The organism is Actinoplanes ianthinogenes (assembly GCF_018324205.1).
GTDB lineage: Bacteria > Actinomycetota > Actinomycetes > Mycobacteriales > Micromonosporaceae > Actinoplanes > Actinoplanes ianthinogenes.
The window spans coordinates 4,303,014-4,360,684 of sequence record NZ_AP023356.1 but is presented as its reverse complement, the minus strand read 5'-3'; the positions used below and the strand labels follow the sequence as shown (position 1 = coordinate 4,360,684).

Genomic DNA, 57,671 nt, shown 5'->3' with positions numbered 1-57,671 from the left:
ATTCGCACCCCCGGTCCGACCGCCAGCGCCGTTCTGGCCGGATTGTCCTGAATGTTGCGCTTGTTGCTGCCGCGGCTGCCGGTGCGGGTGTCGGTGGGGTCGCCCTGGCTCATCGGGGCAGCGGCGACGAGCCGGCCTGGACCGCTCCGACCACCGCCCCCGCCGTCGCGGTCTCCGGCGTCCCGGCCGAGCGGACCGAGTCGGCCGAGGTCCCGTCGATCACCCTCTCCGCGACCGGCGACATCATGATGTCCAGCGCGCCGAACGGGTTGCCCCCGCGCAACGGCGCCGGCTTCTTCGACTCGGTCCGCAAGGGCCTCGCCTCCGACCTGGTCATGGGCAACCTGGAGCAGCCGCTCACCGACGACACCGGCGCCTCCAAGTGCGGTGCGGGGAGCACCAACTGCTACGCCTTCCGCTCACCGCCGTCCTACGCCAAGCACCTCGTCGAGGGCGGCTTCCAGCTGCTCAACCTGGCGAACAATCACGCCAAGGACTTCGGCGACGCCGGGCACGGCAACACCATCAAGGCGCTCGACGGCGCCGGGCTGGAGTACACCGGTGAGCAGGACCAGATCACCGTGGTCGAGGTGAAAGGCGTCAAGGTCGCGGTGGTCGGCTTCTCGCCGTACGCCGGGACCAACAACCTGAACGACCCGGCCCACTCCCGCTCCGTGATCAAGCAGGCCAAAGAGAAGGCCGACCTGGTCGTGGTGCAGGTGCACATGGGTGGCGAGGGCGACACCAAGAATCACGTGAAGCCGGGGAACGAGATCTACTTCGGGGAGAACCGGGGCGACCCGATCAAGTTCAGCCACGCCGTGATCGACGCCGGGGCGGACGTGGTGATCGGGCACGGGCCGCACGTGCTCCGCGGGATGGAGTTCTACAAGGGCAAGCTGATCGCGTACAGCCTGGGCAACTTCGCCGGCGGCGGGCGCACGCTCTCCAAGGACGGCATCAAGAAGTACGGCGGGATCCTGCGGGTCACGCTGGCCAAGGACGGGACGTACGTGTCCGGCAAGTTCCTCTCCACGTACCTCAACGGCAACGGGTTGCCCACCCGGGACACCGCCGACGAGCGCGGCCGCGAGCTGGTCGGCAGCCTGACGAAAGCGGACTTCCCGGAGACCGGCGCGACGATCGGTGACGACGGGACGATCAAGCCCGCCGCGTGACCGACGGTGTGGGTGGGCCGACGTACTCTTTACCGGTGACCCCACCCCGCGCCGCGCCCGCCGACCCCGGGACAGCCGTGCTGGAGCGGTCGATGAAGCGCTTCGCGGGGGAGACGCCGATCGGGCGGAAACGCCGGGCCCGCAAGATGGCCCGGCTGCTCGCCGACACGCATCCGGACGCGCACTGCGAGCTCGACTTCACCACGCCGCTCGAGTTGGCCGTGGCGACCATCCTCTCCGCGCAGACCACCGACGTCCGGGTCAACCAGGTGACGCCCCGGCTGTTCGCGAAATTCCGGACGGCCGCCGACTACGCCGCCGCCGACCGGGCCGAGATGGAGGAGTTGCTCCGGCCCACCGGCTTCTTCCGGGCCAAGACCGATTCTCTGATCAAACTGGGGCAGACGCTGCTGGCGGAATACGACGGCCGGCTTCCCCAGAAACTGGATCAATTGGTCAAATTGCCAGGAATCGGGCGTAAAACCGCCAACGTCATTCTGGGCAACGCGTTCGACGTTCCCGGGATCACCGTGGACACCCACTTCCGGCGGCTCACCAATCGGTTCGGGTGGGTCCAGGAGGACGATCCCGTCAAGATCGAGTTCCTGGTCGCCGACCTGATCGAGAAACGCGACTGGACGATGCTGTCGCACCGGGTGATCTTCCACGGGCGGCGGGTCTGCCACGCTCGCAAGCCCGCGTGCGGGGCGTGCACGCTGGCCGCCACCTGCCCGTCGTACGGGACCGGCCCGACCGAGGCGGCCCCCGCGGCGAAACTGCTCAAGGGGCCCCGGGCCCGCGACCTGGCGGCCGCCGCCGGCGTCGACCCGGACCTGGTGCCGGCCGCGGCCGCGCTCGCCCCGGAGGAGCCGTGAGGAGCACCCTCCTGCCGGCCGCGGCGACCGTGCTGCTGCTCGCCGGGTGCACCGCCGCCGCCTCCCCGGCCGATGCCGAGACCCCGTCCCCGTTCGCGGCCTGCGCCGCGCCCGCCGACGGCGGCACCGAGCTGCCGGACGTCACGCTCGACTGCTTCACCGGTGGCACGCCGGTGAGCCTGCCCGCCCTGCGCGGCCCCGCGGTGATCAACATCTGGTCGTCCTTCTGCGGACCGTGCCGCGAGGAGCTGCCGGTCGTCCAGCAGCTCGCCGACAAGACCGCCGGCAAGCTGACCGTGCTCGGGGTGGACAGCGGCGACACCCGGGACGCGGCGGCGTCGTTCGGCGCCGACCACGGGGTCAGCCTGCCCACCCTGTTCGACCCGGATCAGAGACTGATCGCCGCCCTCGGCGCGGTCAACCTGCCGAACACGGTCTTTGTCGACGCCACCGGCAAGTACTACCTGCACCGCCTGCCGATGGACGCCGCCGAGCTGGCCGACCTGGTCAAGAAACACACCGGCGTCACGGTGCCGCAATGAGCCGTGGGGTGGTGCTGAACCGGCCGGCCGATCTCCCGCCCTGGTTCGAGCCGCTACTGACCCGCGTCGCCCAGTGCCGCACCGAGGACTTCAGCACGCTGCGCCAGCCCGTCGGCGCCGGCGGCCGCTCCAGCGCGGTGCTGGTGCTGCTCGGCGAGAGCCCGCCGGCCGCGGACACTCCGGGCGGCCCCGATCTGCTGGTCCTGCAACGCGCCGCGACCATGCGCAACCACGCCGGCCAGCCGGCCTTCCCGGGCGGCGCCACCGACCCGGAGGACGCCGACGCGGTCGCCACCGCGCTGCGCGAGGCCGACGAGGAGGTCGGGCTGTCGGCGGCCAGCGCCGAGGCCCTGGCCCTGCTGCCCGAGCTGTGGATCCCGGTCAGCCGGTTCTCGGTCACCCCGGTGCTGGCCTGGTGGCGTCGGCCACACCCGGTCCGGCCGCGGCAGGTCACCGAGGTCGCCCACGTGGCCCGGCTGCCGATCGATGAACTCGCCGACCCCGCGAACCGTATCCGGGTGCGACACCCCAGCGGCTGGATCGGACCGGCCTTCCAGGTCCGCGGCATGCTCGTCTGGGGTTTCACCGCGGGGGTGATCTCGGTGCTGCTGGACATGGCGGGCTGGGCGCGACCGTGGGAGCCGGGACGTGTGGTGGAGTTGCCCGACGCCGCGGCCCCGGTGCCGGCCGCGCGCGGCGGCGCCCCGGACGAGGTGGTGCCGTGACGTGCGCCTGACTTCTATGTTGAGTGAGTGCCCGTGGTCGATGTCATCCTGATCGTGCTGATGCTGCTCTTCGCGATCAGCGGCTATCGGCAGGGATTCGTGATCGGCGCGCTGTCGCTCGGCGGCTTCTTCAGCGGGGTGCTGATCGGGCTGCAACTCGGCCCGCTGGTGGCGAAACAGTTCGCCGACGGCACGGTCCGGCTGATCGTCGCGCTCGCCGTGATCCTCGCTCTCGCCGTGCTCGGCCAGACCCTGGCCGGTTGGCTCGGCACCAGCCTGCGCCGGGCCATCTTCAACCGGCCGCTCCAGCATCTCGACGACGCCGGCGGCGCGGTCGTCTCGGTGGTCGCGGTGCTGCTGGCAGCCTGGCTGGTCGCCGTCCCGATGGGCTCGACGCCGTTCCCGGCGATCAACAAGGCCGTCCGCAGCAGTGCCATCCTCGGCGGCATCAACGGGCTGATGCCCGACCAGGCGCAGGCGCTCTCCTCGGCGCTCCGGGACACCCTGGACACCAGTGGCTTCCCGGACGTGTTCGGCGGCCTGGCCCGCACCGAGGCCAAGGAGGTCGCCGAGCCCGACCCCGCGTTGCGGAATTCGCGGATCGTGCAGACCTCCAAGAAATCCGTGCTCAAAGTCCTCGGCGCGGCCCCCAGCTGCTCCCGGCGGATCGAGGGCACCGGCTTCGTCTACGCCGACGAGCGGGTGATGACCAACGCCCACGTGGTGGCCGGCACCCGCGAGGTGGTCGTCGAGACCTCCCGTGGCCAGTTGGAGGGCACCGTCGTCGTCTACGACCCGAAACGCGACCTCGCGGTCATCCGGGTCCCCGGCCTGACCGCGCCGGCCATGTCCTTCGTGTCCAAGTCGGCGGCGAGCGGCGCCAGCGCGATCGTGCTGGGTTACCCGCAGGACGGTCCCTACAACGCCCAGTCCGCCCGGGTCCGCGACGTCGGCCCGATCACCGGCCCGGACATCTACGAGTCGGGCGACGTGACCCGCCAGATCTACACGATCAAGTCCCTGGTCCGCAGCGGCAACTCGGGCGGCCCACTGATCTCACCGACCGGCGACGTGCTCGGCGTGATCTTCGCAGCCGCGGCCGACGACAAGAATGTCGGATTCGCCCTGACCGCGGCCGAAGCCGCCCCGGTCGCCAAGCTCGGCCGCGAGAGCACCCAGGGCGTCAAAACAGGCGAGTGCGCGTAAGCGGTTCCCTCAAGGTCCGAGATCGCTGCCTCAACCCCAAATCCCGATTTCGTACGTTCTCGGGCCGTTTCACCCGCAGCAGCCCTCTCCCGTGGCTAGGCGCACGGTGGTCCCGGTGCCGGGCCGCGAGGCCGCGCCGGGCTGAGTTCGCGGGGTCCGCTGTGCTCCCGGCCGCCTGGCGGCTCAGCGCACGGTGGTCCCGGTCTCGGTCCGCCGGGCTGAGTTCGCGGGGTCTGCTGTGTTTCCGGCCGCCGCTGCGTTTCCCGGTTGCGACCGCCGGTTCGGGTAGGTGGTTGGTCACGGGGTGCGTGCGAGGCCACGGAGTTGCTGGTCATGATCCGGCCGCCAGTCGCGGTCGCGGCTGGTGCTCATGGCCCTATCCAGGCTCGGGATAGGGCTATGAGTGCCAGCCCGGTGGTTCCGGCTGGGCACGGGAGCCCTATCCGCACCCGGGATAGGGCCATGAGTGCCAGCCCGACATTTCCGGCTGGGTGTCCCGGTGCCGGGTCGCGAGGCCGTGCCGGGCTGAGTTCGCGGGGTCCGCTGTGTTTCCGGCCGCCGCTGCGCTTCCCGGTTGCGACCGCCGGTTCGGGTAGGTGGTTGATCACGGGGTGCGTGCCAGGCCACGGAGCTGCTGGTCACGATCCGGCCGCCACTCGCGGTCGTGGCTGGTGCTCACGGCCCTATCGGGGTTCGGGATGGGGCTATGAGCGCCAGCCCGACAGTTCCGGCTGGGCACGGGAGCCCTATCCGCACCCGGGATAGGGCCATGAGCGCCAGCCTGACGTTCGTAGTCGCTGGCCGGGCGTGGGGTAGTGGTGTTTCGGGGTTGGACGGGGTTGTGAGGCCCAGCTGGGACCCCTGTTTGGCTGGGTCGGGTGGTCGTGTTTTGCACAGGGCGGGGCGGCGGCGCGCAGTGGGCGTGCGGCTAGGTCTGGTGGTGGTGTTCGCGTGTAAAGAGAGGGCCGCCACGGCCCGTCCACCGTGGTGTTGTGTGCGCGGACAGGACTGTCACGTCCACGCCGAGGGGATGGGTGCTGGAGGTGGCGACCCGGCGGGCTCTGGGCGTACGAAAATGGCGGAGCGGCCTGGCGGCGGGGTTGCGTCAGCCGGCGGTGTTGGCGAAGCGGCGGATGGTGAAGGCGCCGGCCAGCAACGAGAGCGCGAACAGGGCGATGGCGATCCAACGGCCGCGATGCGGGCCGGGCGGCTCGGCGGTGGCGGGCGCGGCCCAGCCACCGGCGTTGGTGCCGGGATCGGCGGTGTCCGGGCGCTGGGCGGCGTCGCTCGGGGCGGACTGGGCCTCGCCCGAGGCCGGCGCGCTGCCGAACCGGGCCACGCCGGGCGGCGGGGTGGTGTCCAGCGGATTGGTGGTCACGGCGGGCACGTCGGCGGTGAGCGCGCCGGTCGGGTCGATCAGGCCGAAGCCGAAGACGTCGTCACGGCCGGGTGCGCCGCGGTCCTTGGCGGTCTTGATGATCCGGTTGACCACCTCGCCGGCCGGCATGTCCGGCCAGCGGGAGCGGATCAGCGCGGCGGTGCCGGAGACCATCGGGGCGGCGAAGCTGGTGCCCTGCACTCGCCAGTAGCCGCCCGGTTTCGCGCCGACCAGCTCGGTGGCGGGCGCGGTGATCACGGTTTCCTTGCCGGTGATCGAGCCGGTCCAGAGGTCGGTGCCGTTGCGCTCCACGCCGGCGACCGCGAGCACGCCGGGCTCACGAGCCGGGTACCACACCCCGCGGGCGCTGGAGGACGCGCTGACGTTGCCGGTGCAGGCGACCACCACGACGTCCTTGGCGAACGCGTAGTCCAGGGCGGCGGCCAGAGCCGGGCTGTTCGCGCTGCCGCCGAGTGAGAGGTTGACCACTCGGGCGCCGTGGTCGACGGCCCAGCGCAACCCTTTCGCCACGATCAGGGCGTCGTCGTAACGATTGTCCGCGTCCAGCACCCGGACCGGGAGGATCTTGGCTTTCGGCGCGATGCCCACCACGCCGATGCTGTCGTCACCGCGGCCGGCGATGATCCCGGACACCGTGGTGCCGTGGCCGACCGCGTCGGTGTCGCCGTGGCCCTTGCTGTCCACCAGGTCCAGCCCGGGCAGCACCTGGCCGGCCAGGTCGGGGTGGCGCGCGTCGACCCCGGAGTCGATCACCGCGACGGTGATCCCGCTGCCGTCCGCATAGGTCCACGCGTCGGCCAGGTCGAGGGTCTGCAACTGCCACTCGTCGGCGCGGACCGTGTCCGCCCCGGCGGCGGGGTCGGTGATCGGCTCGAACATCTCGTCGGTCACGCCGGGCTCGGCCAGCGCCGGGCCGGCGGCCGGCGCCAGCGCGAGGACGCCGGCCAGCACCGCTGCCCCCAGTCGGCGTGCACGACACCACGGCCGGTAGGGCCGGAAGGTTGCGCTCACTCTGGTCACGGGACGGCGTCGCCATTCTGATGATGGTCAGTCGATGGGGGGAGATTACTCCGAAACCGCGGCGTGTCGCTGCGGTCCTCGGTGCCTAATCGCACGCGGAGTCTGTCATCGGCCCGGATTCCGGGAAGCCCAGCTGAATCAGCCGAATTCCATCACGACGAGTGATCAGGCGACCACGCCCCGGTGGCATCGTCTCCGGCCGGACGGTCCCGATCAGCGCGCCCTCCTCGGGTGGACCGGACATCACCAGAGCCGGCGCGGAGAGTTCCCGGAGCCGCTGGAGCACCGGCTCGTAGAGGGCCCGGCCCGCGCCGCCGGCCCGCCGGGTGAGCACCAGGTGCAGGCCGATGTCCCGGGCCTGCGGCAGGAACTCGAGCAGCGGGGTCAGCGGGTTGACCGGCCCGGCCACCACCAGGTCGTAGTCGTCGACCAGGACGAACAGCTCCGGCCCGGTCCACCAGGAGCGCTCGCGCAGCTGTTTCGCGGTGACGTCCGGGCCGGGCAGGCGGTTGCGCATGTACCCGGCGACCGACTGGAGCAGGTCCAGGGTGGGCTGGGTCTGCATGCCGTAGCCGATCCGGTGCTCGGTCTCCGGCAGGTCCACCAGGCTGCGCCGGTAGTCGACCAGGATGATCCGGGCCTGCTCCGGGGCGAACCGCCCGGTCACCGACATCGCGAGGGCGCGCAGGAACGACGACTTGCCGCACTCGGCGTCGCCGAGCAGCAGGAAGTGCGGGTCGGTGGCGAAGTCGACGGTCACCGGCCGCAGGTCCGCCTCGGCGATGCCGATCGGCAGGCGCAACCCCTCTCCGGCACCGGCGATCTCGGCCCACGGCACGATCGGCGGCAGCAGCCGTACGCGCGGCGCGACCGGCCCGGACCAGGCCGTGGCCACCGCCTTGACCAGCCCGGCGGTGTCGCCCAATGAGCGGACCTCGGGGCGCGCGGTGAGCAGGTGCAGGAACCGGCCCGGCGCCGCCGGATCCTCGGTCACCCCGCGTCCGGGCTGGCGTTCCGGGACCGCGGCGGCTGCCCGGCGGCCGACAGACGAGTCCGCCGGGTCGCCCAGCCGCAACTCCACCCGGGACCCGAACAGGTCCCGGACCGCCGGCCGGAAGTCCATCCAGCGGGAGGCGGCGGCCACCAGGTGGATGCCGTACGAGAGGCCGCGGGTGGCCAGGTCGGTGAGCACCGGCTCCAGCTCCTCGAAGTCGGTGCGTACCGTGGCCCAGCCGTCGACCACCAGGAAGACGTCGGCGCCGGCCTGCCGTTCGCCGGCTCGTTCCCGCTCGGCGAGCAGGGTCGCCAGCTCGCCCACGGTCCGGCGGACGCCCTCCGCCTCCAGCCGCCCGAACACGCCACCGACGTGCGGCAGCTCCCGCAGCCCGCCCAGCGACCCGCCCCCGAAGTCCAGGCAGTACACCTGCGCCTCGGCCGGCGTGTGGGTCAGCGCCAGCCCGCAGATCAGCGCCCGCAGCGCCGCCGACTTGCCGCTGAGGGTGCCGCCGATCACCGCCACGTGCCCGGCCGCCCCGCCCAGGTGCAGCCACAACACGTCCCGGAGCTGCTCTCGCGGCTTGTCCACCAGCGCGACCGGCACCTGCAATGCACCGTGCAGCGCCGGGTTGGCGCAGCTCAGCCCGCGCTCGGCGAGCAGTGCGGGCGGGCCGAGCAGGTCGTCCAGGGTGGCGGCGGCGTCCAGCGGCGGCAGCCAGACCTGGTGGGCCGGCGGGCCCTGCCCGGCCAGCCGGTCGACCAGCACGCTGAGCAGGGTCGGATCGTCCGGCGAGGGCTCCGGCAGGGCGACCGGGGCGGGCGCCGCCACGGCCCGGGTGGTGTACGGCGCCACCCGCCCCGGCACCTCCCCGGGCGAGACTCCGGCCCGGTGCAGCGGGCCCGAGACGTACGACGCGCGGAACCGGACCAGCGGCCCGGCGCCGGACTTCAGATAGGCGTGCCCGGGCGCGCTCGGCAGCTCGGCCGCGTCCGGCACCCCGAGCACCGCCCGCGACTCCATCCCGCTGAACGTCTTCAACCCGATCCGGTACGACAGATGGGTGTCCAGCCCGCGCAGCCGTCCCTCCTCCAGGCGCTGACTGGCCAGCAGCAGGTGCACGCCGAGCGACCGCCCGAGCCGCCCGATCTGGAGGAACAGGTCGATGAACTCGGGTTTCTGCTGGAGCATCTCGGCGAACTCGTCGCAGACCACGAAGAGCGACGGCAGCGGCGGCAGCGCCGCGCCCGCCTCCCGGGCCCGCTCGTAGTCCGGCAGCCCGGCGTAGTTGCCCGCCCTGCGCAGCAGCTCCTGCCGCCGGATCAGCTCGCCGTCCAGCGCGTCCGCCATCCGGTCGACCAGCGGCAGCTCGTCCTGGAGGTTGGTGATCAGCGCCGCGGTGTGCGGCAACCGGTCCAGCGAGGCGAACGTCGCCCCGCCCTTGAAGTCGATCAGTACGAAGTTCAGCGACTCCGAGGAGTGCGTGCCGGCCAGCGCCAGGACCAGGGTGCGCAGCAGCTCCGACTTGCCGGAGCCGGTGGCGCCGATCAGCAGCCCGTGCGGGCCCATCCCGTCCTGCGCCGGCTCCTTGAGGTCGAGCTCGACCGGCAACCCCTCGGCGGTCCGCCCGATCGGCACCCGCAGCCGGTCCCGGGGTGCCCGCGGCCGCCAGCCCCGGGCCGGGACGAAGCTTTCCGGGTCGCCGATGCCGAGCAGCTCGGTGAAGCCGGCGGCCTCGGCCGGCGCCGGGGTCCCGTCCGGATCGGCCGTCGTGGCCAGGCGCAGCGGGGTCAGCCGCCGGGCGATCGCCTCGGCGGTGCTGACCGGCAGCCCGTCCGTCCGGCCGGCCTCGGCCTCGACGTCACGCGTGGTGGTCAGCAGCGCACCGGCCGGGTCAACCTCGATGACCAGCGTGGCCCGGTCGAGCAGCCGCGGCGGCGGGGCGTCCAGGTCCAGCACGGTGACCCCGTCCAGGCCGTCGTCGCCGGGGAGCGGCTCGGCGCCGTCCCGGACGATCACCACGTGCGGACCCGGGCCGGGCACGGCGCCGGGCAGGAACCGGGGGCGGCCGCCGAGCACGTCGCCGAGCAGCCGGTCCAGCTCGGCGGCGTCGCCGGCCACCAGCCGGAGCGGGCCGAGCGCGTCGCCGCGCCGCGGGTGCAGCGCGTGCGGCAGCCACTTCACCCACTCCCACTCGGGCCGCCGCGCCGGCCCGGCGCAGACCGCGACCAGCAGGTCGTCCGGCGCGTGGAAGACGGCGAGCTGCACGAGCGCGGCCCGGACCAGTGCCCGGGCCGGCTCGCCGCCGCGCAGGTGCACCCGGGCGAACCCGCGCAGCGCCAGGGCCACCGGCAGATCCGGCACCACCGAGTAGGCGTCCAGGAAGCGGCGCAGCGCTCCGGCGGTGTCCGGCTCCAGCTCGGGCAGCGGGCGGGTCTCCGGCGGCAGCAGCGGGGTGGCCAGGGTCTGCGGCCCGAGCCCGACCCGGACCACGCCGAAGTCCGGGTCGTCCGGCCGGCGCTCCCAGACCCGGTGGCTGGCCACCGTGGACCAGAGCCGGGCCGGGTCGGGATGCCGATAGAGCAGCCCGATCCGCTGCCGGTGCGCGGTGTCCCGGACCCGGCGGCGCAACTCGGCCAGATGTCGCAGGTAGGCCCGGCGGGCGGCGGACAGCTCGGCCCGGCGCGGGCCGGTGGCCGCGCCGAACGAGGTGGCCAGCATGGCGATCGAGGAGATGCCGAACAGACCGCCGATCACGTACGAGTACGCCCCGGCACGCCCCTGCCCCATCATCATCGCCATGGCCACGGTGCCGCCCAGCATCGGCAGCACCATCAGCGCCTGCTGCCACCGCCCACCGGCCGGCGCCGGCACCTCGGGCGGCGCCTCGACCGGCAGCTCGCCGGCCGGAATCTCGGGCGCTGGGCGCCGCTCGGCCCGCCGGATCACCACGGTGCCCATGTCGCGTGCCGCCTTCCGTCGCCCGACGGCCCCATGCTAGATAAATTCTCATCGATCCCGCAGCACCGCTTCGTCTGCTGTGGACAACCGAGAGGGGCCTGGTGGATACCGGTCTGGCCCGTGTCACCATCAGCGCGCCGCGACGCCGGGTGGACGTGACGCTGCCCGAGCACGTGCCGCTGGCCGAGCTGCTGCCCGAGGTGCTCCAGCACGCCGGCGAGGACCTCGCCGACGCGGGCGAGCAGCACGGCGGCTGGGTGCTGCGGCGGTCCGGCGGCGACACCCTGGAGGTCGGCCGGGGACTGCACCCGCAAGGGGTGCGCGACGGCGAGGTGCTGCACCTGCGCCCGGCGCACGAGGAGTGGCCCGAGCTGGAGTACGACGACGTGGTCGAGGCGGTGGCCGACGGCGCCCGGCGGCGCGGCGGGATCTGGAGCCCGGCGGCCACCCGCAACACCGCCCTGGTCGTGGCCGGTGTGCTGCTCACCGCGGGTCTGGCCGCCGTGTGCCGTGCCGCCGACGGCGGGACCGGGCTCGGCCTGGCCGTCCTGCTGGTGCTGGCTGCCACGGCGGCGTCCCGGGCGTTCGGCGCGGGCCCGGCCGCGGTGCTGTTCGGCGGTTACGCGATGCCCTACGCGTTCGCCGGCGGCGCGCTGCTGGCCGGTCCGGCCGATCCGGGTGGCGCGCTGCTGACCGGCTCGGTGGCGCTGCTGCTCGCGGCGGCCGCCAGCGGGGCCGGGGCAGCCGTGGGCACCAGGCTGTTCGTCGCCGGCGCGACGGTCGGGACGCTCGGCGCGGCGGCCGTGTTCATCGGTCCGGCCGTCCTGCTCGCGGTGCTGGTCTGCGGGCTGCCGGTGCTCCCGGCGCTCGCCATCCACCTGGGCCGGCTGCCGAGACCGCCGGCCGGTGGCCCGGAGGGCGCGGCGCTGGAGGCGATCCGGCGCCGGCCGGACCGGGCCGCGGTGCTGGCCGCGCTGGACCGGACCGACGAGCTGCTGACCGGTTTGCTGTTCGGGCACGCGGTGCTGGTGGCCGGTGCCGCCGTGGCACTGGCCCGGATGGACACCCTCGCGGCCCGGATCCTGCTCGGGGCCGGCGCGCTCGCGGTGCTGCTGCGCGCCCGGCTGTTCCGGGCCCGGCGGCAGCGGCTGCCGCTGCTCGCGGGCGGGCTGGCCGCCGCGGTGGCGCTCGGCGTGGACCTGCTCGGCGCGGCCGGCCCGCGGGCGCTGCCCGGGGCCGCGGCCGGGTGCGTGCTGCTCGCCCTGGCCGCGGTGGCCGTGCCGGCCCGCCCGCCGTCGCGAGGGCCGGCCCGGGCCGCCGACGTGCTGGACGTGCTGGCCACCGTCTCGGTCATCCCGGTCGCCTGCGCGGTGGCCGGGCTCTACCGAGCGGTCAGCGGCATCGCGTTCTGAGTGCCATACGACCGCACCTGCGGGGCCGGAGCCCCGCAGGTGCGGTCGTCAGCGGTGCGTGGGAAGCGAGCGGTCAGTGCTCTCCCTCGGCCTCGGCGGCCTGGGCCCGGGCGAAGGACGCCTTGATCTCGGCCTCGGCCTCGACCCGGCCGACCCAGGTCGCGCCCTCGACCGACTTGCCCGGCTCCAGGTCCTTGTAGACCGTGAAGAAGTGCTGGATCTCCATCCGGTCGAACTCGCCCAGGTGGTGGATGTCCCGCAGGTGCTCCTGGCGCGGGTCCTCGTAGGGCACGCAGAGGACCTTGTCGTCGCGGCCCTTCTCGTCGGTCATCCGGTACATGCCGATGGCGCGGGCCCGGACCAGGCAGCCGGGGAAGGTCGGCTCCTGGATCAGTACCAGGGCGTCCAGCGGGTCGCCGTCCTGGCCCAGGGTGCCCTCGATGTAGCCGTAGTCGGCGGGATACTGTGTCGCGGTGAAGAGGGTCCGGTCCAGGCGGATTCGCCCGGTCTTGTGGTCCACCTCGTACTTGTTGCGCTGCCCCTTGGGGATCTCAACCAGAACGTCGAAATCCATTATTTCGCTCCCCTTTTGCTTGCCCGCTTGAATAGGCCGGGTCCGCCGGGCGGGGAAGCGGGGGGAATGGAAACGGGCCCGCAGGATCCGCGCGCAACGGTGTGCCGGATGTCGCTAGTCTCCCCTAAGTCTGACGCCACGGGCGAGGAGGGGCGTGTGACGAGGCAAGATTCACAGAACGGTCCGGGCGGTGACGGCGTGTCGGACGGGTCAAACCGCCCGGATGCCGGTAATCGGCAGCCCGGCTGGGCCAGTGTGCCACCCGGCGGCCCTGGTCGGCCCGGGGTTCCGCAGGATCAGCAGCCGACCGTGCAGATCCCGTCGGTCGGTGGCTATCCGCCCAGCGCTCCGCAGCCGCCCCAGCCCACGCCCCAGCCCGCGAGCGACTCCTCGGCGTACGGAAAAGCCTCTGTCCCGTTGAACACCGCGCGCCCGGCGGCGCCGGCGCCGGTCAGCCCGGCCCGGCCCGCCGCGGCGCCGGAAACCGTGGCCGCCGAGCAGATCGAGGACGGTGACGACGCCGCTCCCGGCCCGATCTCCAGCTTCTTCTCCAGTACGAAGGCCGCCACCCTCGTCCTCGCCGTGGTGGTCGTGTTCGCGGTCCTGGTGGTGGGCCTGGTGGCGCGGCCCGGCCCGATCGCCGGCTGGCTCGGCGAGGAGTCCGCGGCGCCCACCCATGCTCCGATCACCCCGGACCCGACACCGACCCCGGTGCTGGCGGCCGCCGCCGCGCAGGGCCGGCCGCCGAGCGCCGCCGCGGTCAAGGAGGCCCTCGACCCGCTGATCGGCGCGTCGGCGCTGGGCGACAAGGTGCACGCCTCGGTGGTCGACGTCGCCTCCCAGGAGCTGCTCTACTCCCGCCTGGCCGAGGTGCCGACCACCCCGGCGTCGACCACCAAGCTGCTCACCGCGGTGACCGCGCTGGCCGCCCGCGGCCCGGCCTACCGGCTGGCCACCCGGGTGGTGGCCGGCCGGAAACCGGGCGAAGTGGTGATCATCGGGGGTGGCGACCCGACCCTGGCGATCAACGCCAAGGGGCAGTTCCCCGGCGCGGCCCGGCTGGACAAGCTGGCCGCGCAGGTGAAAAAGGCGATGGGCAGTACCCCGATCACCAGGGTGACGGTGGACATCTCGCTGTTCACCGGGCCGGAGACGGCGAAGGGCTGGGACTCGGAGGACATCTCGCCGCTCGGGCAGGTGGCCCGGATCCAGGCGCTGATGACCAACGCCGGGCGGATCACGCCGGTGCACAACGAGCACGGTGGCGACCCGCGGTTCTCCGATCCGGCGCTGGCTGCCGGGCGGGCCTTCGCGAACCTGCTGGACGTCCCGTCGGAGCAGGTCGCCAAGGGCAAGGCGCCGGCCGCACAGGATGCGTCCGCGGCCGCGTCCGCGCCGGCCGCCGGCCTGACCCCGGGCCAGGAGCTGGGCAAGGTGGAGTCGCCACCGCTGGTGCAGATCCTCGACTGGATGCTGCAGCAGAGCGACAACACCCTGGCCGAGGCGGTGGGCCGGCAGGTGGCGCTGGCGGCCGGCGTCGAGGCGAGCTTCGACGGCACCGCGGACGCGATGGTCCAGAAGCTGCGCGATCTGGGGCTCAACGGCGACGAGGCGGATCTTTACGACGCCAGCGGCCTGTCCCGGTTCGACGGCATCAGCCCGGCGCTGCTGGTGCAGACCCTGTCCCTGGCGGCCAGCGGCCTGAAACCGGAGCTCTCCGCGATGTTCGACGGGCTGCCGGTGGCCGGCTGGTCCGGCACCCTGCGGACCCGATTCGTCACGCCCAGCCCGAACCGCACGGCGCAGGGCGTCGTCCGGGCCAAGACCGGCACGCTGAGCGGGGTGAACACGCTGGCCGGGGTGCTGGTCACCAAGGACGGGCGGGTGCTGGCTTTCGCCCTGATGGCGAGCGCCACCTCGGACGCCGGCGCGGCGAAGTCCGCGCTGGACAAGGTGGTGGCCAAGCTCGTCGCCTGCGGCTGCGCCTGAGCACCGGCCCCGGGCAACCTCGGGGTTTCACCGGAGTGCGCTGTGGAATCGCGCGGGTACTGTCAGCTCCATGGCGCAGTTCGTTGACTGGGATCTGGCCGCCGCGACCGCGGGCGCGCTGTCGAAATCCGGACCGGCGGTCTCCTACGACGAGGCCGCTCAGGTGGTGTCCGAGCTGCGGGCGCTGACCGACGAGGCGGCCGGGCACGTGGCGGAGTACACCGGGCTCCGCCCGCAGATCGAGGCCGCGCCGGTGCGCGTCGTCGACCGCCGCGACTGGGCCAAGGTGAACATCGCCGGCCTCCGCCAGGTGATCACTCCGCTGGTCACCAAGCTCTCCGGCGACCGGCAGCCGGGCGCGTTCGCCGAGGCGATCGGCTCCCGGGTGACCGGCGTGCAGGCGGGCACCATCCTGGCTTATCTTTCCGGTCGCGTCCTCGGGCAATATGAGGTGTTCGCCACCGACCCCGGCCAGCTCCTGCTGAACGCGCCGAACATCGTCGAGGTGGAGCGCAAGATCGGCGCCGACGCGCGCGACTTCCGGCTCTGGGTCTGCCTGCACGAGGTGACCCATCTCACCCAGTTCACCGCCGTCCCCTGGATGCGGGGCTACTTCCTCGGCCAGGTGCAGTCCTTCGTCGACGCCTCGCAGGGCGGCGAGCACATGCTGGAGCGGATGCGCCGCGGCGTCGCCAGCCTCTCCGAAGCGCTGCGCGACCCGGAGAGCCGGGTCTCGGTGCTGGACATCGTGCAGACCCCGGGGCAGAAAGCCGTGCTGGACCGGCTGACCGCGCTGATGACGCTGCTGGAGGGGCACGCCGAGTTCGTGATGGACGGCGTCGGCCCCGAGGTGATCCCGTCCGTCGAGTCGATCCGGGCCAAGTTCAACCGCCGCCGCGAGAGCGGCAACCCGTTGGAGAAGACGATCCGCCGCCTGCTCGGCATCGAGGTCAAGATGCGGCAGTACGCGGAGGGCCGCAAGTTCGTGCACGGCGTCGTCGAGCGGGTCGGGATGGACGGCTTCAACAAGATCTTCGAGTCGCCGCTGACCCTGCCCGCGCTGGACGAGCTGGGCGACCCGGACGCCTGGGTGGCCCGCGTCCACGGCCCGCGCCCGGCGCTCGACTGACCATGGCCCGGATCCCGGCACCGGTCGCCGCGGTCCGCACGGCGGTCCGTCGCGGGCTGGCCGACCTGCCGGCCGACGCCCTCGTCCTGGTCGCCTGCTCGGGCGGCGCCGACTCGCTGTCGCTGGCCGCCGCGGCCCGCTTCGTCGTCAGCCGGCCCGGCGTCGCGGGCCGGGTCGGCCTGGTGACCGTGGACCACGGCCTGCAGGAGGGCTCGGACCGGCGGGCCCGATCGGTGGCGGCGTGGGCGCGCGACACCGGATTCGACCCGGTGCGGGTCGCCACGGTCTCGGTCGCCGGGCTGCCCGGTGGTCCCGAGGCCGCCGCCCGGACCGCGCGCTACACGGCCCTGGAGGCGGTCGCCGAGGAGCTCGGGGCGGCCGCCGTGCTGCTCGGGCACACCCGTGACGACCAGGCCGAGACGGTGCTGCTGGCGCTGGCCCGGGGCGCCGGGCCGCGCGGGCTGTCCGGGATGCCGCAGCGGCGCGGGGTGTTCCGCCGGCCGCTGCTGGACGTGAGCCGCGCGGACACCCGGAAAGCGTGTGCCGCCCTGGGGCTGGCGCCCTGGGAGGACCCGCACAACACCGACCCGGCGTACGCCCGCTCCCGGGTCCGGGGGACCGCCCTGCCCGCGCTGGTCGGTGAGCTGGGCCCGGCCGTGGTGGGCAACCTCGCCCGGACCGCGGCTCTGGTCGCCGCCGACAACGAGGCGCTGGACGAACTGGCCGGGGCCGCCCTGGAGCAGGCCCGGTCGGCGGCCGGGCTGTCGGTGCCGGCGCTGGCCGGGATGCACGCCGCGATCCGCGGGCGGGTGCTGCACCGGTGGGCGCGGGAGCTGGGGGCGCCCGGGGGCGCGCTGGCGTACCCGCATGTGACCGCTCTGGACGCGCTGGTGACCGACTGGCGCGGGCAGGGACCGGCCTTCCTGCCCGCCGGGATCGCCGTGACGCGGCGCGGAAGTGACCTCGTTCGGGTGGTTCCGGCACATATCAAGTGAGGTCGCGGATGGCGAATCCGGCCCCGTTTCGCCATCGGTAACCTTGATGCGGCAGGCTTAGGCACATGGCTGATGGTTCTTGGTACGACGCCGACATCGACCACGTGATCATCTCGGAGGAGCAGATCCGCGAGAAGATCGACGAATTGGCGAAGCAGGTGTCGGCGGATCACGCTGATGCCACCGACGGCATCCTGCTGGTCTGCGTGCTGAAGGGCGCGGTCATGTTCATGGCCGACTTCGCCCGCTCGCTGGGCCGGCACGGACCGTCCACCGAGATGGAGTTCATGGCGGTCTCGTCCTACGGGCAGGGCACCACCTCGTCCGGCGTGGTCCGCATCCTGAAGGACCTGGACCGGGACATCGCCGGCCGGCACGTGCTGGTCGTCGAGGACATCGTGGACTCCGGGCTGACCCTGTCCTGGCTGATGAAATACCTCGAGTCGCGGCAGCCGGCCAGCGTCGAGGTGGTCGCCCTGTTCCGCAAGCCGGACGCGGTGAAGGTCCAGGTCCCGGTCCGCTACGTGGGCTTCGACATCCCGAACGAGTTCGTGGTCGGTTACGGACTGGACTTCGCGGAGCGTTACCGCGAGCTGCCCTACGTGGGTGTGCTCAAGCCAGAGGTGTACGCCCGTAGCTGAACCGCTTTCTCAGCGTGTTCTCAGTAATGGTCGTTATGGGCTGTTTTATTGCTGAAACGCGCTGGATTGTTGGGGGTTACGTGGAGTTCGCCCTCCGGCCTCACGGGTTCGCAAACCGTGCCCACGGTGTACGGTCGAGTGACCGATGGCGTGGTGTCACGAGCGCCGGAGGGGCCGGGAGTGATTCGCCGCCGCCAAACGGGGGATTGATTCCGGCAGCCGCCGGTGGGCGGCCACGTTGAGGTGACCAGGACGCCGATCAGGAGGGTCCGGGCGCTTGGCGCCCGACAACAGTATGGAACGTACGCGTTTCTTCCGCCGCCCGGTGGTCTGGATCATTCTGGTGATCATCGGTGTAGTCGCGCTGAGCTCAATCTTCACCAGTGGTCCGAGCTACCAGCGGGTTGATACTTCGGTCGCGCTTGAGCGTCTGAACCAGCCCGGCATCGAGAAGGTCGTCCAGAAGGACAAGGAGCAGACGCTCCAGATCGATCTCAAGGACGCCGAGCAGTTCAACGGCAAGACCACAGACAAGATCGAAACCCAATATCCGTACGAGGTCACCAGCGACATCTGGGATGACGTCCAGCAGGCCAAGTCCGCCGGCCGGATCACCGGGACGATCAACACCACCGTCTCCGGTGACAACATTCTCCTGAGCCTGCTGATCAACCTGCTGCCGATCGCCATTCTGGTGGTCCTGCTGCTGCTGTTCATGTCGCAGATGCAGGGCGGCGGCTCGCGGGTGCTGAACTTCGGCAAGTCCAAGGCGAAGATGATCACCAAGGACACGCCGAAGACGACGTTCGCCGACGTGGCGGGCGCCGACGAGGCGGTCGAGGAGCTCCAGGAGATCAAGGACTTCCTGCAGAACCCGGCGAAGTACCAGGCGCTCGGCGCCAAGATCCCGAAGGGCGTGCTCCTCTTCGGTCAGCCGGGTACCGGTAAGACGCTGCTGGCCCGCGCGGTCGCCGGCGAGGCCGGGGTGCCGTTCTACTCCATCTCCGGCTCGGACTTCGTGGAGATGTTCGTCGGTGTCGGCGCCAGCCGGGTCCGCGACCTCTTCGAGCAGGCCAAGTCGAACGCGCCGGCGATCGTCTTCGTGGACGAGATCGACGCGGTCGGCCGGCACCGTGGCGCCGGTATGGGTGGCGGCCACGACGAGCGCGAGCAGACGCTGAACCAGCTGCTCGTCGAGATGGACGGCTTCGACACCAAGGGCGGCGTGATCCTGATCGCGGCGACCAACCGGCCGGACATCCTCGACCCGGCGCTGCTGCGCCCGGGCCGCTTCGACCGGCAGATCCCGGTGGACAACCCGGACATGCAGGGCCGCCAGGCGATCCTGCGGGTGCACGCCAAGGGCAAGCCGTTCACGCCGGACGTCGACCTCGACTCGGTGGCCCGCCGCACGCCCGGTTTCTCCGGCGCCGACCTGGCCAACGTGATCAACGAGGCCGCCCTGCTGACCGCACGCAACGAGAAGCGGGCCATCTCGAACCACTTCCTCGAGGAGGCGATCGACCGGGTCATCGCCGGCCCCGAGCGCCGCACCCGGGCGATGAGCGACCACGAGAAGAAGATCACGGCGTACCACGAGGGTGGGCACGCGTTGGTCGCCTACGCGCTGCCGCACTCCGCCCCGGTGCACAAGGTGACGATCCTGCCGCGTGGCCGCTCGCTGGGCCACACGCTGGTGCTGCCGACCGAGGACAAGTACACCCAGACCCGCGCCGAGATGATCGACACGCTGGCGTACGCGCTGGGTGGCCGGGCCGCCGAGGAGCTCGTCTTCCACGAGCCCACCACCGGCGCCGGCAACGACATCGAGAAGGCGACCGGCCTGGCCCGTGCCATGGTCACGCAGTACGGCATGAGCTCCAAGCTGGGTGCGGTGAAGTACGGCACCACCGGTGACGAGCCGTTCCTGGGCCGCAACATGGGCCACGAGCGGGACTACTCGGACGCTGTCGCCGCCGACATCGACGCCGAGGTGCGCGCCCTGATCGAGCTGGCCCACGACGAGGCCTGGGAGATCCTGGTCGAGTACCGTGACGTGCTGGACAGCATGGTCCTCGAGCTCATCGAGAAAGAGACCATCACCCGGGAAGACATGGATAGGATCTGTGCCCGGGTGCAGAAGCGCCCGCCGATGTCGCCGTTCAACGGTTTCGGCAAGCGTCTGCCGTCGGAGGCCCCGCCGGTGCTCACTCCCGCCGAGCGGGACAAGCTGAAGGCGCAGGCCGAGTCCGACGGTCAGCTCGCCGTCGGGCCGAATGCCAACGGCACCGCGGAAGGCAGCAACTGATCAGCACGCAAGACGAACTCGATTACCTCGCTGCTCGACTGGTCGACGGCAAGCTCACCGGTACTCCGGTCGAGCAGGCCGTCGACCTCGGGCGGATCGAGAAGGCGGTCCGGGAGATCCTCATCGCGATCGGTGAGGACCCGGACCGGGACGGCCTGGCGCGGACCCCCGCCCGGGTCGCTCGTGCCTATGCGGAGCTTTTCGCGGGCCTGCGGGTGGACCCGTCGACCGTGCTCACCACCACCTTCGAGGCGGACCACGAGGAGCTCGTGCTGGTCCGCGACATCGAGGTGCAGAGCATGTGCGAGCACCACCTGCTGCCGTTCAAGGGCGTCGCGCACATCGGTTACATCCCGGGCACCGACGGCCGCATCACCGGCCTGTCGAAACTCGCCCGCCTGGTCGAGGTCTACGCCCGCCGCCCGCAGGTGCAGGAGCGGCTCACCTCGCAGATCGCCGACCTGCTGATGGCGCAGCTGGGCGCGCGCGGGGTGATAGTCGTCATGGAGTGCGAGCACCTGTGCATGGAGATGCGCGGGATCCGCAAGGTCGGTGCGCGGACGGTGACGTCGGCGGTGCGAGGCGCCTTCCAGACGGACGGCAAGGTCCGCGCTGAGGCGATGGCCTTGATAAACGCTCGCTGACCCGTACGGCCCCTGCGGTCGGCGGCTGCCGTTGTGCCTGCGTGCCGCCGCAGGGCTACGAGGAGTTGGACCAGGCTCGGCTGGACAGGACCAGGCGATACCCATCGGGGTCCTCGATCGTGACACCCCACCGGTCCCAGTACGCACCCTGAGCGACCCGCCGGCCGCCGGCCTGCTCGAGTTTGGCGACCAGGGAATCGTCGACCGGCGCGGCCAAGTACAGCACGACCAGGTCCTCGGTTGTCGGTGACGGTGCGACCTTCAGGTTCGGCCCTCCGACGAGTTCGAGATGCCAGGACGCTTGTGGCCATCCGAGGATGACCAGGTCATGCTCGTCCGGGGACTCGGCTGCCACCCGGCAGAGCACCTGCAATCCGAGCCCTTGCGTGTAGAAGCGTTCAGCGGCCGGCAGGTCACGACTGGGCCGAGCAAGACGCATCGTCGCCGTGGGGCTGATCATCGAGTACTCCGTTCTGTCCGTCGATGATCACCATGCAACCTGAACCGCACTGGAGGTCAAGATGGGCGCATCCGCAGCGATGAAACCGACTGATGCCGAATCCCGGTTCTGGCGCGAACTGCGTTATCGATCTTGGCTTCGTTGTCCCTGATCGGTCGAGGGCTCTGCCGGATGCGATCATGTCGACGTGGTGCAGGTATCGATTTCACCCGACGGCGATGACCTTGGTGTCATGCAGGTGATCCTGGAGGGGGGCACGTGGGTCCTTCAGGTCTTGGCACGACCCGAAGAGTTGGTCACCTTGCGGTCTATCCGTGAAGCGGACTGGGCCGCGCGGCGTGCGCTGCGCGTAGGCACCGTATTCGGCGTTTCCGTCTTCTGGGCCTTCAAGGACGACATCGTCACTGCTCTGGTCGGGCAGGACGATGAGACCTGGCAGATCGCCATGACCATGCCGGTGGAAGCGGTCGACCGGCTTGCGGCGATGGCTGTGGACCATTTGCCCGGGCCGGAGCAGCCGGAACCCGATCCGCCGCTGCCCTATCCAGGCCAGCTGGAAATATTCTGACGGTCCGTCCTCCAGCAGCGTTAGTCCAAAGGACGCGTTTGCGGAGCAGTTCGAAGCCGGCGGCGAAGCGACTAATGCCGGCGCCCTGGGCCAGCAACTCATGAACCAGGGCGTGATGGGCGCGGCGGCGTTCGGCCATCCCATCGCTCCGGTCGGCTCGGCAACTTCGGCTACGTCCGGCACAGCGAGCGTCGTTTCGGCAGGCTCGGGCAGGCAGCTCTTATATCGGGCGACGCACCTCTCCACGGCCGTGGACAGGCTCTGCCAGAGGTGGAATCGGTCCACGCTTGATGGCAAAATCGTCGACCCCGAGCGGAGACGATCTATTCCGGTCGGCATGCCCAACATCCTGGCCAGCCGGCCAGCCGGCCAGCGAGCGCGAGCCCGATCGTCGTTGGCATCCGCCGGAGCCCTTCGCTCATGCGTGACCAGCGGCTAGTCAGGACAACGACTCATCGTCCGACGTCCATCACACAGTTCGCGCCAGAGCCCGAATCTCGCGAACGAACTCCGGTGGTGTGGACCGGGGTTCGGTGACCACCCACGGGCAATGAAGGGGTCACCGATCGTTCTGGACGCGTCAGCGGCCAGATCGGTGAGCCCGGCCCGCGCGGGAGCGTGCGGTCTGTACGCAGGCGGACGCGCGTAAAGGAAGATCTTGAAGTTGATCTCGGGTTTAGATCATGCTGCGGAACTGGTTGGCCGAGTCCATCGCGGCGCGGGTCAGCTGGGTGGCCTCGTCGAGGCGGGTGCGGGCCTGTTCCAGCTGGGAGATGGCGGCGGCGGTGGTCGGGTGGAAGGAACCGACGGCGGTCAGGCGTAGCAGGGCCAGTGACTGGTCCAGCTGGTCGGCGACCGCCTGGATGCCGGCGATGGCGCGGTCGGCGCCGTCCACCGAGGCGGCGAGGTTGACCTTGACTTCCTCGACGTTGGCCATGGTCTCTCCGGTTCAGTGGAAGATGGCTTGCAGGCCGACACCCATGCAGGTGAGCAGCACCGGGGTGAGGCAGGTGACGACGCCGACGATCGGGGTGCGGTCCACCGTCGTCCCGGCTTTCTCGGCGTCCGGGCCCCAGACGAAGCCGATCGTGGCGAAGCCCATGCCGAACGCCAGCAGCGGCATGCTGAGGCCGCACAGCAGCGTGTAGGTGGGCAGCGAGCCGCTCGGCGCCACCAGGTAGAGGATGATCTGTACGAACAGCACGGCGGCCGCGAACGGGCCGTAGACCAGCAGGTTGCGTGCCCAGGGTCGGGACGGGCCGACCGGGGCGGGGCCGATGAAGGCGTGATCGGCGGCGTCCGCGGTCACCCGGGCCTGACGCAGCGCGGACAGCACCGCACCCGGGCCGCCGGTGACCGCGGCGAGGGCGGTGGCGCGTTCACCCTCCAGGGGCACCAGGTCGGCCGCCGGCACGCCGAAATCGCGGACCAGGCGGGCCTGCTGCGGGGCGAGCCGCGCGCGTACCGAAGTGAGCTCCTGCCGGGCGGCGTCGATCGTCGCGTGCTGTTCCCCGGCCACCGAGCTCGCCGCGCGGCGCACCAGGTCCAGCTCTCGCGCGGCCGCCAGGTAGGCGGCCCACGGGCCGGCGGCCGGCGGGGACGCCTGGGCCGGCACGACGCCGCTCTGCTCTGCCTGCTCGGTCATGGATTCGCCCCCTCCGGGTGGACGCCCTCCGGCTGGACGAACGGGACCACCGTGACCGTGCGGTCGGTGTGCCGGTCGTGCAGCAGCGCCCGGTTCGGCCGGGGCTGCCAGTCGACGGGCCGGCCCAGCAGCAGCGTGACATCCGACTGCGGAACGTTCAGGAAGAGCAGGCCGGCCACGTCCTCGCGGCCCATGCTGCCGCCGGTCTCCTCGCCGAACCGGCGCACCCCACGCCACCAGGAGAGCAGGTGCGCACCGCGACTCGGCCCCTCGCGCAGCAGCTGGCGCAGCCCGCTCAGGCTGCCCGGCGGGGCGGCGTCCATGCCGAACACCACGCGGTAGCCCGGCTGGTCGGCGGCGAGCTCGGCGGCCAGCCCGGCGGCGTCCACCACGACCACCTCCTGCCGATGACTGATCTCGGCGGCCAGCGCGGCGGCCAGCGCGTCCCCCTCGGCGACCAGGGAGGCGATCACAAATCGGGCGGTCCGCGGCGAGTGGCAGGCCGCCACGCTGCGGGCCGCCGCGTCCAGGACCTCGGAACCGGCCGCCTGCGAACCCAGGATCGCCAGGTGCCGCCCCGGCGACGAGTCCAGCGGGAAGGTGGCGGTGGACAGGCTCACGTCGATGACCCGGCCGACCAGAGCGGTGGGCCGGCCGGCACGACCGGCGAGCGCGGCCCGATAGGCCGGGTCGTCGGCGAGGTGCTGATGCGCGTAACCGGCGAAGATCCGCGGCGGGATCGACTCCGGGTCGCGGGCACCCCACAGCTTGTGCCGCAGGTCGCTGAGCAGCTCCTGGTCGGCGTGCGGATCGGGGAAACGGACCACCCGCTCGTGCCCGCGGGTGGCGCCGCGCGGACCGCCGAGGCCGCCGGCCGTGTTCACCACGGCGCTGCCCAGCGGCAGGCCGGCCGCCGAGTCGTTGGTCGGCTCCAGCACGTCGCCGCCGCCGGGCAGCGCGATCCGGACCGGGAACTGCCCGAAGATCGAATCCCGCTTGGCATAGAGCGCCTCGACGCCCAGGACCGTCTGACTGGCGAGGACCAGATGAATTCCGTACGACCTGCCCTTGCGGGCCAGCGACTCGAGCAGGCTCACCGCCTCGGCAGCGGTCGGGTCGTTGCCGGCCAGCAGCACCTGGAACTCGTCGATGACACACAGGACCCGGGGCAGCGGGCGGCCCCGGCCCTCCTCGGCCGCCACCGCGCGCAGGTCGGCGAAGCGGGAGACGCCGGCCCGCTTGTACGCCATCGAGCGGCGGCCCATCTCGGCGTCCAGCTCGCGGAGGACGGCCAGGCCGTACTCCCGGTCGGACTCGACGCCGACCGCCCGGGCGTGTGGCAGCCAGGTGCGGTCCCGCTGAGTCGGGACGAACTCGGCGAAGGACACGCCCTCCTTGAAATCCAGCAGGTACAGCGCGAGCTCGTCGGGGGAGTAGCGGGCGCCCAGCCCGTAGAGCACGTTGATCAGGAAGGCGGTCTTGCCGGCGCCGGAGCGGCCACCGACCATCCAGTGCGGGGTCAGATCGTTGAACCGGAGCACCAGCGGCACGTCGCCGTGCTGCCCGACCACCGTCTCCACGCCGCCCGACGCGTCCGCCGACCAGAGCTCCTCGGTCGGCTCGGGCAGCAGGTCGGCCAGGGTCACCCGGGAGGCCGCCGCGGAGTGGGCCGCCAGCTCCTGGCAGACCGCGTCGATCAGGTGCGGGGGTGGCTCCTCGTCGAGGAACACCGGCGCGTTCAGCCAGGGCGCCTCCGGGGTGGCGCCGAAAGATCCCCCGGGCGGGTCACCGACCACCGCGAACGGGTTACGCACCGAGACGGCGGTGGTGCGCGGCAGCGGGGCCTGGGTGGTCTCCGCGGTCAGCGGGGGCGGCGGCCAGCCGGCCACGATCAGGTGCAGCCCGGAATCCGGCCCCTGCTGGGCCAGCGCGGCGATCCGGCGCAGCTCCTCGCCCTCGGTCAGCTCGGGCAGGCTGGCGATCACCACCAGCAGCATGCGGTCTCGCCTTTTCTTACTGCCACGAACAGGCCTGAGCCATTTCTCCGCCTCGGCGAGCACGTCCCGCAGCCCCTGCCGATCGGTGGCCGGCGGCGACATCAGGCCGGCGTCGGCGAGCTCCTCGAACGGCTGGAAGACCGCGCCACCACCGACCCCGTCGACCGCACGGACCAGCAGCGACCCGGCCGGCGCGGCCGCGAACAGCCGCAGCATCAACGCCCGGAGCAGGCCGAACACCCGCGGATCGGTGGCGCTGGCGTCGATCGTCAGATGCCCGGCCCCGAGCAGCGGCACGATCGCCGGGAACCGGACGTCGTCCAGTGGCTGCGCCACCCCGATCCGCACGAACTGCGGCGACTGCCCGCCACCGAGCGGCGCCTTGGGCGTCAACGCGTCCAACGGCGCCCCGAGCCACCCGGGAGCGACCTGCGCCGCCGCGACCCGCAACTGCTCGGCCAGCCGATGCTGCTCCCGTGGGTCGGCGACGCTAGGCGCATACGCCTCCAGCGCGGCGGCGGCCGCGTCCGCTGTCGCCACCGCTTGCCGGTGCAGAGCAGCGGCCTGCCGGACCCGCAGAGCCGAATCCGCCACTGCCGTCACCTCCTGTCGCGCGCATAAAACCTATCCCAGACCAGCGGTGCTCCACGCAATGCGGTCCCGGTGTGGTTCCCGGTGGCACCTCCCAGGATGCCGGGCGGATGTGTCCAGTCAGGAACCGTTGTTGATCGGTACGGGGTGGAGGGGGCTGGGGTTCGGTGAGGTTGGCGCTCGGGCTGTCGTGATGAGACGGCGACGACGAATTAGTGTCGTATGTATGGAGCCGCGCGACCCCCAACCCAGATCCGCTCCCGTGCCGTCGGCAGCGCCCGCGGTGCCGGCTGACGGGTCGCGGCCAACCACTCCGCCAACCGGCGCGGGCTGGGCTGCGTCTACCGGTCGCAGTGATCGTTTCAAGAGCCGGCGTACTAGGTTGTGGCTGGCCTTGGCGGCAGGCATCCTTGCAGTCCTGTGCTTAGGCGGCGTCGGTGTAATCGTCTCCGTCTATGACAACGCCACTGAGATCAAAAGATCGAACCCAAGTGTTGTGATGGCGAACTTCATTTCCGCTTATCTGGCTAGGCGCAACGATGAGGAAGCTTCGCTGTATATTTGCAAAGAGGGGGGTGATCTTAAAGACCTTAACGCCTTTCGGGCTAAAATCGAAGAGGCGGAAAGAAATAATTCAGTCAAGATCGTGGTCTCTTGGAGGGACTTGTCGGTCCAAAGCTCAGGCGATCATGCGACTGCAACAGTTACAATTGTTCGCTCGGTGGACAATGGGTCGGCAGAATCTTTTGATTCGTGGCGATTTGAACTTGTGGATGAAGATGGATGGCGAGTGTGTTCTGCGGTCGCGACCTAGTGCGCTATTCAAGCCAGAGAAGATTTGCCGGAACCTCTAGGGTTTGAGGAAATTGGCCGTTCCATGACCAGCGATACCATTCTAATTCGAGGGCTACTCGTGCGCAGATCTCACCGTTATCACTGGTGTAAAGCTCGGTAGTAGCTCGTAGGTCGCGTTGCTCACCACCGTCTTCGAGTAATCGGACGACTCGTCGACCTGTCAGCGAAGTTGCCTGTTCAGAGGCTATCGGAAATCGTCGGGGTGGTTCATCGAGCGAAACGAGTTGAATATCTGCATGCAACTGTGACGCCAGGCTGCTGGATACTCCCAAATCCTCAACCCATACACGGTCGACTGGCACGAGTGCTGCGAAGACCTCAGTTTGTTCAGACTCGGCTCGATACCACTCCGATTCCGGCATAACTGGGACGTAGGTGCGACTTCCTTGAACTACCTTCTCGTCCGCCCGCATGTCCCCGCGCCAACCCAACCCGGGGAGTCCGATAAGAACTCTGCGGCCGCGTAACTGACCGCTCAGAGTGGCCGGAATCGGGGCGATGGGTCGAGGAGGTTCAAGCCCCCAGTGATCAGGGCTGAGGAATGGATCTGGGATCGGATCGCCCATCATCCTGCGTCGCCCAACGGGGCACCATGCTGCTGCATGAAAGGTACGGGATTGATAGCGCCGGAACTCGATCGGTCATTATTGAGATGAACTTCAAAATGGAGATGCGGGCCGGATGAGTTTCCGCTGGTACCGACCTTGCCAAGGACTTGGCCGGCTTCCACCTTCTGATTTTTCTGAACGAATGGCCGCTGCACCATATGACAGTACCGGGTCATCACATTGCCAGCATGCTGGATCTCGACCATCCAGCCGCAGCCGCCCTTGCCTGGATAGCCGTCGACGTTGCAGGTCTTCCGGCCTTTGAAGTCTTCGTCGCACTTGACCATCGACACGATGCCGCTGGCAGCGGCAACGATCGGTGTATAGCGCCCGATGATCAGGTCAACACCCTGGTGGTTGGGCCGATCGGGACTTCGGAATCCAGAACCTACCTCCGCGTGCACCGGAACGGTCCACCCAGAAGCGGCGATCTGCCCTGCCGCCGCGCACACCATCGAAACCGAGCTTCCGACGGCGTTCGCTGCCCCGTGGGCGAGCTTGTTGACCATCTGCGTCGCGGCGTGCTCATGTTTGGCGTAGGCATCCGGGTACGCGCTGATCTGCACAGCTTGAGCCGCACGGGTCAGTGGCTTCTTGTCCCAGCCCGGAACCTTCTTGAGCTTCTCGTAGAATTTCGTGCTGGCGTATACCGGGTCCCGGACCTGCGCCGGAGTACCCCAGCCGGAGCTGGGTCGCTGCTGGAACAGGCCAAGTGAGTCATGGTCGTTCCGAGCACCTAGGTCCCCGAGGTTGACGAGCCCTGACTCCTGCATCGCGGTAGCCACCGCAATCACCCAGGCGCGCGGTGGCATCTTCAGCTTCGCGCCGGTGCTGATGATTATCGCGGCGTTGCGGACCTGCTGAGCGCCGTACTCGTCGATGCTGGGCAGCTTCGTGTTCGGATCGATGGGTCCGCCTTCGCCGCAGCCGAAAGCGGCGGTGTTCAGATTGGCCTGTTCATCCTTGTCGCTGAGTCCGCTGAACAAGATCACCGTGACGGTTCCGGCACAGCACAGCAGGGCCAATGTTGCTACCAGGGCTGCCAGAAGAACGACCCGGCGGGGCCGTCTGAGGGTCATGCCGCTTCCCAGTCGATGCCATCCACCAGCCAATGACCATCCGGCGCGACGAGGCGCAGGCTGAGCTTGCCGGAGTTCATGGTCACCACCGCGTTGACCATGGTGTCGTTCACCGCGGTCACGGTGGGCCGGCCAACCACTCGGTCCGCCGGTACACCGGTCGGGTCTACTCCGCGAAGTTGATCCGCGAGATCGGAGGTGGCGTTAGGTAGGAGCCGGTCGAGCCACTTCTTGGAGTTGACGCCGGTATGACTCACCCAAGCGGAAGCGAACGCGTAGGCCACAGCTTCTGGCTGAGCACGCCCGGGACTGGTTTTGGGGGTGGGGGGTGCCTCGGAGGAAACAATGCTGTCGTCCTCGGACGGGTCCACGCTGATCATTGGGGCCGGTGAACCGAGCCCCAACGACGGTGATGCCGACTTCCCGTCGGAGAAGAGCCGGCCGATGCCGACCACCGCCAGCACGACGGCGATCAGTACGAGCGCTATGCCCAGCCGTGAACGGAAGAGCGCGTTCAAGCCGCGCGCGACTACTCCGGACATGCGATCACCTCGCCTCGGAACGCACCCGCGGAGTTACCGGTTCCTCGGTGGTGGCACCCGTCTCGGGGCGATAGATCGCATACGACGTCGGCCGTTCCGCGACATCGGGCTCGGTCCATTCAGCGGGTCGCCGAGCCCGGCTTGCGGTGGGGCGAACCGCAGATTCCACGGAAGGCTTATCGTTTCCTAATGCCTCGTGACCATCCGGACGTGCGGGGAGCGCGGGTTTGGAACGGTTGCCCGAGCCAGCGACAACTGCCTCGTTGCGGGCAGTGGTTGCGTGGGCCGGATCCTCAAGTCGGGCTTCGGGTCGCATATTTCGTTGTTCGACGAAAATCATGCGGCCGTCCTTGCCCAATATGGGCTCGCGAGTGCCGCCGCCTTCGGCCACCTCAAGTTTGGCGGCCTCACGCATATCGCGGAAGAAACGGCGGTGCCAGGAGCCAGCGGATGCGATGGCAGCGGCGCTATCCTTCCCGCCGAGCTGGGTAATCCGACGATACGGTCGAAGTAGAAGCCAGCCGACCACACCGCACAGCCACACTAGAACTACCTGCAGCCATCCCGGCAGTGTGGCGGTATTCATGATTAGGTCTACGGCGAATAGATAGATCGCAGCACCGGTGCCAAAAATAGCAATGTTGAAGATGGCTGCTACTACTGCGTTACCAAGTCGGCGGATGCCAGCACTCGCAGGCCGGAGTAGGCCGACTGTTCCTAAGATGGGAACCGCAATTACTGCCCATCGAAAAACAAGGAACCCGAGGAGGACAAGGATGGATGCCGTGATATCGAACATGGCGAACATTAATGCGGCGAGAGCTGCGATGAATCCCGATCCGATTCGTTCCATCCCATTGGTTCCCTGCAGGTACTGATACGCCTCGGGATCCTCGGTCTTGATCTGCGCTGAGAGGGCGCGCCACTGAAGTTTCTTTTGTTCAATCAATGCGTCGCGGAGCTCTGGGTTCTTTCGAATGCTTTCTGCTTCGTCCCATCGGAATGAATGCGCGAGGTAGAGCGCAAAACCATACTTCTGGGCGGTCTCGCTATCGGCTGATCCCAGCACACCGCGCAGCCAGTTGCGATAGAGCATCGTTTCAGTTACGGTGTCGCTCGCGCGAACAGCCGGGGGCCGATGTTCGGTGCACGCTGCGGCCTCGTCGAGGATGCAGCTACCTGGGTCCACGCTTTGAGGCTGGGGGCCGAGTGCGTCATGAATGACGGCTAGTGAGGTTTCCAAGCTTTGGTCTGCCAGATTGGCTGATCGGACTGGCCATGCTGCTACTGCGGTAACGCCAACCATGACGAGAAGTGCCCAGGCAGCGGTTGTGGTGGCTGCGCCCATGTCTGCTTGTCGTGAGCGCCAAATTAGGTAGAGCCCTACAATTGCAAGGGTTATTACTCCGAATACGCTGAACACCTTTTCGTAGACAGCCTTGGTTGCCTGCTCCACAAGGGTGTCGGCCCAGCCCCATAGCGTCTGAGGCTCCCATGCTCGTTCGCGAAGCGCGTTTGAGGCGCCGATGACTGCGGTCGCAACCATAAATTCGCCGTTGGCTATGGTTGACTCGGCTCGCGAATCGGCTTCAGTGATTGCGGCGGCGCATCCGCCATCCTGATCGTAGGTCGGAAAGCTGTATCCGGCGTAGCCGTAGCGGGTATACATGCCCTTAGGGCCTGGTTGATCAGAAGCTGCAGGTTTCTCCGCAAACCAGCCGGCCAAGCCTGAATCGGGTGTGCTCGGAGTAGGTGCATTCTCGCACTTTGCCTTGTCGCCGACCGTCTTAACGAGGCGGTTGAGGCAGTCGTTAAGGGCTCTCTGCCACTCTTCTACGCTGCACGGACCTCCCGGGGCTTTTGCTGGGGTGGCATTTGCGCTGGACGGAGCGGCCACCGCCCAAGCGATCGACCCCACCACCATCACAACCAAGGTCGAAAACAGCGCCAACCCCCGCCGCACCATCTCAAACCTCCAGGTCGGACGGGAGCGGCACCACCGCAGGCTGCGCCGCCCCAGGCGTCGTGTCCAGGTGTTCCAACAACCCTTCGACATACGACACGTCGACGCGGACCTTCTGGACCCGCCCGTCCACGTCCCGCATCACGAATTCCCGGAAGCCCAGCCGATGCTGCGACGACGTATCCACCTGGGACAGCGAGGCGAGTGTCGCCTCGTACCCGTCATGGACCGGAACCCGCAGCAACCGCAACGCCTCGGAGGCGATCTCCTGGTCCTCGGCGATCCGGCCCACGAACACCGTGGAGACCAGGTTCTGCACGTCCAGCCCGAGGATGTCGCGCGGGTTCTGCGAGGCGACCAGCGCGGCCAGGTTCCATTTCCGGGAGTCGCGGGCGAGGCGGACCAGGAACGAGCGTCCGGAGCGCCAGCCCTCCATGAAGTGCGCCTCGTCCAGACCGACCATCTTGCGCGACGACATCGAGCCGCCGTAGCAGCGCCGGACCGCCAGCCGGTGCGCGGTGTGCAGCATCGGCAGGGCCAGCGACTCCTCGGCCGACCAGTACTCCCGCTCGATCTTCAGGTCGGGCAGTCGCAGGCCGGCCATGGTGATCACGGTGAGCGCGGCGTCGCCGCCGAGCAGGTGCTGCGGCGGGCGGCCGAAGAAGAGCAGGGCCAGCGGCATCTCCGCGGTGTCCAGCAGCAGGTTGGCCAGCTCCCGGCCCTCGTCGTCGTCCAAGCCTTGCAGGGTGGCGACCACGTCGTCGAGCGTGGACGTCTCCTCGGCCGGGACCTGCCGCACCGCGTGCCGCAGCAGCGTCGCGGTGGACGCCTCCTTGGCCACCTGTGGGGGCACCAGCATCGAGCAGATGTCCTGGACCAGCATGCGGCGCTCGGCTCGGGCGTTGGAGACCGCGATCTCGTACTCCCGGTCGCCGGCCGGGCCGGTCGAGAACTCGGACCGGACCGGGGTCGGGATCAGCGCGTACGGCGCCAGCGTCCCCTGCTCGGAGCCGGTCAGGTTCAGCACCCGTGAGTACGGCCGCAGCTCCGGCATCTGGCAGAGCCGGGCGAGCGGCCCGGACGGGTCGAGCAGCGTCACCTGTACGCCACGGCGGGCGTTCAGGTAGCCCAGCGCGCCCATCAGCGTCGACTTGCCACCACCCGGCTCGGCCACGAACACGCCGAGCCCGGAGCGCTCCCGCACCTCCATCGGGAAGTGCAGGTCGAGGAAGACCGGGCGGCGGCAGGTGCCGGCGGTACGCCCGATCAGGTCACCGCGCCGGTCACCGACCGTGGAGGCGGCCTGCGGAAGCGCCGCGGCGAGCAGCTTGACCGGCATCCGCCGGACGTAGCCGGTGTTCGCGATCGGCTCACCCGGGATGAACTCGCGGGCCAGCTGGTCCTGGTTCTTCGGGTGTTGCAGGGAGATCCGCAGCTCCCGGGAGTAGAGCTGGATCAGCCGGCGGGCACGTTCCAGGCACTCCTCGCGGTTGGCGCCGCCGACCGCGATCCGGTGCCAGCCGTGCGCCCGGGCCGAGTCGGTGGGCAGGCCGGTGGTCATCTCGTCGCCGATCACCAGCGCCCGCTTGGCGAGTCGCTCCAGCTCCGGCGGGGCGTCGATGCCGTGCTCGGCGTAATCCAGCTGTTGCGAGCGGATCATCCGCAGCCGGTGCTCGAGGTTCTTGAACGAGCTGCCCGAGCCGAGGATGTCGATCCGGGAGGAGAGCTCCATCGGCCACGGCAGCCGCTCGTGGAAGTGCAGCCACGGCTCGTGTTTCTCGGGGATCTCCAGCGGCTCCATCCGGCCCACCGACAGGACCGCGACGTGGCGCTCCTCGCCGGTCATCCGGTTGACCAGCTTGACCGTGGAGCCGTACGGCGTGCGGTAGCGCTCCACCTGCTCGGTCAGCGCCAGCAGGTCACCGGTCTCCCAGTGGCCGTTGGAGACCGGGGAGAGCAGCCCGGGCGGCGCCATGCAGAGCGCCACCGAGCGGAACAGCAGCCACTCCAGCTCCTGCGGGGTGACCCGCCGCCCCCGCATGCCGAACGCGTTCAGCACCTCGTCGAACTGCTCGACGGTACGACCCAGCTTGCGCCGCTCGTTGTCGGACGTCCCGCGGCCGAAGACGCGCAGGATCCGCTCGGAGAACGTGTCACCGAGCGAGCGCCGGGCGAACGTGACGCCGAGATAGGTCTGCCCCTCGGCGTGGCTCATCGAGAGCAGGTGCCGCTGCGCCCCGACCACGTGGTCGGACCAGGACGTGGCGCCCGGCACGTCGGGCAGCGGCCGGGTGGTGAACGAGTCGACCGTGCGGGCCCACTCGTCGGCCGGGAACGGCCGGGTGGTCCGCCGCAGGTGCAGCCGGAACCCGGCCAGCCCGGCGTACTGCTCGGAGATCGCGCTGAGCAGCGCCTCGCGCTCGGCGTCCGGACGGAACGCCCAGCGCACCTCGGGCAGGTGGTACCACGCCGTCACGGTGCCCTGGGTGAAGGTCAGGTGCCCGGCGATCTCGCTGATCGCCAGCTCGATCGCGGGGTCGCGGTCGCTGAACTTGAGTTTCTGCGGGCGCAGCGGCGCCGGTTTCGGCGCCTTCGGCTCCGACCGGCGGGCCGGGGCCTTCTCCTTGCGCTTGGCCGGGGCCTTTTCCGGTACGGGCACCGGCAGCGCGGGCGCGGGCGCCTGGACGAGCGGAGCCGGAGCTGGAGCCGGAAGGGGAACCGGAGGAGCGGTGGCGACGGGAGGCGCCGGCTGCGGCGGCCACTCGTCGAACTCGGCCCAGTCGTCCTCCACCGCCTCCGGCACGGCCGGGGAGGGAGCGGGAGCGGCGGGCAGCGGCCGTGCGGGGTAGAAATCAGGCTCCGGCCCGACCGGAGCCCGCGTGAAGGGCGCGCCCTGCCACCCGTTCGGCGGCGCGACAGCCTCCGGCGGTGGGGCGGGCGCCGGCGAGACGGGAGCCGCGGGGGCACGGTGCCCGTTGGTCGCGCCGGGTTTCGCCGGAGGATCACTCGGTCGGGTGGGCGGCGCCGGCGTCCCGGCCCCGCCGAACAGGTCGAGGAACGGCGAGTCGATGTCCATGGTGGTGTCCACCGGCGTGCCCGCCGAGCGGACCGCGTGCGGCGCCTGGAACACGCCGACACCGCCGTGTCCGGGTGCGGCCACCAGCTCCTCGACGTCTTCCAGCGATTCTGTCGGGGAGTAGTTGTCCGGGCGCACACCGTTACTCTGCCTGCCCGGCGTCGAGGCGCCCGCGCCGGGATGCCCGCGCGGAATGTTCCCGGTCATGCGTCAACACCGCCGAGGATGGCCAAACTGGTCATACCAACTCCTCCCGAACCCGGATGCGAGTGGCGACAAGTCTTGGATCGCGTTGCTCCACGGCGGGCTCGCGGGTGCGGCGCCAGTCGGTGAGCGCGGTGCGGATGACGACCCGGGCCGGCCGATCGGGGTCGACATGCCGGAACACGTACGACGTCGAGACCATGGCGAGGGCGATCTCCCAGGCGGGGAACGGGTCGAAGTCGAGCGTGATCAGGTAGTGCAGCACCATGAACAGTGGCACCAGCGCGACGAACATGCCGTACTGCGCGTACGGCAAGTGGACGGGCAGGGTGTAGCCGGGCGGGCCGAGATAGACCAGGCGGGCCCGGTAGATGTCGTCGTCGGTCCGGAGCCGCATCTCAGTTGAAGATCAACTTGATGAGGTAGTCGCCGACGAAGAAGAGTGTTGCCGCTCCGGCGATGAAGGCCAGGCCGACGATGGCGATCGCCGAACTGGTCAGCACCTTGGACACCTCACCGCGGCTGGCCCGGCCGATGAAGATCACGCCGAGCACCGCCAGCAGGATCGGTGCGATGTTTTTCGCGAAGAAAGTGACGATGCCCGAGGTGTTGATGCCCGTGGGCTCCGCGGCGGCGGCGAGCACACCGCTCTGGAACGCCGTCGCGACCTGTCCGGCGAGCTCGGTGGCGATCATCGGTAAACCTCCCCGTGTCCGGTATGGGGGGTGCGGACACGCTGCAGTTGTAAAGCCTTACGGCAACGCCCATATCGTGCAGCCTGTAGCTCACCACGTCGAGTGAGCCGTTCGGGCACTGCCATGCTCATCTGCTCTCTTCGGTCACTTCATGATGCCCAGTTCCGAAGAGTACGGCCCGTACTTGCGAGCAACAAGCGTCCGTTTCGTTACCCAAGGTGAAGGAGTGCGTGAATCAGAGTCACGGCGCATCGTACACCTGTTCGAACGCCCCTCGCCCCGTACTCTCGACGGGTGCTGACTCCGCAGACAGAAGCCCAGGTCACCGGCGCTGAACTGCTGCACCGGGATCACCCGGTCGTGATGGGCGTCCTCAACGTGACCCCGGATTCCTTCTCCGACGGCGGACGCTGGGCCGATCTTGAAGCTGCCGTCGAACATGGCATTTCCCTGTCCCGCCAGGGCGCGGACATCGTCGATGTGGGTGGCGAGTCCACCCGGCCCGGCGCGGAGCGGGTCGACGCCGCCACCGAGACGGCCCGCGTGGTGCCGGTCATCGAGGCCCTCGCCGCGGCCGGCGTCCGGCTCAGCATCGACACCACCCGCGCGGCGGTCGCCGAGGCCGCCCTGGCGGCCGGGGCCGTGGTGATCAACGACGTCTCCGGCGGACTGGCCGATCCGGGCATGGCCGCGGTCGCCGCGTCCGCCGGCTGCCCGTGGATCCTGATGCACTGGCGCGGACACTCCCGCGACATGCAGCGGCTCGCCGACTACCGGGACGTGGTCGCCGAGGTCCGCGACGAGTTGCGGGCCCGCGCCGACGCCGCGATCGCGGCCGGTGTCGACCCGGCCCGGATCGTCCTCGACCCGGGCCTCGGCTTCGCCAAGACCGCGGAGCACAACTGGGCGCTCAGCGCCCACCTCGACGTCCTGATCGGCCTCGGCTTCCCGGTCCTCTTCGGGGCCAGCCGCAAGACCTACCTGGGCCGGTTGCTGGCCGCGCCGGACGGCACGCCCCGCCCGGTGGACGGCCGCGAGGCCGCCACCCTGGCCACCTCGCTGCTGGCGTTCGCCGCCGGCGCCTGGGGCGTCCGGGTGCATCAGGTCCGCGAGACCGCGGACGCCCTAGCGGTGTGGCGCGCCACCGGGTCGCCGCGATTCACCACCAATTGACGGTACGGCCGCAGCCGCGCGGCCGGCGCATCGATTTCAGGGGGAACCGGGTGACCGGACAGATCACGCTGACCGGGCTGCGAGCCCGCGGCCACCACGGCGTCTACGACTTCGAACGCGAGCAGGGCCAGGAGTTCGTCGTCGACGTCCGGCTCGACCTGGACCTGAGCCGGGCCGCCGCCACCGACGACGTGGCCGACACCGTGCACTACGGCGAGCTGGCCACCGCCCTGGTCGGCGTGCTCACCGGCGAGCCGGTCAACCTGCTGGAGCGGCTCGCCGACCGGCTGCTCGACGTCTGCCTGGCCGACCCGCGGGTGGCCGCCGCCGAGGTCACCGTGCACAAGCCGCAGGCCCCGATCCCGCACGAGTTCGCCGACGTCGCGGTCACCCTGCGGAAGGCGCGCGCGTGAGCCGGGCCGTCCTCTCCGCCGGGAGCAACCTGGGTGACCGGCTCGCCCACCTGCGGGCCGCGGTGGCCCTGCTCGGCGGGAGCGTCCGGGCGGTCTCCGGGGTCTACGAGACACCGCCGTGGGGCGACACGGAGCAACCGGCGTACCTCAATGCGGTGATCCTGGTGGAGGATGCCGCCGCCGCTCCGCATGATTGGCTGGAGCGGGCCCGGGCTTGTGAGGCGGCCGAAGGCCGCGAGCGGGATCCGGAGCGCCGGTTCGGACCGCGCACCCTGGACGTCGACGTGATCGCCGTGTGGGACGCCGACGGCCGGCCGGTCGTCTCGGACGACCCCGAGCTGACGCTCCCGCACCCGCGAGCCCATCTGCGCGCCTTCGTGCTGCGCCCGTGGCTCGACGTGCAACCGGCCGGCGAGCTGCCCGGGCACGGGCGGGCGGCCGATCTGCTCGGCGCGCCCGAACTCGCCGCCGACGTCGCCGGAGTGACCTCACGTCCGGATCTGTCGCTAGAGTCGATGGCGTGAGCGCCAACCCCGACGACTCCCCACCCGGACGCCGGACCGATCCGTCACTGCATCCGACGAGCGCCTCCGCCCTGGTGCTGGCCGCGCTGATCGGTGCCGCGCTGGGCTGGCTGCTGCTCGGCTACAACCAGCTGTTCTACAAGCTCACCCCGCTGCCCTGGACGGCGGCGGTGGTGCTGGTCGCGCTCGCCATCACCGAGGGTTATCTGGCGCAGAACACCGCGGCCCGGATCCAGCGCCGCCCCGGCGCCCTGCCGGTCGAGCCGCTGCTGGTCGCCCGTTACGTCGCGCTCGCCAAGGCGTCCTCCCTGGTCGGCGCGCTCACCCTGGGCTTCTCCGCCGGGGTGCTGGCCTGGCTGGTGCTGGAGCCCACCGACGCCGCCAAGTCGGACCTGCCCACGGTGGCCACCACGCTGGTCGGGGCCGCCGCTCTGGTCGGCGCCGCGCTCTGGCTGGAGCGGTCCTGCCGCGTTCCGGATCGGCCCGATCACCAGGACGACGACTCGGACCGCCCGTCTGGACGACGTTGACTACCGTCGAAGCCTCAAAGCGTTAAGGGTTGTGAACTGAGGCCGTCCCGTATCCGTATCCTCTCCGGCGGGCGACCTGACCCGGAGTAGCGTGCGCCTCGACCGCTCGTGGAGGCGTAAGGAGGCGCGGACCATGGCGTACGACGATACGACCACCCGGCAGCCGGGCGAGAGCACCGGCGAGTCCGATCCGGCCGCGTACCGGCGCCGGGTGCAGTTCGACGACACCGCCGGTGGCACCCTCGACCAGTCGTTGCGCGCCCCGGTCAGCGCCGCGCCCGCCACTCCGATCACCGACGACGGCCGCGACCGGCTCGGCGTCCACCTCGGCTGGGAGGTCGTCCTCCTGGTCGTCGCCGGTGTGCTCGGCTTCCTGCTCTGGCGCGAGGACGGCGCCGCCATGCAGCGCCCCGCGCTGGACGCCCTGCTGGTCACCGGCGCCGCGATCGGCCTGATCACGCTCGGCGCCGGGCTGTCCCTGCGAGCCGGCGTGCCGAACCTCGCGATCGGCCCGATCGTGCTGGCCGCCGAGTTCCAGTTCGCCGAGAACGGGGACAAGGGCCTGGTCCAGGCGCTGGTCCCGGCCCTGATCATCGCGGCAGCGGGTGGCCTGGTGGTCGGCCTGCTGATCCTGGTGCTGCACGTGCCCGGCTGGGCGGCCACGCTGGCCGCCGCGTTCGGGGTGATCACGTTCGACCAGCTCCGGGTCGGCGCGGTTGCGGTGCAGGGCACCTGGGAGCCCAGCGACCGGGCGTTCCTGCTGTTCGGCGGCTTCGCGATCCTGGCGGTGCTGGGCGGCGGGCTGGGCGCGATCGGCCCGGTGCGGCGGTTCTTCGGCCGGATGCGCCCGGTCGGTGACCCGGCCGGCCGGCGTGGCCCCGCGGTGGTGCTGCCGGTGCTGCTGGCCCTGATCGTCTCCTCGGTCTTCGCGGCCGGCGCCGGCGTCATCCTGGCCGGTCAGTCGGCCGGCCCGATCCAGCCCGGCACCGGCCTGGAGTGGACCGGCATCGGCCTGGGCCTGGCGCTGCTCGGCGGGACCAGCGCGTACGGCCGGCGCGGCGGCATCTTCGGCACGCTCTTCGCGGTCATGGCGCTGACCATCTTCCTGGACTACCAGAGCCGGAGGAATCTGGACATCGCGCTCTTCGCGATCGCCGGCACGGTGTTCGCGGCCGGCCTGGTGGCCACCCGGATCGTCGAGTCGTACGGGCGGCTGGCCACCGCCGCCAGGTCCGAGGACTGGAACACCGCGCCGTCCAGCGGCCTGAGCAACTGGTCGCCCACCCTGCCGGAGACCTGGAACACCCCGGCCGCCCCGCCGGCCCGCAGCGACCGTTGGGACGACGGACCCTGGGGCGCCACCCGTTGACCGTATGATTTCGGACATGACCCTGCCCGGCTTCGCCGAACTGGACGCCCTGCCCACTGAGGAGCTGCGCGAGCGCGCCTTCGCCAAGGCCCGCGAGAAGCGCGACGTCCGTTTCTTCTGGTCGGTGCTGAAACACCTGCCGGACGCCGATCAGGCCGCCGCGCTGGACGGGGCGCCGAACTCGATCGGCCCGACCGTGGACGAGGCGGTCGCCCTCTGGCGCGAGCTGGAGGGCCGTGATCTCGGCGAGCAGGAGCCGCTGCTGCGAGCCGCCTTCATCGACTATCTGTCAAAGTAGTGACACTCGGTCACTGAGGCGACACGCATCGTTTGATGCCATGACCCCGCTGGGAAATAGGGGCCATGGCAACCGAGAGCAGGTTCAAGACCGCACCGGGCGCGGGCACCCTCGCCGCGTTCCTGCTGGTTCTGATCTTCGGCAGTCCCTGGTACGGGGACTGGGTGAACAGCAGTGTCGACGGCGACACTGGGCTCGGCTGGTGGCTGCGCCTGCTGCACTGGCCGGCGTGGAAATTCGACAGTGGGGACTCACTGCGCGGCGTGATCGTCGGCGATCTCCGCGCGATCCTGGTGGTCGTGCTGACCCTGGTCTTCCTGATCCTGCTGCCCGGCTCGCAACTGGCGCGAGCCCGCGGCACGATCAGTCAGTTCCTGGCCGGCTGGGCCGCGTACATCTTCGCGGGCGCGTTCGCCGCCCTGCTCGCCATGCTGTTCTTCACCGACCCCTCGCTGCTCGGCGCCATGCGGGCGAGCAGCTCCGGTGCCACCTACGGCCTGTTCATCGGCTGGATCGTCGGCCTGGCCACCCTGGGCGGCCGGCGCGGCGCTGCCGATTAGACCACCGTCTCCGCCGGGGTCTCGAAGACGGCCGTCCGGGTCACCTGACCGACCGGGCGGCCGTTCTCCGTCACCAGGACCGTGGTGGCGTCCTCGGTGAGCATCACGGCGAGGGCGTCGTGCAGGGTGGCGGCGGCGTCCACGCTCGGCAGATCCTTCGCGGCACCGTCGACGGCGGCCATCACCTCGCGGACCGGGGTCACGGCCAGCCGCCGGATGCCACGGTCGGCGCCGACGAAGTCCCGCACCTCGGCCGACGCGGGGCGGCTCAGCAGCTCGGCCGGTGTCGCGTACTGAAGCAGGCGGCCGCCCTCGGCCAGCACCGCGATCCGGTCGCCCATCCGGACCGCCTCGTCGATGTCGTGGGTGACCAGCACGATCGTCTTGCGCACGGTGGCCTGCAGGCGCAGGAACTCCTCCTGCAACCGGGCCCGCACGATCGGGTCGACCGCCGAGAACGGCTCGTCCATCAGCAGCACCAGCGGGTCGGCGGCGAGCGCCCGGGCCACGCCGACCCGCTGCCGCTGGCCGCCGGAGAGCTCGTGCGGGAAGCGCTTGCCGTACCGGGCCGGGTCCAGACCGACCAGCTCCAGCAACTCGTCGGCGCGCGCGTTGATCCGCTTGCGGTCCCAGCCGAGCAGTTTCGCCACCGTGCCGACGTTGGCCCGGACCGTCTGGTGCGGGAACAGCCCGACGTTCTGGATCACGTAGCCGATCTGCCGGCGCAGCTGCACCGGATCCTGTTTCAGGACGTTGCGGCCGTCGATGGTGATCTCACCGCGGGTCGGCTCGATCAGCCGGTTGATCATGCGCAGGATGGTCGACTTCCCGGAGCCGGAGGCGCCGATCAGCACCGCCAGCTCGCCGGCCCGCACCTCCAGGCTGAAGTCCTCGACGGCGACCGTGCCGTCCGGGTACACCTTGCCGACGTCCGCCAGGGTGATCGATGCCGCGGTAGCGTCCACGTATGTCTCTCCTGTCCTGGGGCCCGGCATCGCTGACACCGGTGGCCGCACCCGCCGATGACGGCCCGGGGAATCCGTGGTTCTCCTGGCGGTACGTCACCGAGAACGCCGACGCGATCGGCACCGCCCTGCGTTTCCACGCCGGGCTGACCGCGCAGACCGTGCTCATCGCGCTGCTGGTCGCCGTGCCGCTCGCCGTCGTCGCCTACTGGATCAGACCGCTGACCGCGCCGATTCTCGCACTCTCCGGCATTCTCTACACGATCCCTTCGCTGGCGCTGCTCTCCCTGCTGGCCCCGCTGGTCGGCACCACCAGCACCACCTCGGTCCTGATCGCCCTGGTGCTGTACGCGCTGCTGGTCCTGGTCCGCAACTCGCTGGCCGGGCTGACCCAGGTCCCGGCCGAGGTCATCGAGGCGGCGACCGGGATGGGATACGGCCGGTTCGGCCGGCTGTGGCGGGTCGAGCTGCCGCTGGCGCTCCCCGGCATCCTGACCGGGCTGCGTCTGGCCACCGTCTCCACTGTGGCACTTGTCACGGTCGGCTCGCTGATCGGGCAGGGCGGCCTGGGTGATCTCATCCTGGGCGGTTTCCGGAACAACTTCTACAAAGCGGAGATCATGACCGGGACGGTGCTCTGCGTGGGTCTGGCCCTGATCCTCGACCTGCTGCTGTCCGGGCTGGGCCGGCTGCTCACCCCGTGGACCCGGGGACGTGCGGCGTGAGCTATTTCAACGAGGGGTTCACCTGGCTCAACGACCCGCTCAACTGGACCAACCCGGGCGGCCTGCTGGACCGCCTGACCGAGCACCTGGTGATCAGTTTCTGGGCGGTGCTGCTCGGCTGCGTGATCGGCTGGCCGCTGGGCATCTGGCTCGGGCACCGCGGCAAGGGCGGCGGCCCGGTGGTCACCGCGGCCAACCTCACCCTGGCCATCCCGACCCTGGCGCTGCTCACCATCCTGCCGCTGACCCCGCTCGGCTTCGGCAAGCCGCCGGTCGTGGTGGCCCTGGCCGTCTTCGCGGTGCCGCCGCTGCTGGCGAACGCGTACACCGGCCTGCGCTCGATCGACCCGGAGACCCGGGAGGCGGCCCGCGGCATGGGCCTCTCCGGCGGGCAGCTGCTGCGCCAGGTGGAGCTGCCGCTGTCGGTGCCCTATCTGGCCGCCGGCCTGCGCACCGCGTCGGTCCAGGTGGTCGCGACCGCGGCGCTGGCCGCCCTGGTCAACGGCGGTGGGCTGGGCCAGATCATCAGCGCCGGCTTCGGGATCGGGATGAGCAACGGCGGCGGTGGCCAGATTGTCGCCGGGGGCCTGGCGGTGGCGCTGCTCGCACTTCTCGTCGAGGGTCTGCTGGCCCTCGTCCAGCGTCTGGTTACGCCCCCCGCCCTGCGGGTACGGAAGCGACGCCGGACCGCTGTGACGGTAAGCACCGGATAACGCTCCGGCATCAAAAGCTGATCTTGTCATACCCCCTTGATAGGAATGACCAGGACTGCACGTGGGCAGTGCACCTTGGCTGCCCCGTCGGACACGCGGCGTCGTCATCCGGGCGGCGCCGGGACACAGAAGGCGGCAGTAATGCGTCGAAACCTTTTCCGTACGGCCGGAGCCCTCGCCGCGGCCGTCGTCGTCCTTGCCGGCTGCGGTGAGGCGGGCTCCTCCGGCACCGAAGCGCCTCCGTCCGCCGCGGCTGCTGGTGGCCAGGGCTGCGCCCCGGTCGCCGGCGACAAGCTGGTCGTCCTCACCGACGACAAGAAACTGCAGAACACCGACAACGTCATCCCCGCGATCAACAAGAAGGCGTCCACGCCCGAGCTGATCGCTGCCCTGGACAAGGTGTCCGCGGCGCTCGACACCACCAAGCTGATCGAGCTCAACAAGGCCGTCGACATCGACCGCAAGTCGTCCAAGGCCGCCGCCCAGGACTTCGCCACGGCGAACAACCTGACCGACGGCATCGCCAAGGGCAAGGGCGGCGCCATCACCGTCGGCGCGGCGAACTTCGCGGAGAACGCGACCCTCGGCGAGCTCTACAGCATCGTCCTCACCGCCGCCGGCTACACCGTGAAGGTGCAGCAGATCGGCAACCGTGAGCTCTACGAGCCCGCCCTGGAGAAGGGCGACATCCAGGTCGTCCCGGAGTACGCCGCAACCCTGGCCTACTTCCTGGCCGGCAAGGTCGACGGCAAGGACGCCAAGGACCCGTCCTCGCCCGATCTGGACGCCACCGTCGCCGGCCTGACCACCCTGGGTGAGAAGCGCGGCCTGGTCTTCGGCAAGGCCAGCTCGGCGCAGGACCAGAACGCGTTCGCGGTGTCCGCCCCGTTCGCCCAGAAGTACGGTCTGACCACCCTCTCCGACCTGGCGAGCAAGTGCTCCGGCACGGCCACGGTGCTGGGCGGCCCGGCCGAGTGCCCGCAGCGTCCGAAGTGCCAGCAGGGCCTGGTCGAGGTCTACAACTTCCAGGCCGGCCGGTTCGACACCCTGGACGCGGGCGGCCCGCTCACCAAGAACGCGCTGAAGCAGGGCACCATCTCGGTCGGCCTGGTCTTCAGCTCGGACGGCGCGCTGGCCGCCGGCTGATCCACAGACCGGACAGCGCCTCATCCGTCCGGTCACGATCGGCTGAACGATGCGTCGAACGCCGGGTCGGTGTATGCCACCCGGCGTTCGGCCGTTTCGTCCCCGGCGCACTCTCGGTAACATCAGCGCCCATGCCGGAACGGGACTCCCAAGCGGGACACAGCGCACGCCTGCTCCGCGGCCTCGTCTGGGCGGGTGTCATCCTCGCCCCGCTCGCGGCCGCCGTCGTGCTGCTCGGCGGGAACTCGAACTCGGTGCGGTTCGCGGTGCTGCTGATCGCGGTCAGCGTCGTGCTGATCGGCGCGTCGGTGCTGATCCGCACCGATCCGGTGCTGCTCCGGATGGACGTCGAGGACCGCGTCGCCGAGGAGATGGACAGCCTCCGCAAGCAGCTGATGGCGGAGATCTCGGCGCAGGCCGCCACGCAGCCGGGGCCGGATCCGAACCGGCCGCCGCTGACCCCGCGCAAGCCCGGCGGGCGGGCACAGGTCGCGGCCGGTGCTCCCGTCGGCAGTCACGGTCCGCAGCCGGTCCGGGGCGCTGAGCACGCACCGGAGTTCGGCTCGGGTAACGGCTCGGGCTTTTTCGCCGACCAGCCGGACTTCGACAACCAGCAGCCCTTCGAGGACCAGCAGCCCTTCGAGGACCAGCCCGGCTACAGCGACCAGCCCGGTTTCATCGACCAGCCCGGCTTCCACGGCCGGCCCGGTTACAACGGTCAGCCGGATTTCATCGACCAGCCGGGTTTCAACGGCCAGCCGGACTTCAACGACCAGCCGGGCTTCGAGGAGCCGACCACCTACGGCCCCGGCCCGGACGGCTACGCCGACCAGGGCTACCCGGACCAGCAGGACGGCGAGTACTACGAGGAGCCCGCCCGCCCCACCGGTGGCCGTGCCGTGGTCGCCGGCAGCGCCCGCCCGATGTCCCCGAGTGCCCCCTCCGGTCGAGCCTCGGCCGCGGTCCCGGCCGCCGGTTCCGCCCCGGTCGGCGCGGCCTCCGTGCCCAGCGCGCCCATGCCGCGCCAGCGTGGCGCGGCTTCCGTCCCAGCCCCCGCCGCCGGCGCCGCCCGGGTCGGGGTCGCGCCTGCGTCCGGCGCGGCCCGGGTCGGGGCCGCGCCTGCGTCCGGAGCCGCTCGGGTCGGGGTCGCGCCCCCGTCCGGCGCCGCCCGGGTGGCCGTCGCACCCCAGTCCGGACAGGGCGGCCCGGTCTACGGCTCCGGCGGCCACGCCCCGGTCCCCGCCGATGCCCCACCACCTCGCGCCTCGGCCGCCGTCCGCCCGGGCCCCACCTACGGCCGACCAGAAGCCCCGGCCACCGGCTATCCCAGCCCGGCCAGCGGTGCCGACTTCGGCCCAGGCTACGGCGCCCCACACGACAGCTACGGCCCCGCAGACTACGGCGACCCGGCCAACGGATACGCCGACCCCGACGGTTACGCAGACCCGAACGGCTATGTAGACCCGAACGGCTACGCGGATCCGAACGGCTACCCCGACCCGAACGGCTACCTCGACCCGAACGGCTACGAGTCGGACAGCGGCGGCTACTCGCCCGGCGACTACGCCGACGCGGACTCAGGCCAGTACAAGGCCCGCCGCCACCGCCCCTCGGCCAACGACACCAACGTCGGCTCGCTGGCCGATTTCGCCAACATGCCCGGTTACCGCGGCGACGCCCCGGCGCAGGGCAACTGGTGACCCCCGCCCGGCGGCGGTCACTTGTCGATGTCGCCGACGACGAAGAACATCGACCCGAGGATCGCGATCAGGTCGGGCACCAGGCACCCCGGGATCAGCGTCGCCAGCGCCTGCACGTTCGCGTAGGACGCCGTCCGCAGCTTCAACCGCCACGGCGTCTTCTCCCCGCGGGACACCAGGTAGTACCCGTTCACCCCGAGCGGGTTCTCGGTCCACGCGTAGGTGTGCCCCTCCGGCGCCTTCACCACCTTGGGCAGCCGCACGTTGACCGGGCCGCCGGTCCGGTCCACCCGCTCCAGGCACTGCTCGACCAGGTCGAGCGACACCGCGACCTGCTCCAGCAGCACCTCGAACCGCGCGTGACAGTCCCCGGCCGTCCGGGTCACCACGGGCACGTCGAGCTGGTCGTAGAACAGGTAGGGCTCGTCCCGGCGTACGTCGAAATCCAGACCGCTGGCCCGCGCCACCGGCCCGGACGCTCCGAAGGCGGCGGCGTCAGCCGCCGACAGGACGCCGACCCCGACCGTGCGCGCCAGGAAGATGTCGTTCTTGTGGATCACGCCGGCCAGGTCGGGCATCCGCCGCCGGACCGCGCCGACCGCCTGCCGGGCCCGCTTCGTCCACCCGGCCGGGACCTCCTCCTTCAGCCCGCCGACCCGGTTGAACATGTAGTGGATCCGACCGCCGGAGACCTCCTCCATCACGGCCTGCAGCGTCTCCCGCTCCCGGAACGCGTAGAACATCGGCGTGATCGCGCCGATCTCCAGCGGGTAGGAACCGAGGAACATCAGATGGTTCAGCACCCGGTTCAGCTCGGCGAGGGCCATCCGCAGCCAGACCGCCCGCTCCGGCACCTCGATGCCCATCAGCCGCTCGACCGCGAGCACCACGCCCAGCTCGTTGGAGAACGCGGACAGCCAGTCGTGCCGGTTCGCCAGCATGATGATCTGCCGGTAGTCCCGCACCTCGAACAGCTTCTCCGCGCCCCGGTGCATGTATCCCACGACCGGCTCGCAGGCGACCACGCGCTCCCCGTCCAGGGTCAGCTTGAGCCGCAGCACCCCGTGCGTCGACGGGTGCTGCGGCCCGATGTTCAGCACCATGTCCGCCGTCTCGAGCCCGGCCCCGGTCCCCACGGTCATCTCGCGCAGCGCGTCCGTCACCCCCGCATCGTCGCACGCCCCCACGCTCCGGCTCCGGCCCAGGCAGACCCCTTTCCACCCGGAGATCCTTTTCGGTACGGGTACCGCCGCCCGCCGCGGCGATCCGCGCACAGGCCGCAACCACACCGGGCCGCGCCGCACGTCCCGGCGATCCGTGCTTACGGCGCGCCGTTGCTGGTTCTGGGTCGCGGCGCACGTCCTGGTGATCCGTGCTCCCGGGGCGCGGCGTTGCTTGTTCCGGGTCGCGGTGCACGTCCTGGTGATTCGTGGTCATGGTGCGGCGTTGCCGGTTCTGGGTCGCGGCACACGTCCCGGCGATCCGTGGTCATGGTGCGGCGTTGCTGGTTCCGGCCGCGGTGCACGTCCTGGCGATCTGTGGTCATGGTGCGGCGTTGCTGGTCAGGGCCGCAGTGCCCTCCGGCGACCCGCGCCCATCGGGTGCCAGCCGATCAGGTCAGCGGCAGGTCGATGCCGATCGGGTGCCACAGCCACCAGTGGTCGCCGAGTCCGCTCGACGAGGTCAGCTCGGCGGCCGCGCCGGCCGACGAGAGGGCCCGCAGATAGGCCGCCGGATCGCTGCCGGCCAGGGCGAGCGGTGGTCGCGCGCCGCTGACCCCGAGCGCTTGCAGGGCCGCACGCTGACGGACCATTTCGTACGGATAACCGCTCGCGCTCGCCACCGCGTCGATGGCGACGTGCGCTGTCACGTCGCAGCCCCCGTCCGGCACCGGCGCGACCTGCCGTCCGTCCCGGAAGCCGGTCAGGCTGCCGAACGGCGGTCGCTCGTCCCGCCGATGCCCGTAGTCGACGCACAGCGCCGCACCCCGCCGCACCCGGCTGACCGCTTCCGCCCAGGCCGCGTCCCGCGGCGCGCCGATCTCCACCCGCCCCGGCCCCGGCCACCACCGAGCCGACCAGAACACCTCGGCCGGATCCGCCGGGCCGCCCAGCGTCTCCGCGCCGGTGTGCCGATCGACCAGCACCTTGCGCAGCCGTCCGTGCTCGTCGGCCTCGACCACGTCGAGCGGAACGTTGTCCAGCCACTCGGTGGCCACCAGCAGCCCGGTCACCGCCTCCGGAACGTCCCGCCGCCAGCGGATCGCCGGATTCAGCCCGCCGGGGCGCGGCGCCATCTCGACCGCCACCGGCCGCACCCGCCCGGCCAGCCCGCCGGGCAGCATCGCGCACAGCGCGCTGAGCAGCTCGCCCCGCCCGGCCCCGACGTCCACCAGATCGAATCGGGCTGGCCGCCCGAGCGCCGCGTCCACCCGCTCCACGAGCCGTGCCAGCGCCCCGGCAAACAGCGGTGAAGCATGCACGCTGGTCCGGAAGTGATCAGCAGGCCCGGACCGCGGCCGCACGAAGAACCCATCCGGCCCGTAGAGCGCGGACTGCATCGCCAGCCGCCATCCGATCCCCACCACCTCGCCACCCTAAGCCCGCCTCTCCCGACGCCCGCCATTCCGCGCCTCCCGCTCCGATGGGCGGTGCCGGTTGCCGCACTGCCCATCGTGGTGCCCCAACCGCCCCCGCTCGCGCCCAGAGCCGTTGTCCGGGGCGAGATTCGAACTCGAAGCGCCAGACAAGACCAAGCTGGCGCCCACGGCCCCGTCCCGGCTCCGGATAGGGCCATGAGGACCAGCCGGAGCCGTCGGGCTGGCCCCCATGGCCCCGTCGCGGCTCCGGATAGGGCCATCAGCGCCAGCTGGAGGTGTCGGGCTGGCGCCCATGGCCCTGTCGCGGCTTCGGGTAGGGCCGTCAGGGCCAGCCGGAGCCGTCGGGCTGGCCCCCACGGCCCCATCCCGGCTCTGGATAGGGCCACCACGGCCAGCTGGAGCTGTCGGTGTCGGGCTGGCGCCCATGGCCCCATCCCGGCTCCGGATAGGGCCATGAGGACCAGCCGGAGCCGTCGGGCTGGCGCCCATGGCCCTGTCGTGGCTTCGGGTAGGGCCGTCAGGGCCAGCTGGAGTTGTCGGGCTGGTGCTCATGGCCCTGTCGCGGCTTCGGATAGGGCCGTCAGGGCCAGCTGGAGGTGTCGGGCTGGCGCTCATGGCCCTGTCGCGGGTCCGGATAGGGCCATGAGGGCCAGCTGGGGGGTGCACCACCTGGCAGGTGACTTGGTGACGGTGGGGAGCTGCGGGCGTACCGGAGAAGCGGAGCTCGGTCGGCGAGTGGACCGCGGACCAGGGCGGGCACACCGGGTTTGACCGAGTAGGCCGTCCGCCGCCGGAACCAGCAACGCGGGGTTGACGGCTCCGGGGACTGGCGGGGCCGGCCGGCCGGCGGCTGATGCGGTGATGTGGGCCGCATGACGAGGCGGGCGCTCAGCGGACAACCCCGTCGGCCGAACGGGGGAGGCGGTGCCGGTGCCGTTGTTCACAGGCGGTTGCTACGAGCGTGTTACGACGGCGCATACTGGCGCTCGACCGGTACCCCGACATGAGGACTGGATCTGATGAGCGTATTGACCGTCGGCGTGGTCGGCGCCGGCCGGGTGGGCGCTGTGCTGGGTGCGGCGTTGCAGCGGGCCGGGCACCGGGTGGTCGCCGCCGCCGCTGTCTCCGCGGCGTCGCGGGAGCGGGCCGCGCGCCTGCTGCCGGAGGCCGCGATCCTGCCCGCCGACGAGGTCGCCCGGGCCGCCACCGATCTGTTGCTGCTCGCCGTGCCGGACGACGCCCTGAAAAGCGTGGTCGCCGGCTTGAACAGCACCGGTGCGCTGCGACCGGACCAGATTGTGGCGCACACCTCCGGGGCTCACGGACTCGACGTTCTGGGCGATGTGAACGGCATGGCCCTGCACCCCGCGATGACCTTCACCGGCGCGGACTCCGACCTGGCCCGGCTGCCGGGCATCGCCTGGGGGGTGACCACCCGGGACCGGGCGTTCGCCACCCGGCTGGTCGCCGACCTGGGCGGCGCGCCGGAGTGGATCGCCGAGGACGCCCGGCCGGTCTACCACGCGGCTCTCGCGCACGGGGCCAACCACCTGGTCACCCTGGTCAACGAGGCGGCCGACACGCTGCGCGCGGCCGGGGTCGCCGAGCCGTCGCGGGTGCTCGCTCCGCTGCTGACCGCGGCGCTGGACAACGCGCTGCGGATGGGCGACGCCGCGCTGACCGGGCCGGTGTCCCGCGGTGACGCCGGCACCGTGGCCAAGCATCTGGCGCGGATGCCGGAGCGGGCGGTCCCGGCGTACCTCGCCCTGGCCCGACGGACCGCGGACCGCGCCCTCGCGGCCGGACGGCTGCGCCCGCAGGACGCCGCGGCCCTTCTCGACGTCTTGTTCGCCGGCGGCGACAGCACCGGCCATCCGGCCGGGACCAGCACCGGCCACCCGGCCGGGACCAGCACCGCAAGCAGTGCCGAAAGCACGGTAGGGAGCCTCGCGTGACCCAGGTGGCGCACACCCGCGACGAGCTGGCCGCCGCGCTGCCGGCCGCCGGGCAGGAGATCGCGGTCGTGATGACCATGGGCGCGCTGCACGAGGGGCACCGGCAGCTGATCCGGGTGGCCCGGGAGCGGTCCGCGTTCGTGGTCGTGACGATCTTCGTGAACCCGCTCCAGTTCGGGCCGAGCGAGGACTTCGAGAAGTACCCGCGGACGCTGGAGGCCGACCTCGAGGCCTGCCGGGCCGAGGGCGCCGCGGTGGTCTTCGCGCCGGGCCGGGACGACGTGTACCCGGGCGGGGCGCCGTCGATCACGATGAACCCGGGCGCGCTTGGCGAGATCCTGGAGGGGGCGAGCCGGCCCGGCCACTTCTCCGGGATGCTCACCGTGGTGGAGAAGCTGCTCCGCCTGACCCGGGCGGACGTCGCCTACTTCGGGGAGAAGGACTTCCAGCAGCTCGCACTGATCCGGCGCATGGTGGTGGACCTGGAGCTGGGCGTCGAGATCGTGGGCGTGCCGACCGTACGGGAAACTGATGGTCTGGCGCTCAGCAGCCGCAACCGGTACCTCTCCCCGGAGGAGCGGAAATCCGCTCTGGCCCTGTCTCGCGCGTTGCGCGAGGGCGCGACGCATAGCGACGCGACGGCGATCCTGGCGGCCGCCGGAAAGATTCTGGCGGACGAGCCTGGCGTACGCGTCGACTACCTCGAACTGACCGGCCCGGACCTGGGCGCGGTCCCGGCCGACGGCCCGGCTCGCCTGCTGGTGGCCGCCAAGGTCGGCGCCACCCGTCTGATCGACAACGTCCCGATCGTTCTCCGGAAGGAAGCCTGATGCTCCGCACCATGCTGAAGTCGAAGATCCACCGGGCCACCGTGACGCAGGCCGACCTGCATTACGTCGGCTCGGTGACCGTCGACCTCGACCTGATGGAGGCGGCCGATCTGCTGCCCGGTGAGCAGGTGGCGATCGTCGACGTGACCAACGGGGCGCGGCTGGAGACCTACGTGATCCCGGGTGAGCGGGGCAGCGGCGTGATCGGCATCAACGGCGCCGCCGCGCACCTGGTGCACCCGGGTGACCTGGTCATCCTGATCTCCTACGGGCAGATGGACAACGCCGAGGCGCGGGAGTACCAGCCGCGCGTGGTGCACGTGGACGCGGACAACCGGGTGATCGAGCTGGGCGCCGACCCGGCCGAGGCGGTCGCGGGCATGGCCGACGACCTGGTCCGGGGAGATCTGACCCTGTCCGTCCGTTGATCTTAGGGTGACTTTCCCGAACGCCGCCGACGAACCGCTCCGATCACCATATGATCGATAAATCGGACATCGGCGGCGTGCGGGAGGCTCCTTCATGCGACACTGGCGTGCCCGACCGGGCCCGGGCCTCGGCTTCGACCTGGCAGCCACGCTGGGTCTGATGCTGCTCGTCGCCGCCGGATGCGGTAACCCCGGACGCGTCGACGGCAACCTCACCAACGACTGGGGCGCGATGCCCCCGGCGACCGGGTTCGAACCGATGGCCGCCACCTGCCACCTGGCCAACTTCGCGGCGACCGGGCCCCGCGCCACCTACGAGGAGGTGGACTGCTCGGTGCAGCACCGCACCGAGACGGTCTACGTGGGCACCTACACCGGGACGGCCGCGGACGCCGAGCAGCCGCCGGTCGAGACCTCGTCCGGGGCGCGCGCGGCGTACCACACCTGCGACGAGAAGACGACCGCGTACGTCGGCGCACCGTGGCGCACCGCGCGGCTCTGGATCGGGGTGACCCACCCGTCCCCGGCGGCCTGGTCCGGCGGCTCCCGCTGGTTCCGGTGCGACGTCGTCGAGCTCGACTCGATCGAGGACAACGGCGCGCTGGTCGAGCGGCAGGGCAGCCTGCGCGGGGCGCTGGCCACGAGTTCCGACCTGGCGCTCGGCTGTTACGCGATCAAGCTGGACGACAACGGCGCGATCGACACCATGCCGCCGGCGAACTGCACCGACAAGCACAACGCCGAGTTCGCCGGGGTCTGGGACGCGCCGGCCGACGCGTCGTACCCCAAGGGCGACGCGGCCTGGGAGGAGTTCCACGACGGCTGCCGGACCGTGGTGTCCGCGTACACCGGCGTGCCCGACGACAAGAACCTGCAGTACCGCACCGGCGTGGTCTCGCTGCCGGGCAACACGGACGTCTGGGCCCAGGGTGACCGCGGCGTGCGCTGTTACCTCTGGCTGGACGGCGCCGAGCTGACCTCGACCCTGAAGGGCAAGGGGACCAAGGCCCTTCCGGTCCAGTACAAGTAACGGTGACCACTGATGGTGCCCCCGGCGTGACGGGTGCGCAGGGGCGGAGTGTACTGACACACATGTCACCTCTCGCGGATCTGCCGGCCCTACCGCGCCGGCTCGCCGCCGCCGAGCCGGGCTGGACCGAGACCACCGACGTCGTGGTGGTCGGGTCCGGCATCGCCGGGTTGACCGCCGCACTGCACCTGCGCGAGCAGGGCCTGCACGTCACGGTGGTCACCAAGGTCAACATCGACGACGGCTCCACGCGCTGGGCGCAGGGCGGGATCGCCGCGGTGCTCGACCCGCTGGACACGCCACAGGCGCACGCGTACGACACCGAGATCGCCGGAGTCGGGCTGTGCGACCCGGAGGCGGTGAAAGCGCTGGTCGAGGAGGGTCCGGCGCGGGTTCGCGAGCTGATCCGCCGGGGCGCCGAGTTCGACCGCAACCCGGACGGCTCGCTGATGCTGACCCGCGAGGGCGGCCACCGGGCGGACCGGATCGTGCACGCCGGCGGCGACGCCACCGGCGCCGAGGTGCAGCGCGCGCTGCACGCCGCGGTCCGCCGCGACCCGTGGATCCGGCTGGTCGAGCACGCCCTGGTGCTGGACCTGCTGCGCGCCGCCGACGGCCGCGCCTGCGGGATCACCCTGCACGTGCTGGGCGAGGGCTCGGAGGACGGCGTGGGCGCCGTGCTGGCCCGCGCGGTCGTGCTGGCCACCGGCGGGATGGGGCAGATCTTCTCGTCCACCACGAACCCGTCGGTCTCCACCGGCGACGGCGTGGCGCTCGCGCTGCGGGCCGGCGCCGAGGTGACCGACGTGGAGTTCGTCCAGTTCCATCCGACGTCGTTCGTCACCTCCGGGCTGAACTCGGTGCAGCGGCCGCTGATCTCCGAGGCGTTGCGCGGCGAGGGGGCGTACCTGGTCGACGAGAACGGCGAGCGGTTCATGGTCGGGCAGCACGAGCTGGCCGAGCTGGCCCCGCGCGACGTGGTGGCCAAGGGCATCTACCGCGTGCTGCGGGCCACCGGCGCGGACCACGTCTATCTGGACGCCCGGCACCTGGGCAAGGAGTTCCTGGAGCACCGCTTCCCGACCATCATGGCCTCCACCCGGAGCGCCGGGGTGGACCCGGCGACCGAGCTGATCCCGGTCGCGCCGGCCGCGCACTACGCGTCCGGCGGGGTCCGCACCGACCTTCAGGGGCGCACCAGCATCCCGGGGCTGTACGCCTGCGGCGAGGTGGCCTGCACCGGCGTGCACGGCGCCAACCGGCTGGCCAGCAACTCGCTGCTGGAGGGCCTGGTGTTCGCCAAGCGGATCGCCGACGACATCGGCCGTGACCTGCCGGCCCAGGCCGACCCGGTGCGGACGAACATGACGCCGGCCTGGGTGGCCGACGCGGCGATCCGGTCCGAGGTGCAGCGCACCATGACCCGCGGCGCCGGGGTGCTGCGCTCGGCCGACTCGCTGGACACCGCGGCCAAGGAGCTGTCCCGGCTGGCCGAGTCCCGGTCCACCCCGAACACCGCGGCCTGGGAGGCGACCAACCTGCTCACCGTCGCGGCGGCGCTGGTGGCGTCGGCGTGCAGCCGCCGGGAGACCCGCGGCTGCCACTGGCGTGAGGACTACCCGACCGCGGCCGACGAGTGGCGCGGCCACCTGCTCAACTCGATTTCCTCTGACGGCAGCATGACCCAGGACTTCCAGGAGATGGCGTGATCGACTTCGGGTTGGACTTCGCGGAGGTCCAGCGGATCGTGCTCACCGCGCTCGCCGAGGACCTCGGCACCCCGCCGCGCGATGTGACCAGCGAGTCCACCATCCCGGCCGAGCAGGTGGACACCGCCGAGCTGGTGGCCCGGGCGGACGGCGTGGTGGCCGGCCTGCCGGTGGCCGCCGAGGTCTTCGCGGTCACCTCGCAGGGGCACGCCGAGTTCCGGCAGATCGTCGGCGAGGGCGACCGGGTCGAGCGGGGCGAGGTGCTGGCCGTGGTGACCGGGCCGACCCGGGCGCTGCTCACCGCCGAGCGCACCGCGCTGAACCTGATCAGCCGGATGTCCGGGGTGGCCACCCACACCCGCAAGTGGGCCGACGAGCTGGCCGGCAGCAAGGCGACGGTGCTGGACACCCGCAAGACCACGCCCGGCCTGCGGTCGCTGGAGAAGTACGCGGTCCGGGTCGGCGGCGGCACCAACAAGCGGATGGGCCTGTACGACGTCGCCATGATCAAGGACAACCACAAGCTGGCGGCCGGCAGCATCACCGCCGCGTACCGGCTGGTCCGGGAGACCTTCCCGGACGTGGACGTGCAGGTCGAGGTGACCACGCTGGCCGAGGCGCAGGAGGCGGTGGCGGCCGGCGCCGGTTTCCTGCTCTGCGACAACATGACGCCGGAGCTGCTCACCGAGGTGGTCGCCGCGATCGCCGGGCGGGCCGAGCTGGAGGCCACCGGGAACCTGACGCTGGCCACCGCGGCGGCCTACGCGGCGACCGGGGTGGACTACCTGTCGGTCGGCGGGCTCACCCACTCGTCGCCGATCCTGGACATCGCCCTCGACCTGCGCCCCCGCTGAGCGAGCACGGGAGCTGGGACGCGTACAAATAAGCGTCTTGATTTTGATTCTTAGGGGCATCCGTGCTGCTTTGCATTGACATCGGCAACACCAACACCGTGCTGGCGACCTTCGACGGCGACAAGCTGGTGCACAACTGGCGGATCAAGACCGACGCCGCCTCGACCGCGGACGAGCTCGGCCTGATGTTCCGCGGCCTGCTGGCCGGGGACGCGGTGGAGATCACCGGGGTGGCCGCCTGCTCCACGGTGCCCGCCGCGCTGCGCAACCTGCGCACGATGCTGAAGCGGTACTACGGCGACGTGCCCAGCGTGATCGTCGAGCCGGGTGTGAAGACCGGGGTGCAGCTGGCCATCGACAACCCGAAGGAGGTGGGCGCCGACCGGGTGGTGAACACGCTCGCGGCGCACGCCCTCTACGGCGGACCGTCGATCGTGGTCGACTTCGGCACCACCACCAACTTCGACCTGATCAGCGCGAAAGGCGAGTTCCTCGGCGGCGCCTTCGCCCCCGGCATCGAGATCTCCTTCGACGCGCTCGCCGCCCGCGCCGCCCAGCTGCGCAAGGTGGAGCCGACCAAGCCGCGCTCGGTGATCGGCAAGAACACCGTGGAGTGCTTGCAGGCCGGGCTCTACTACGGGTTCGGCGGCCAGGTGGACCGGATCGTCGAGCGGATGATCGAGGAGATCGGCCCGGTCCGCGCGGTGATCGCCACCGGTGGCCTGGCCTGGCTGGTGAAGGACGAGTGCCGCACGCTGACCGCGCACGAGCCGATGATCACGCTGATCGGGCTCCGGATGGTATATGAGCGGAACGTCTGAACACGGCTGAGTAGGCTTTCCAGGTCTCGCAAACCCCCACTACACAGGAAGACCGTGCCGTGACCGAGCAGAACGTGCCAGTGACCGATCCCGCCGACGACCTACCCGAGCAGATGAAGGTCCGCCGGGCGAAGCGGGACCAGTTGCTGGCGAAGGGCGTCGCGCCCTACCCGGTCACCGTCGCCCGGACGACCACCCTGGCCCAGATCCGCTCCCAGTACGCGGAGCTGCCGACCGACACCGCCACCGGCGACCAGGTCAGCGTCACCGGCCGGGTGATCTTCATTCGGAACGGTGGCAAGCTCTGCTTCGTCACCCTGCGGGAGGGGGACGGCACCGAGCTCCAGGCGATGCTCTCGCTGGACAAGGTCGGCGCCGAGGCCCTGGAGGACTGGAAGCGGCTGGTCGACCTGGGCGACCTGGTCGCGATCACCGGTGAGGTGATCACCAGCCGGCGCGGTGAGCTCTCCGTTCTCGCCGATTCCTGGTCGATGAGCGCCAAGGCGCTGCGCCCGCTTCCGGTCGCGCACAAGCCGCTTTCCGAGGAAACCCGGGTGCGGCAGCGCTATGTCGATCTCATCGTCCGGCCGCAGGCCAGGGACACGGTGCGTACCCGCGCAACCGTGGTCCGTAGCCTTCGCGAGTCGCTGTTCCGCCGCAATTACCTCGAGGTGGAAACGCCGATGTTGCAGTTGCTGCACGGCGGCGCGGCGGCCCGTCCGTTTGTGACGCACAGCAACGCACTGGATACGGATCTTTATCTGCGGATCGCGCCGGAACTGTTTTTGAAGCGCGCGGTGGTCGGTGGCATCGACCGAGTGTTCGAGATCAACAGGAACTTCCGTAATGAGGGTATGGACTCCACGCACTCTCCGGAGTTCGCCATGCTCGAGGCGTATCAGGCGTATGCCGACTACAACGTGATGCAGGTCCAGGTGCGGGAGTGGATTCAGGAGGCCGCGCAGGCGGTCGCCGGTTCGCACGTGGTCACCCACTACGACGGCACCGAGCTCGACCTCGGCGGCGAGTGGCGGCAGATCACCCTGTTCGGGGCGATCTCCGAGGCGCTCGGCGAGGAGGTCACCATCGAGACCGACCTGGCCCAGCTCCAGCGGTACGCGGAGAAGGTGCAGCTCGGCATCGACCCCAAGTGGAGCGCCGGAAAGCTCGCCGAGGAGCTGTTCGAGCACCTCGTTCAGCACACTCTGCAGGCGCCCACATTCGTCCGGGACTACCCGGAGGAGACCGCGCCGCTGACCGCCGCGCACCGCGAGACGCCCGGCCTCACCGAGAAGTGGGACCTGTACGTCGGCGGCTTCGAACTCGCCACCGCCTATTCCGAGCTGGTCGACCCGGTGGTCCAGCGGGAACGGCTGCACGCCCAGTCGTTGCTGGCCGCCGGTGGCGATGCCGAGGCGATGCAGCTCGACGAGGATTTCCTCCGGGCCATGGAGTACGGAATGCCGCCGACCGGTGGCATGGGAATGGGAATCGACCGGCTGTTGATGGCGCTCACCGGCCTGGGCATTCGGGAAACGATCCTCTTCCCGTTGGTCCGCCCGGAGTAGCCGACGTCAATTATTGGCCCCCGCCATTGACGGGCGATGTCCCCCTGGCGTTATTGTTCTCGCATTGCGTGGGAGAGAACCTGTGTTCGGGAGGATAACGGCGCGTGGCCAAGCAGATCATTCACAAGCTGGTCGATGACATCGACGGCACCGAAGCCGACGAGACTGTGAAGTTCGCTCTCGACGGTATTCAGTACGAGATCGACCTCTCGGAGAAGAACGCCGCGGAATTGCGGGAGGTCTTCGCTCCCTACCTGAGCGCCGGCACCAAGGTGGCCCGTGGCGGTGTGGTCGTCGGCGGCCGTGCGGCGCGTGGTCGTGGCGGCGCGGCGGCGGACCGGGAGCAGAACAAGGCGATTCGGGAGTGGGCCAAGAAGGCCGGTTACGACATCTCCGACCGCGGGCGCATCCCGCAGGAGATCGTCGACGAGTACCACTCGAAGGGCCCCGGCCGGGCCTGAGCTACTCCCGAAGAGGGCGTACCGATCATCGGTACGCCCTCTTCGCGCTCTCCGCACCGTTATCCACAGGCGCTATCCACAGGCACAGGCCGGTTGTCCACAGGCTGTGGACCGTGGGGATTTCGCTGTGCGCGTACACGTTCGGGTGGGGGAAGAGCCGCTGAGCGTGCGAAGTTGGCTATATCAACGTTGCGGACGGTTTCGAGGGGCTCCGAGGGCCCAGCGGATCCTCCCGGCGGCGATAGAGTTACAGCACGGGCATCACCGATGCCCGTGCGCTGGCCCCGCCAGTTGTTGAGACAGGTTCAGCATGGGCGCACGGCACGTGAGGAGCACGAGGGCATGTTCGAGCGGTTCACCGACCGAGCGCGACGGGTTGTCGTCCTGGCCCAAGAAGAGGCCCGGATGCTCAACCACAACTACAT

General features: G+C 70.8%; 52 protein-coding genes (2 of these 52 cut by a window edge). 35 read left to right on the top strand and 17 right to left on the bottom strand.

Going from position 1 to position 57,671, the window contains the following annotated elements; translation table 11 throughout:
• The 5 genes from Aiant_RS19600 to Aiant_RS19580 all read left to right on the top strand — a co-directional run.
• Positions 1-1,178, top strand: the 3' portion of a protein-coding gene (locus tag Aiant_RS19600) for a CapA family protein (protein WP_189332270.1). Its footprint begins 4 nt before the window's first position; 1,178 of the gene's 1,182 nt are visible here — the last part of the coding sequence; the start codon falls outside the window, past its left edge; it ends in the stop codon at positions 1,176-1,178.
• 92 nt (positions 1,179-1,270) lie between these two features.
• Positions 1,271-2,053 carry an endonuclease III gene (gene nth / locus Aiant_RS19595; RefSeq protein WP_189332357.1) on the top strand — a complete coding sequence of 261 codons (783 nt, stop codon included), beginning with the start codon at positions 1,271-1,273 and terminating at the stop codon, positions 2,051-2,053.
• Positions 2,050-2,595 (top strand): TlpA family protein disulfide reductase, encoded by a 546-nt coding sequence (locus Aiant_RS19590; protein WP_189332271.1) that lies wholly within the window; start codon positions 2,050-2,052, stop codon positions 2,593-2,595. Before nth ends, Aiant_RS19590 begins: the two co-directional genes overlap by 4 nt.
• Entirely contained in the window at positions 2,592-3,320 is a 729-nt protein-coding gene (locus Aiant_RS19585) for an NUDIX hydrolase (protein ID WP_189332272.1), read from the top strand. Before Aiant_RS19590 ends, Aiant_RS19585 begins: the two co-directional genes overlap by 4 nt.
• 27 nt (positions 3,321-3,347) lie before the next feature.
• Positions 3,348-4,526, top strand: coding sequence for a MarP family serine protease (locus tag Aiant_RS19580; RefSeq protein ID WP_189332273.1), 1,179 nt, complete (start codon positions 3,348-3,350; stop codon positions 4,524-4,526).
• A 1,105-nt stretch (positions 4,527-5,631) separates the two neighbouring features.
• Here Aiant_RS19580 and mycP read toward each other — a convergent pair.
• Together mycP and eccCa are read right to left on the bottom strand one after the other, a co-directional pair.
• Positions 5,632-6,876, bottom strand: a complete 1,245-nt coding sequence (gene mycP, locus Aiant_RS19575) for a type VII secretion-associated serine protease mycosin (RefSeq protein WP_425322678.1) — start codon at positions 6,874-6,876, stop codon at positions 5,632-5,634.
• A gap of 154 nt (positions 6,877-7,030) precedes the next feature.
• Positions 7,031-10,900 carry a type VII secretion protein EccCa gene (eccCa, locus tag Aiant_RS19570; protein WP_189332274.1) on the bottom strand — a complete coding sequence of 1,290 codons (3,870 nt, stop codon included), beginning with the start codon at positions 10,898-10,900 and terminating at the stop codon, positions 7,031-7,033.
• 101 nt (positions 10,901-11,001) lie between these two features.
• On the opposite strand from eccCa, the gene eccD reads away from it, so the two are divergent.
• A complete protein-coding gene (gene eccD / locus Aiant_RS19565) occupies positions 11,002-12,312 on the top strand; it encodes a type VII secretion integral membrane protein EccD (RefSeq protein WP_189332275.1) in 1,311 nt (436 codons plus the stop codon).
• A 73-nt stretch (positions 12,313-12,385) separates the two neighbouring features.
• On the opposite strand, the gene Aiant_RS19560 is transcribed toward eccD, so the two are convergent.
• A complete protein-coding gene (locus tag Aiant_RS19560) occupies positions 12,386-12,886 on the bottom strand; it encodes an inorganic diphosphatase (protein WP_189332276.1) in 501 nt (166 codons plus the stop codon).
• A 417-nt stretch (positions 12,887-13,303) separates the two neighbouring features.
• Here Aiant_RS19560 and dacB point away from each other — a divergent pair, with 417 nt between their 5' ends.
• From dacB to folE, 6 genes are all read left to right on the top strand, one after another.
• Positions 13,304-14,875 (top strand): D-alanyl-D-alanine carboxypeptidase/D-alanyl-D-alanine endopeptidase, encoded by a 1,572-nt coding sequence (dacB, locus tag Aiant_RS19555; protein ID WP_229830416.1) that lies wholly within the window; start codon positions 13,304-13,306, stop codon positions 14,873-14,875.
• Positions 14,876-14,945: 70 nt separating this feature from the next.
• Positions 14,946-16,004, top strand: coding sequence for a zinc-dependent metalloprotease (locus Aiant_RS19550; protein WP_189332278.1), 1,059 nt, complete (start codon positions 14,946-14,948; stop codon positions 16,002-16,004).
• Positions 16,005-16,006: 2 nt separating this feature from the next.
• The gene (gene tilS, locus Aiant_RS19545) at positions 16,007-16,999 is read left to right on the top strand and encodes a tRNA lysidine(34) synthetase TilS (protein WP_189332279.1); all 993 of its coding nucleotides are present in this window, start codon (positions 16,007-16,009) and stop codon (positions 16,997-16,999) included.
• A gap of 65 nt (positions 17,000-17,064) precedes the next feature.
• Positions 17,065-17,640: a hypoxanthine phosphoribosyltransferase gene (gene hpt / locus Aiant_RS19540; protein WP_189332280.1), complete on the top strand. Its 576-nt coding sequence runs from the start codon at positions 17,065-17,067 to the stop codon at positions 17,638-17,640.
• A gap of 295 nt (positions 17,641-17,935) precedes the next feature.
• A complete protein-coding gene (gene ftsH, locus Aiant_RS19535; RefSeq protein WP_189332281.1) occupies positions 17,936-19,948 on the top strand; it encodes an ATP-dependent zinc metalloprotease FtsH in 2,013 nt (670 codons plus the stop codon).
• Positions 19,945-20,592, top strand: a complete 648-nt coding sequence (folE, locus tag Aiant_RS19530; protein ID WP_189332359.1) for a GTP cyclohydrolase I FolE — start codon at positions 19,945-19,947, stop codon at positions 20,590-20,592. The genes ftsH and folE overlap by 4 nt, the downstream gene beginning before the upstream one ends.
• A 55-nt stretch (positions 20,593-20,647) precedes the next feature.
• On the opposite strand, the gene Aiant_RS19525 is transcribed toward folE, so the two are convergent.
• Positions 20,648-21,052, bottom strand: a complete 405-nt coding sequence (locus Aiant_RS19525; protein WP_189332282.1) for a VOC family protein — start codon at positions 21,050-21,052, stop codon at positions 20,648-20,650.
• A gap of 187 nt (positions 21,053-21,239) precedes the next feature.
• Here Aiant_RS19525 and Aiant_RS19520 point away from each other — a divergent pair, with 187 nt between their 5' ends.
• Entirely contained in the window at positions 21,240-21,620 is a 381-nt protein-coding gene (locus Aiant_RS19520; protein ID WP_189332283.1) for a hypothetical protein, read from the top strand.
• A 676-nt stretch (positions 21,621-22,296) separates the two neighbouring features.
• Here the strand turns inward: Aiant_RS19520 and Aiant_RS19515 are convergent.
• The 3 genes from Aiant_RS19515 to Aiant_RS19505 are packed head-to-tail and all read right to left on the bottom strand — an operon-like array spanning position 22,297 to position 25,865.
• Positions 22,297-22,557 carry a hypothetical protein gene (locus tag Aiant_RS19515; RefSeq protein ID WP_189332284.1) on the bottom strand — a complete coding sequence of 87 codons (261 nt, stop codon included), beginning with the start codon at positions 22,555-22,557 and terminating at the stop codon, positions 22,297-22,299.
• A 12-nt stretch (positions 22,558-22,569) separates the two neighbouring features.
• Positions 22,570-23,265, bottom strand: a complete 696-nt coding sequence (locus Aiant_RS19510; RefSeq protein ID WP_189332285.1) for a hypothetical protein — start codon at positions 23,263-23,265, stop codon at positions 22,570-22,572.
• Positions 23,262-25,865, bottom strand: a complete 2,604-nt coding sequence (locus tag Aiant_RS19505) for an FtsK/SpoIIIE domain-containing protein (protein ID WP_189332286.1) — start codon at positions 25,863-25,865, stop codon at positions 23,262-23,264. The genes Aiant_RS19510 and Aiant_RS19505 overlap by 4 nt, the downstream gene beginning before the upstream one ends.
• A 382-nt stretch (positions 25,866-26,247) precedes the next feature.
• On the opposite strand from Aiant_RS19505, the gene Aiant_RS19500 reads away from it, so the two are divergent.
• A complete protein-coding gene (locus Aiant_RS19500) occupies positions 26,248-26,667 on the top strand; it encodes an Rv0361 family membrane protein (protein ID WP_189332287.1) in 420 nt (139 codons plus the stop codon).
• A 4-nt stretch (positions 26,668-26,671) separates the two neighbouring features.
• Here the strand turns inward: Aiant_RS19500 and Aiant_RS45775 are convergent, their stop codons facing one another.
• From Aiant_RS45775 to Aiant_RS19470, 7 genes are read right to left on the bottom strand one after another with little or no spacing between them, the layout of a single operon-like run.
• Positions 26,672-27,274, bottom strand: coding sequence for a hypothetical protein (locus Aiant_RS45775; RefSeq protein WP_229830418.1), 603 nt, complete (start codon positions 27,272-27,274; stop codon positions 26,672-26,674).
• Positions 27,274-28,395, bottom strand: a complete 1,122-nt coding sequence (locus Aiant_RS19495) for a M23 family metallopeptidase (protein WP_189332288.1) — start codon at positions 28,393-28,395, stop codon at positions 27,274-27,276. Before Aiant_RS19495 ends, Aiant_RS45775 begins: the two co-directional genes overlap by 1 nt.
• Complete coding sequence (locus Aiant_RS19490) at positions 28,392-28,937, bottom strand: hypothetical protein (RefSeq protein WP_189332289.1); 546 nt, start codon at positions 28,935-28,937, stop codon at positions 28,392-28,394. The genes Aiant_RS19495 and Aiant_RS19490 overlap by 4 nt, the downstream gene beginning before the upstream one ends.
• A 4-nt stretch (positions 28,938-28,941) precedes the next feature.
• Positions 28,942-30,903 carry an MFS transporter gene (locus Aiant_RS19485; RefSeq protein ID WP_189332290.1) on the bottom strand — a complete coding sequence of 654 codons (1,962 nt, stop codon included), beginning with the start codon at positions 30,901-30,903 and terminating at the stop codon, positions 28,942-28,944.
• Between the two features lies 1 nt (position 30,904).
• On the bottom strand, positions 30,905-34,183 hold the full coding sequence (locus tag Aiant_RS19480) for an ATP-binding protein (protein ID WP_189332291.1): 3,279 nt from the start codon (positions 34,181-34,183) through the stop codon (positions 30,905-30,907).
• A gap of 31 nt (positions 34,184-34,214) precedes the next feature.
• A complete protein-coding gene (locus Aiant_RS19475) occupies positions 34,215-34,577 on the bottom strand; it encodes a hypothetical protein (RefSeq protein WP_189332292.1) in 363 nt (120 codons plus the stop codon).
• 1 nt (position 34,578) lies between these two features.
• Entirely contained in the window at positions 34,579-34,875 is a 297-nt protein-coding gene (locus Aiant_RS19470) for a hypothetical protein (RefSeq protein ID WP_189332293.1), read from the bottom strand.
• A 363-nt stretch (positions 34,876-35,238) separates the two neighbouring features.
• On the opposite strand from Aiant_RS19470, the gene folP reads away from it, so the two are divergent.
• The 7 genes from folP to Aiant_RS19435 all read left to right on the top strand — a co-directional run bounded on the left by folP (position 35,239) and on the right by Aiant_RS19435 (position 39,742).
• A complete protein-coding gene (gene folP, locus Aiant_RS19465; protein ID WP_189332360.1) occupies positions 35,239-36,048 on the top strand; it encodes a dihydropteroate synthase in 810 nt (269 codons plus the stop codon).
• A 50-nt stretch (positions 36,049-36,098) separates the two neighbouring features.
• The gene (gene folB / locus Aiant_RS19460; protein ID WP_189332294.1) at positions 36,099-36,461 is read left to right on the top strand and encodes a dihydroneopterin aldolase; all 363 of its coding nucleotides are present in this window, start codon (positions 36,099-36,101) and stop codon (positions 36,459-36,461) included.
• Positions 36,458-36,985: a 2-amino-4-hydroxy-6-hydroxymethyldihydropteridine diphosphokinase gene (folK, locus tag Aiant_RS19455; RefSeq protein ID WP_189332295.1), complete on the top strand. Its 528-nt coding sequence runs from the start codon at positions 36,458-36,460 to the stop codon at positions 36,983-36,985. Before folB ends, folK begins: the two co-directional genes overlap by 4 nt.
• A complete protein-coding gene (locus tag Aiant_RS19450; RefSeq protein ID WP_229830421.1) occupies positions 36,982-37,515 on the top strand; it encodes a DUF3180 domain-containing protein in 534 nt (177 codons plus the stop codon). The genes folK and Aiant_RS19450 overlap by 4 nt, the downstream gene beginning before the upstream one ends.
• Before the next feature lie 133 nt (positions 37,516-37,648).
• The gene (locus Aiant_RS19445; protein WP_189332296.1) at positions 37,649-38,884 is read left to right on the top strand and encodes an ABC transporter permease; all 1,236 of its coding nucleotides are present in this window, start codon (positions 37,649-37,651) and stop codon (positions 38,882-38,884) included.
• Positions 38,885-38,900: 16 nt separating this feature from the next.
• Positions 38,901-39,182, top strand: coding sequence for a hypothetical protein (locus Aiant_RS19440; protein WP_425322677.1), 282 nt, complete (start codon positions 38,901-38,903; stop codon positions 39,180-39,182).
• 65 nt (positions 39,183-39,247) lie between these two features.
• Positions 39,248-39,742, top strand: coding sequence for a hypothetical protein (locus tag Aiant_RS19435; RefSeq protein ID WP_189332298.1), 495 nt, complete (start codon positions 39,248-39,250; stop codon positions 39,740-39,742).
• Here Aiant_RS19435 and Aiant_RS19430 read toward each other — a convergent pair.
• A complete protein-coding gene (locus Aiant_RS19430) occupies positions 39,739-40,737 on the bottom strand; it encodes an ABC transporter ATP-binding protein (protein WP_189332299.1) in 999 nt (332 codons plus the stop codon). The genes Aiant_RS19435 and Aiant_RS19430 overlap by 4 nt on opposite strands.
• Between Aiant_RS19430 and Aiant_RS19425 the strand changes: the two genes are divergently transcribed.
• From Aiant_RS19425 to Aiant_RS19410, 4 genes are all read left to right on the top strand, one after another.
• Positions 40,710-41,432 carry an ABC transporter permease gene (locus Aiant_RS19425; protein WP_189332300.1) on the top strand — a complete coding sequence of 241 codons (723 nt, stop codon included), beginning with the start codon at positions 40,710-40,712 and terminating at the stop codon, positions 41,430-41,432. The genes Aiant_RS19430 and Aiant_RS19425 overlap by 28 nt on opposite strands.
• Positions 41,429-42,145 carry an ABC transporter permease gene (locus tag Aiant_RS19420; protein WP_189332301.1) on the top strand — a complete coding sequence of 239 codons (717 nt, stop codon included), beginning with the start codon at positions 41,429-41,431 and terminating at the stop codon, positions 42,143-42,145. Before Aiant_RS19425 ends, Aiant_RS19420 begins: the two co-directional genes overlap by 4 nt.
• A gap of 141 nt (positions 42,146-42,286) precedes the next feature.
• On the top strand, positions 42,287-43,291 hold the full coding sequence (locus Aiant_RS19415) for a glycine betaine ABC transporter substrate-binding protein (protein ID WP_189332302.1): 1,005 nt from the start codon (positions 42,287-42,289) through the stop codon (positions 43,289-43,291).
• 131 nt (positions 43,292-43,422) lie between these two features.
• Positions 43,423-44,991, top strand: a complete 1,569-nt coding sequence (locus tag Aiant_RS19410; protein ID WP_189332303.1) for a hypothetical protein — start codon at positions 43,423-43,425, stop codon at positions 44,989-44,991.
• A 17-nt stretch (positions 44,992-45,008) separates the two neighbouring features.
• On the opposite strand, the gene Aiant_RS19405 is transcribed toward Aiant_RS19410, so the two are convergent.
• Together Aiant_RS19405 and Aiant_RS19400 are read right to left on the bottom strand one after the other, a co-directional pair.
• Positions 45,009-46,133 carry an NADH-quinone oxidoreductase subunit D gene (locus tag Aiant_RS19405; RefSeq protein WP_189332362.1) on the bottom strand — a complete coding sequence of 375 codons (1,125 nt, stop codon included), beginning with the start codon at positions 46,131-46,133 and terminating at the stop codon, positions 45,009-45,011.
• Positions 46,134-46,603: 470 nt separating this feature from the next.
• Positions 46,604-47,575 (bottom strand): SAM-dependent methyltransferase, encoded by a 972-nt coding sequence (locus tag Aiant_RS19400; RefSeq protein ID WP_280528273.1) that lies wholly within the window; start codon positions 47,573-47,575, stop codon positions 46,604-46,606.
• A 1,034-nt stretch (positions 47,576-48,609) separates the two neighbouring features.
• On the opposite strand from Aiant_RS19400, the gene Aiant_RS19395 reads away from it, so the two are divergent.
• The 10 genes from Aiant_RS19395 to Aiant_RS19350 all read left to right on the top strand — a co-directional run.
• Complete coding sequence (locus Aiant_RS19395; protein WP_189332304.1) at positions 48,610-49,545, top strand: Rossmann-like and DUF2520 domain-containing protein; 936 nt, start codon at positions 48,610-48,612, stop codon at positions 49,543-49,545.
• The gene (panC, locus tag Aiant_RS19390) at positions 49,542-50,375 is read left to right on the top strand and encodes a pantoate--beta-alanine ligase (protein WP_189332305.1); all 834 of its coding nucleotides are present in this window, start codon (positions 49,542-49,544) and stop codon (positions 50,373-50,375) included. Before Aiant_RS19395 ends, panC begins: the two co-directional genes overlap by 4 nt.
• The gene (gene panD / locus Aiant_RS19385; RefSeq protein WP_189332306.1) at positions 50,375-50,803 is read left to right on the top strand and encodes an aspartate 1-decarboxylase; all 429 of its coding nucleotides are present in this window, start codon (positions 50,375-50,377) and stop codon (positions 50,801-50,803) included. The genes panC and panD overlap by 1 nt, the downstream gene beginning before the upstream one ends.
• 94 nt (positions 50,804-50,897) lie before the next feature.
• Complete coding sequence (locus Aiant_RS19380) at positions 50,898-51,833, top strand: septum formation family protein (RefSeq protein WP_189332307.1); 936 nt, start codon at positions 50,898-50,900, stop codon at positions 51,831-51,833.
• A 62-nt stretch (positions 51,834-51,895) separates the two neighbouring features.
• Complete coding sequence (locus tag Aiant_RS19375; RefSeq protein ID WP_189332308.1) at positions 51,896-53,542, top strand: L-aspartate oxidase; 1,647 nt, start codon at positions 51,896-51,898, stop codon at positions 53,540-53,542.
• Entirely contained in the window at positions 53,539-54,396 is an 858-nt protein-coding gene (gene nadC, locus Aiant_RS19370; RefSeq protein ID WP_189332309.1) for a carboxylating nicotinate-nucleotide diphosphorylase, read from the top strand. Before Aiant_RS19375 ends, nadC begins: the two co-directional genes overlap by 4 nt.
• A 62-nt stretch (positions 54,397-54,458) precedes the next feature.
• Positions 54,459-55,217, top strand: a complete 759-nt coding sequence (locus Aiant_RS19365) for a type III pantothenate kinase (protein ID WP_189332310.1) — start codon at positions 54,459-54,461, stop codon at positions 55,215-55,217.
• Positions 55,218-55,276: 59 nt separating this feature from the next.
• Complete coding sequence (gene lysS / locus Aiant_RS19360) at positions 55,277-56,785, top strand: lysine--tRNA ligase (protein WP_189332311.1); 1,509 nt, start codon at positions 55,277-55,279, stop codon at positions 56,783-56,785.
• Positions 56,786-56,889: 104 nt separating this feature from the next.
• Complete coding sequence (locus Aiant_RS19355) at positions 56,890-57,246, top strand: histone-like nucleoid-structuring protein Lsr2 (protein WP_185038159.1); 357 nt, start codon at positions 56,890-56,892, stop codon at positions 57,244-57,246.
• 342 nt (positions 57,247-57,588) lie between these two features.
• Positions 57,589-57,671, top strand: the 5' end (the start) of a protein-coding gene (locus Aiant_RS19350; protein ID WP_212847099.1) for an ATP-dependent Clp protease ATP-binding subunit. Its footprint extends 2,440 nt past the window's final position; 83 of the gene's 2,523 nt are visible here — the first part of the coding sequence; the start codon lies at positions 57,589-57,591; the stop codon falls past the right edge of the window.

Bases quoted from the DNA above. Each gene is read 5' to 3' on its own strand.
- nth (WP_189332357.1), top strand. From the start codon at position 1,271: ATGAAGCGCTTCGCGGGGGAGACGCCGATCGGGCGGAAACGCCGGGCC.
- Aiant_RS19585 (WP_189332272.1), top strand. From the start codon at position 2,592: ATGAGCCGTGGGGTGGTGCTGAACCGGCCGGCCGATCTCCCGCCCTGG.
- eccCa (WP_189332274.1), bottom strand. From the start codon at position 10,900: ATGGGCACCGTGGTGATCCGGCGGGCCGAGCGGCGCCCAGCGCCCGAG.
- Aiant_RS19560 (WP_189332276.1), bottom strand. From the start codon at position 12,886: ATGGATTTCGACGTTCTGGTTGAGATCCCCAAGGGGCAGCGCAACAAG.
- Aiant_RS19550 (WP_189332278.1), top strand. From the start codon at position 14,946: ATGGCGCAGTTCGTTGACTGGGATCTGGCCGCCGCGACCGCGGGCGCG.
- tilS (WP_189332279.1), top strand. From the start codon at position 16,007: ATGGCCCGGATCCCGGCACCGGTCGCCGCGGTCCGCACGGCGGTCCGT.
- hpt (WP_189332280.1), top strand. From the start codon at position 17,065: ATGGCTGATGGTTCTTGGTACGACGCCGACATCGACCACGTGATCATC.
- ftsH (WP_189332281.1), top strand. From the start codon at position 17,936: ATGGAACGTACGCGTTTCTTCCGCCGCCCGGTGGTCTGGATCATTCTG.
- Aiant_RS19525 (WP_189332282.1), bottom strand. From the start codon at position 21,052: ATGATCAGCCCCACGGCGACGATGCGTCTTGCTCGGCCCAGTCGTGAC.
- Aiant_RS19515 (WP_189332284.1), bottom strand. From the start codon at position 22,557: ATGGCCAACGTCGAGGAAGTCAAGGTCAACCTCGCCGCCTCGGTGGAC.
- Aiant_RS19510 (WP_189332285.1), bottom strand. From the start codon at position 23,265: ATGACCGAGCAGGCAGAGCAGAGCGGCGTCGTGCCGGCCCAGGCGTCC.
- Aiant_RS45775 (WP_229830418.1), bottom strand. From the start codon at position 27,274: ATGGGCGATCCGATCCCAGATCCATTCCTCAGCCCTGATCACTGGGGG.
- Aiant_RS19495 (WP_189332288.1), bottom strand. From the start codon at position 28,395: ATGACCCTCAGACGGCCCCGCCGGGTCGTTCTTCTGGCAGCCCTGGTA.
- Aiant_RS19490 (WP_189332289.1), bottom strand. From the start codon at position 28,937: ATGTCCGGAGTAGTCGCGCGCGGCTTGAACGCGCTCTTCCGTTCACGG.
- Aiant_RS19485 (WP_189332290.1), bottom strand. From the start codon at position 30,903: ATGGTGCGGCGGGGGTTGGCGCTGTTTTCGACCTTGGTTGTGATGGTG.
- Aiant_RS19480 (WP_189332291.1), bottom strand. From the start codon at position 34,183: ATGACCGGGAACATTCCGCGCGGGCATCCCGGCGCGGGCGCCTCGACG.
- Aiant_RS19475 (WP_189332292.1), bottom strand. From the start codon at position 34,577: ATGCGGCTCCGGACCGACGACGACATCTACCGGGCCCGCCTGGTCTAT.
- Aiant_RS19470 (WP_189332293.1), bottom strand. From the start codon at position 34,875: ATGATCGCCACCGAGCTCGCCGGACAGGTCGCGACGGCGTTCCAGAGC.
- folP (WP_189332360.1), top strand. From the start codon at position 35,239: ATGGGCGTCCTCAACGTGACCCCGGATTCCTTCTCCGACGGCGGACGC.
- Aiant_RS19445 (WP_189332296.1), top strand. From the start codon at position 37,649: ATGGCGTACGACGATACGACCACCCGGCAGCCGGGCGAGAGCACCGGC.
- Aiant_RS19440 (WP_425322677.1), top strand. From the start codon at position 38,901: ATGACCCTGCCCGGCTTCGCCGAACTGGACGCCCTGCCCACTGAGGAG.
- Aiant_RS19435 (WP_189332298.1), top strand. From the start codon at position 39,248: ATGGCAACCGAGAGCAGGTTCAAGACCGCACCGGGCGCGGGCACCCTC.
- Aiant_RS19425 (WP_189332300.1), top strand. From the start codon at position 40,710: ATGTCTCTCCTGTCCTGGGGCCCGGCATCGCTGACACCGGTGGCCGCA.
- Aiant_RS19430 (WP_189332299.1), bottom strand. From the start codon at position 40,737: ATGCCGGGCCCCAGGACAGGAGAGACATACGTGGACGCTACCGCGGCA.
- Aiant_RS19415 (WP_189332302.1), top strand. From the start codon at position 42,287: ATGCGTCGAAACCTTTTCCGTACGGCCGGAGCCCTCGCCGCGGCCGTC.
- Aiant_RS19410 (WP_189332303.1), top strand. From the start codon at position 43,423: ATGCCGGAACGGGACTCCCAAGCGGGACACAGCGCACGCCTGCTCCGC.
- Aiant_RS19405 (WP_189332362.1), bottom strand. From the start codon at position 46,133: ATGACCGTGGGGACCGGGGCCGGGCTCGAGACGGCGGACATGGTGCTG.
- Aiant_RS19395 (WP_189332304.1), top strand. From the start codon at position 48,610: ATGAGCGTATTGACCGTCGGCGTGGTCGGCGCCGGCCGGGTGGGCGCT.
- panD (WP_189332306.1), top strand. From the start codon at position 50,375: ATGCTCCGCACCATGCTGAAGTCGAAGATCCACCGGGCCACCGTGACG.
- Aiant_RS19380 (WP_189332307.1), top strand. From the start codon at position 50,898: ATGCGACACTGGCGTGCCCGACCGGGCCCGGGCCTCGGCTTCGACCTG.
- Aiant_RS19375 (WP_189332308.1), top strand. From the start codon at position 51,896: ATGTCACCTCTCGCGGATCTGCCGGCCCTACCGCGCCGGCTCGCCGCC.